At 70.2% G+C, this 57,671-nt stretch carries 41 protein-coding genes and 1 CRISPR repeat array; of the genes, 15 read left to right on the top strand and 26 right to left on the bottom strand.

The window, feature by feature from the left end; genetic code table 11:
* Nucleotides 1-450 precede the first annotated feature (450 nt).
* From ACWGDX_RS30300 to ACWGDX_RS30285, 4 genes are all read right to left on the bottom strand, one after another.
* Nucleotides 451-954 carry a glycine-rich domain-containing protein gene (locus ACWGDX_RS30300; protein ID WP_453630703.1) on the bottom strand — a complete coding sequence of 168 codons (504 nt, stop codon included), beginning with the start codon at nt 952-954 and terminating at the stop codon, nt 451-453.
* A gap of 380 nt (nt 955-1,334) precedes the next feature.
* Nucleotides 1,335-1,811: a hypothetical protein gene (locus ACWGDX_RS30295; RefSeq protein WP_453630701.1), complete on the bottom strand. Its 477-nt coding sequence runs from the start codon at nt 1,809-1,811 to the stop codon at nt 1,335-1,337.
* Between the two features lie 168 nt (nt 1,812-1,979).
* Nucleotides 1,980-3,194 carry a helix-turn-helix domain-containing protein gene (locus ACWGDX_RS30290; protein ID WP_453630699.1) on the bottom strand — a complete coding sequence of 405 codons (1,215 nt, stop codon included), beginning with the start codon at nt 3,192-3,194 and terminating at the stop codon, nt 1,980-1,982.
* Nucleotides 3,195-3,466: 272 nt separating this feature from the next.
* A CRISPR array of direct repeats spans nt 3,467-4,044; the repeat unit is 29 nt; unit sequence CGGACCACCCCCGCCTGCGCGGGGACCAC.
* Between the two features lie 302 nt (nt 4,045-4,346).
* A complete protein-coding gene (locus tag ACWGDX_RS30285; protein WP_453630697.1) occupies nt 4,347-4,889 on the bottom strand; it encodes a flavoprotein in 543 nt (180 codons plus the stop codon).
* Nucleotides 4,890-5,013: 124 nt separating this feature from the next.
* Between ACWGDX_RS30285 and ACWGDX_RS30280 the strand changes: the two genes are divergently transcribed.
* Entirely contained in the window at nt 5,014-6,339 is a 1,326-nt protein-coding gene (locus tag ACWGDX_RS30280) for a cytochrome P450 family protein (RefSeq protein WP_453630695.1), read from the top strand.
* Nucleotides 6,340-7,216: 877 nt separating this feature from the next.
* Here the strand turns inward: ACWGDX_RS30280 and ACWGDX_RS30275 are convergent.
* Entirely contained in the window at nt 7,217-10,228 is a 3,012-nt protein-coding gene (locus tag ACWGDX_RS30275) for an AfsR/SARP family transcriptional regulator (RefSeq protein WP_453630693.1), read from the bottom strand.
* A 226-nt stretch (nt 10,229-10,454) separates the two neighbouring features.
* On the opposite strand from ACWGDX_RS30275, the gene ACWGDX_RS30270 reads away from it, so the two are divergent.
* Entirely contained in the window at nt 10,455-12,980 is a 2,526-nt protein-coding gene (locus ACWGDX_RS30270) for a tetratricopeptide repeat protein (RefSeq protein WP_453630692.1), read from the top strand.
* An 11-nt stretch (nt 12,981-12,991) separates the two neighbouring features.
* Here ACWGDX_RS30270 and ACWGDX_RS30265 read toward each other — a convergent pair whose 3' ends face one another.
* The 10 genes from ACWGDX_RS30265 to ACWGDX_RS30220 form a co-directional block, all read right to left on the bottom strand.
* Nucleotides 12,992-13,528 carry a hypothetical protein gene (locus tag ACWGDX_RS30265; protein ID WP_453630690.1) on the bottom strand — a complete coding sequence of 179 codons (537 nt, stop codon included), beginning with the start codon at nt 13,526-13,528 and terminating at the stop codon, nt 12,992-12,994.
* Nucleotides 13,525-14,703 (bottom strand): hypothetical protein, encoded by a 1,179-nt coding sequence (locus tag ACWGDX_RS30260; protein WP_453630688.1) that lies wholly within the window; start codon nt 14,701-14,703, stop codon nt 13,525-13,527. Before ACWGDX_RS30260 ends, ACWGDX_RS30265 begins: the two co-directional genes overlap by 4 nt.
* Before the next feature lie 415 nt (nt 14,704-15,118).
* On the bottom strand, nt 15,119-18,445 hold the full coding sequence (locus ACWGDX_RS30255) for an amidohydrolase family protein (protein WP_453630686.1): 3,327 nt from the start codon (nt 18,443-18,445) through the stop codon (nt 15,119-15,121).
* A 201-nt stretch (nt 18,446-18,646) separates the two neighbouring features.
* Nucleotides 18,647-20,083: an aminotransferase-like domain-containing protein gene (locus ACWGDX_RS30250; RefSeq protein WP_453630685.1), complete on the bottom strand. Its 1,437-nt coding sequence runs from the start codon at nt 20,081-20,083 to the stop codon at nt 18,647-18,649.
* Nucleotides 20,080-21,396, bottom strand: a complete 1,317-nt coding sequence (gene dpgC / locus ACWGDX_RS30245) for a (3,5-dihydroxyphenyl)acetyl-CoA 1,2-dioxygenase DpgC (protein WP_453630683.1) — start codon at nt 21,394-21,396, stop codon at nt 20,080-20,082. The genes ACWGDX_RS30250 and dpgC overlap by 4 nt, the downstream gene beginning before the upstream one ends.
* On the bottom strand, nt 21,393-22,229 hold the full coding sequence (dpgB, locus tag ACWGDX_RS30240) for an enoyl-CoA-hydratase DpgB (protein WP_453630681.1): 837 nt from the start codon (nt 22,227-22,229) through the stop codon (nt 21,393-21,395). Before dpgB ends, dpgC begins: the two co-directional genes overlap by 4 nt.
* A gap of 26 nt (nt 22,230-22,255) precedes the next feature.
* Nucleotides 22,256-23,434, bottom strand: coding sequence for a 3,5-dihydroxyphenylacetyl-CoA synthase DpgA (gene dpgA / locus ACWGDX_RS30235; RefSeq protein WP_453630679.1), 1,179 nt, complete (start codon nt 23,432-23,434; stop codon nt 22,256-22,258).
* A complete protein-coding gene (locus ACWGDX_RS30230) occupies nt 23,431-24,675 on the bottom strand; it encodes an aminotransferase class I/II-fold pyridoxal phosphate-dependent enzyme (RefSeq protein WP_453630678.1) in 1,245 nt (414 codons plus the stop codon). Before ACWGDX_RS30230 ends, dpgA begins: the two co-directional genes overlap by 4 nt.
* A gap of 118 nt (nt 24,676-24,793) precedes the next feature.
* Complete coding sequence (locus ACWGDX_RS30225; protein ID WP_453630676.1) at nt 24,794-26,134, bottom strand: phenylacetate--CoA ligase family protein; 1,341 nt, start codon at nt 26,132-26,134, stop codon at nt 24,794-24,796.
* Between the two features lie 84 nt (nt 26,135-26,218).
* Nucleotides 26,219-27,043 (bottom strand): enoyl-CoA hydratase/isomerase family protein, encoded by an 825-nt coding sequence (locus tag ACWGDX_RS30220; protein WP_453630674.1) that lies wholly within the window; start codon nt 27,041-27,043, stop codon nt 26,219-26,221.
* Between the two features lie 366 nt (nt 27,044-27,409).
* On the opposite strand from ACWGDX_RS30220, the gene ACWGDX_RS30215 reads away from it, so the two are divergent.
* Nucleotides 27,410-28,432, top strand: coding sequence for a LuxR C-terminal-related transcriptional regulator (locus tag ACWGDX_RS30215; protein ID WP_453630672.1), 1,023 nt, complete (start codon nt 27,410-27,412; stop codon nt 28,430-28,432).
* Nucleotides 28,433-28,506: 74 nt separating this feature from the next.
* Here ACWGDX_RS30215 and ACWGDX_RS30210 read toward each other — a convergent pair whose 3' ends face one another.
* Entirely contained in the window at nt 28,507-29,751 is a 1,245-nt protein-coding gene (locus tag ACWGDX_RS30210) for a hypothetical protein (RefSeq protein WP_453630670.1), read from the bottom strand.
* 2 nt (nt 29,752-29,753) lie between these two features.
* Nucleotides 29,754-30,743 (bottom strand): ATP-grasp domain-containing protein, encoded by a 990-nt coding sequence (locus ACWGDX_RS30205; protein WP_453630668.1) that lies wholly within the window; start codon nt 30,741-30,743, stop codon nt 29,754-29,756.
* Between the two features lie 446 nt (nt 30,744-31,189).
* Between ACWGDX_RS30205 and ACWGDX_RS30200 the strand changes: the two genes are divergently transcribed.
* The 5 genes from ACWGDX_RS30200 to ACWGDX_RS30180 all read left to right on the top strand — a co-directional run bounded on the left by ACWGDX_RS30200 (nt 31,190) and on the right by ACWGDX_RS30180 (nt 38,578).
* Nucleotides 31,190-34,975, top strand: a complete 3,786-nt coding sequence (locus ACWGDX_RS30200) for an Ig-like domain repeat protein (RefSeq protein ID WP_453630666.1) — start codon at nt 31,190-31,192, stop codon at nt 34,973-34,975.
* A gap of 418 nt (nt 34,976-35,393) precedes the next feature.
* The gene (locus ACWGDX_RS30195) at nt 35,394-35,918 is read left to right on the top strand and encodes a helix-turn-helix domain-containing protein (RefSeq protein ID WP_453630664.1); all 525 of its coding nucleotides are present in this window, start codon (nt 35,394-35,396) and stop codon (nt 35,916-35,918) included.
* A 92-nt stretch (nt 35,919-36,010) separates the two neighbouring features.
* The gene (locus ACWGDX_RS30190) at nt 36,011-36,478 is read left to right on the top strand and encodes a hypothetical protein (RefSeq protein WP_453630662.1); all 468 of its coding nucleotides are present in this window, start codon (nt 36,011-36,013) and stop codon (nt 36,476-36,478) included.
* Nucleotides 36,479-36,560: 82 nt separating this feature from the next.
* Nucleotides 36,561-37,799, top strand: coding sequence for an MAB_1171c family putative transporter (locus ACWGDX_RS30185; RefSeq protein ID WP_453630660.1), 1,239 nt, complete (start codon nt 36,561-36,563; stop codon nt 37,797-37,799).
* Complete coding sequence (locus ACWGDX_RS30180) at nt 37,796-38,578, top strand: oxygenase MpaB family protein (RefSeq protein ID WP_453630658.1); 783 nt, start codon at nt 37,796-37,798, stop codon at nt 38,576-38,578. The genes ACWGDX_RS30185 and ACWGDX_RS30180 overlap by 4 nt, the downstream gene beginning before the upstream one ends.
* Before the next feature lie 45 nt (nt 38,579-38,623).
* Here the strand turns inward: ACWGDX_RS30180 and ACWGDX_RS30175 are convergent, their stop codons facing one another.
* Nucleotides 38,624-39,664, bottom strand: a complete 1,041-nt coding sequence (locus tag ACWGDX_RS30175) for an NAD(P)-dependent alcohol dehydrogenase (protein WP_453630656.1) — start codon at nt 39,662-39,664, stop codon at nt 38,624-38,626.
* Nucleotides 39,665-39,833: 169 nt separating this feature from the next.
* Here ACWGDX_RS30175 and ACWGDX_RS30170 point away from each other — a divergent pair, with 169 nt between their 5' ends.
* The gene (locus ACWGDX_RS30170) at nt 39,834-40,769 is read left to right on the top strand and encodes a helix-turn-helix domain-containing protein (RefSeq protein ID WP_453630654.1); all 936 of its coding nucleotides are present in this window, start codon (nt 39,834-39,836) and stop codon (nt 40,767-40,769) included.
* A 51-nt stretch (nt 40,770-40,820) separates the two neighbouring features.
* Here the strand turns inward: ACWGDX_RS30170 and ACWGDX_RS30165 are convergent, their stop codons facing one another.
* The 4 genes from ACWGDX_RS30165 to ACWGDX_RS30150 form a co-directional block, all read right to left on the bottom strand.
* On the bottom strand, nt 40,821-41,789 hold the full coding sequence (locus tag ACWGDX_RS30165; protein ID WP_453630652.1) for a hypothetical protein: 969 nt from the start codon (nt 41,787-41,789) through the stop codon (nt 40,821-40,823).
* A 62-nt stretch (nt 41,790-41,851) separates the two neighbouring features.
* Nucleotides 41,852-43,180, bottom strand: a complete 1,329-nt coding sequence (locus tag ACWGDX_RS30160; protein ID WP_453630650.1) for a hypothetical protein — start codon at nt 43,178-43,180, stop codon at nt 41,852-41,854.
* Nucleotides 43,177-45,534, bottom strand: coding sequence for a hypothetical protein (locus tag ACWGDX_RS30155; RefSeq protein ID WP_453630648.1), 2,358 nt, complete (start codon nt 45,532-45,534; stop codon nt 43,177-43,179). Before ACWGDX_RS30155 ends, ACWGDX_RS30160 begins: the two co-directional genes overlap by 4 nt.
* A gap of 107 nt (nt 45,535-45,641) precedes the next feature.
* Entirely contained in the window at nt 45,642-46,574 is a 933-nt protein-coding gene (locus ACWGDX_RS30150; RefSeq protein ID WP_453630646.1) for an SCO2400 family protein, read from the bottom strand.
* Nucleotides 46,575-46,859: 285 nt separating this feature from the next.
* Between ACWGDX_RS30150 and ACWGDX_RS30145 the strand changes: the two genes are divergently transcribed.
* From ACWGDX_RS30145 to ACWGDX_RS30125, 5 genes are all read left to right on the top strand, one after another.
* Complete coding sequence (locus ACWGDX_RS30145; protein WP_453630644.1) at nt 46,860-47,111, top strand: macro domain-containing protein; 252 nt, start codon at nt 46,860-46,862, stop codon at nt 47,109-47,111.
* A gap of 113 nt (nt 47,112-47,224) precedes the next feature.
* A complete protein-coding gene (locus ACWGDX_RS30140; protein WP_453630642.1) occupies nt 47,225-48,025 on the top strand; it encodes a response regulator transcription factor in 801 nt (266 codons plus the stop codon).
* The gene (locus tag ACWGDX_RS30135) at nt 48,012-50,162 is read left to right on the top strand and encodes a sensor histidine kinase (protein ID WP_453630640.1); all 2,151 of its coding nucleotides are present in this window, start codon (nt 48,012-48,014) and stop codon (nt 50,160-50,162) included. The genes ACWGDX_RS30140 and ACWGDX_RS30135 overlap by 14 nt, the downstream gene beginning before the upstream one ends.
* Before the next feature lie 101 nt (nt 50,163-50,263).
* Nucleotides 50,264-50,680: a hypothetical protein gene (locus ACWGDX_RS30130; protein ID WP_453630638.1), complete on the top strand. Its 417-nt coding sequence runs from the start codon at nt 50,264-50,266 to the stop codon at nt 50,678-50,680.
* Nucleotides 50,681-50,898: 218 nt separating this feature from the next.
* Nucleotides 50,899-51,564, top strand: coding sequence for a class F sortase (locus tag ACWGDX_RS30125; RefSeq protein ID WP_453630636.1), 666 nt, complete (start codon nt 50,899-50,901; stop codon nt 51,562-51,564).
* Nucleotides 51,565-51,568: 4 nt separating this feature from the next.
* Here the strand turns inward: ACWGDX_RS30125 and ACWGDX_RS30120 are convergent, their stop codons facing one another.
* From ACWGDX_RS30120 to ACWGDX_RS30105, 4 genes are all read right to left on the bottom strand, one after another.
* Nucleotides 51,569-51,907 (bottom strand): MerR family transcriptional regulator, encoded by a 339-nt coding sequence (locus ACWGDX_RS30120; RefSeq protein ID WP_453630634.1) that lies wholly within the window; start codon nt 51,905-51,907, stop codon nt 51,569-51,571.
* 206 nt (nt 51,908-52,113) lie between these two features.
* Complete coding sequence (locus ACWGDX_RS30115) at nt 52,114-52,422, bottom strand: SCO5918 family protein (RefSeq protein WP_453630632.1); 309 nt, start codon at nt 52,420-52,422, stop codon at nt 52,114-52,116.
* Nucleotides 52,423-52,667: 245 nt separating this feature from the next.
* A complete protein-coding gene (locus ACWGDX_RS30110; RefSeq protein ID WP_453630630.1) occupies nt 52,668-54,227 on the bottom strand; it encodes a DEAD/DEAH box helicase in 1,560 nt (519 codons plus the stop codon).
* A 355-nt stretch (nt 54,228-54,582) separates the two neighbouring features.
* Nucleotides 54,583-54,786, bottom strand: a complete 204-nt coding sequence (locus tag ACWGDX_RS30105; protein WP_453630628.1) for a cold-shock protein — start codon at nt 54,784-54,786, stop codon at nt 54,583-54,585.
* 440 nt (nt 54,787-55,226) lie between these two features.
* Here ACWGDX_RS30105 and ACWGDX_RS30100 point away from each other — a divergent pair, with 440 nt between their 5' ends.
* Nucleotides 55,227-57,530, top strand: coding sequence for an esterase-like activity of phytase family protein (locus tag ACWGDX_RS30100; RefSeq protein ID WP_453630626.1), 2,304 nt, complete (start codon nt 55,227-55,229; stop codon nt 57,528-57,530).
* Nucleotides 57,531-57,671: the final 141 nt, after the last annotated feature.

Here is a 57,671-nt window from a genome sequence, read left to right as displayed (position 1 = left end):
GACGTCCCAACTGTCTCCGCAAGGGAGCGGATACAGGCCCGCGGCGCCCCGTCGGACCGTACCCGTGAGGGGACACCGAGACCGCGCAGCGTGTGGCCGACGAACTCCTCAGCCAGGGCTCACCGGACTGACCGCGAACAGCCCTGGGCGAGAAACTGGCCGGACCACCCCCGCGTGCGCGGGGACCACCCCGGCCGCAACCTGCGGCCGAGGCTCTCGGTACTTCGGTTACGCCGTTGAGGCTCCGCCTCCGCAGCACAGGCACGGTACGGTGACGGGCCCCTGGCTGGTGGCCATCGTCATGAGCCCGCGGCCCTGGCAGCGGCCGGTACGCCGACGCTCGGGGCGCCGTGCAGCCACGGCCCTCCAGCGGGCGCGGAACTCGGCGGCGGCGGCCTGCTGTTCCTCACGTCCAGGTGCGCTCATGGCAGCACTGTAGGCGGAGCCCACTCAGTTCGGTCCGGATTCGCAGCTTGGTGCATCGCACGGGTGATCCTCGCAGGGGCTCGGGCTGTGCTGGCAGTCGGCTGCGGCCACGGCCTTCGGGCCGACCTGCCACAGCTCGGCATCCAGTTCGAAGCCGGCCGATTCGATGGCGGCCTGGGTGGCTGCCAGGATGCCGGGGACCCGGGCGTGTGTCGGGTTCGGGGGCTGGGGGACGTGGTGGACGAAGCGCCCGCCGAGCCGGCGGCCGTTCAGGTCGGCGTAGACGCGGGTGTGGAGGATCAGGGCGTGCCATCCCTCGTCGACCACGGGCGAGGGCGCCATGTGTCCGCTGGTACGTCCGGCCGCGGTGGCCACGAACTTCAGGGCTTCCAGCGTGATGCGCTCGGCGAGGGGCTGTTCCATGCCGGGGTTGGCGCGCAGGACGGTGGAGGTTACGCCGGCGAACTCCTCGTTCGTCAGCAGGGACCGGGCGTCGCGCTGCGCGGGCGCATGTGCGGCCATACTCATATGTGCCTCCTGTTTTCGGATGGGTGGTGACCCGCCCCGGCCGGGGTTTCCTGGCCGGATGCGTCCGGCCGGGGCGGGGGTTCAGCGGTGCGACCCTGAGACCCGATGGTTGCCGCGGGCAGGAACCCGCCCTCGCGTACCGAACCGGCGGGAATCTGTGGGTGCGCGCCTATGCCGTGGTCCGGCGGGCCGCGAGGTACGTCTGCCACAGGGCGGCGCCGTCGCCACACCGGTCGTCGGGACCGGAGCATGTGGCGCAGGCCTGGGTGTGGGTCAGCCACGCGCGGTAGTCGGGAGAAACCGACCGGCCTGCGTGATCAGGACCCGCTGGAGCTGTCCGCGCCCACTGCCCGCGCCCCGGTACTGATAGTCGAGGGCGGTCACCGGCTGGTGGCCTCCAGCCGCTCACTACCGACGCGCAGGAGCTCGGCCACCGCGTCCGGGTCGCACAGGTCTCCCGTCGTCGTGACAGGAACCGCCCAGTACACGCCAGGGACAGACGGATCGGTGCGGTCTGTCGACGGGATGCCCAGCCAACTGCCCCGGCCGCGGATCTCGGCGAGGGGAGAGGTCCACGTGGTGCCGCGCGGTACGAGCGCGTAGTGCCACGCTACGGGGTCGGCGATCACCGGGCCGCCGAGGCGGTCGGCCAGAGCGCGGGTCACGGCCTCCGGCTCGGTGCTCTCCACCGCAGCATGCACCAGGTCGGACGGCATACGGATGGCGTCATAACGGACGCCGGTGCGGAGGATGGCCGGGCGACCGCTCTGCCAGTCGGACCGGGCGATCTCGGGGACTTCGGAGGAGGACTCCAGCCATCGAGCGATGGACTGCTCAGTGCGCGGAGTTGGCGTCATGGTCGGCTCCTGGGCTGCATGTCGTGCGGCGCCGGCCGTTCCTGGCGGGGGTTGGTCGGCGCCGCGTCATGCAGTCACGCTACGAAACCGCGTGATGACAGCCCAGTGGCAGAACGTCCCATCTGGGGGCTCAAGTATCCCCCAGGTAGGACGTGTTGCCCTACTGGATCACAGGGTGGGATCGACCCCCAGGCGTGCGGCGAGTCCTCGCAGCGGTGTGTTCCTACGACGCTCGGCTTCCAACATCTCCCGTACGGTGGAGGCGGCCAGGGCCTGGAACCGGATCCACTCCGGCTGGTCCTGCTCAACGTCCAGCAGGGTCCCCAGGGCCCCGTCGACATCGCCGGTCTGGTACTGCGCCTGAGCGACGTCGACCCGATATGCGGCGGAGTGGACAGGCCTGGTGATGGTGCTGACGTCGACCCTCCCTGAGATCTCCAGTGCCACGTCCGGCTCGGGCTCCTGCCCTGCCAAGGACACGTTGACCTGCTGGGTGAGGACGTCCACCACCGAGAACGCGCTGCCGTGTGTGGCGACGGACCCAGATCGTGTGGCAGCAGCCTCCGCCATGTTCAGAAGCGCCTTCGCCTCGTCGCGGCTGTCCCGACGCGCTGCCGGCGTCGCGGCGGCCACCAGGAGGTTGCCGTAGACGGCGAACTGCTCGGGCGTCGCACGCCGGAATGATGGCTCCAGAGCGTCGGCCTTATGCTCCGCCACGTCCTGGGCCTGTTCCCAGCGTCCTTGGCGCAGCAGGACCCATGACAGCGTGGAAATGCCCATGCCCTCCATGAGCGGATCCGAGGCCCGCTGGGAGGCGGCGAGCTGCTTCTCTACTGCGGCGAACGCCCAGTCAGGATGTCCCGCCTGAGCGCTCAGGGATGCCGCCAGCTGGTAGGCGAGGGCGAGTTGCTGCCAGACCGGTTCGGTGTCGGTCTCGCGGGCGACGGCGCGCCCGTCGCGCAGGATGAGGGGCAGCCTGTTGGCCAGGGTGGAGTACTCGCCCGCCCAGTAGAGGCTGTTGGCCTCCTTCACCGAGGCAGTCCACTGGCCGGTGTCGGGCGGATCTTCGAGGTTGTTGTCCATGAGGACACCGGGCAGCGCGCCGATGTCCTGGATGGCGTCGCGCAGGGCGAGCAAGCCGCCGTCGTCGGAAAGGCCTTGGGGCATCACTGTGGGTTGTCCTACTAGCCGCTCGAGTTGCACATCCAGCGCCCGCGCGAGAGCCCGCAGCGTGTTGATCCGAGCCGACTGCCGGATGTTCTGCTCCAGCTTGCGGATGGTGTCCACGTGCACGCCGGCGCGCTCGGCAAGCTGCTCTTGGGTGACGTCGCGGAACTCGCGCAGGCTGCGGATGCGGTCGCCAATGGAAGTGCTGGTGTTCATGAGGACCCCCGCCAGAAGGTTTGTGGATCCACGGTACTGCCGATGAGGCGTGCCTGCGGGGTGCCGCAGGTCCGAGCATGACGAAGGCGGCCCGCTCTCCCGGAGGAGAGCGGGCCGCGGTGTCACTGGTCGATGAGGTGATGGTCGCCGGGATCCGGCTCGGGAACGGGGAGGCCAGCCTGTCTGATGGTGGTCTGGAGGATCCGGATGTACCGGCCGAGCGCGGCGAGCCGGTCCCGAGTGCCTGCCTGCTCGCCCTCCAGATCGCGGATCGGACCACCCCCGCCTGCGCGGGGACCACTGCCGGTGCTGTTCCCAGGTGAACAGCCACGTCGGACCACCCCCGCCTGCGCGGGGACCACGGGTAGAGCAGGAGGAGCGCGGCGCCCTTCTCCGGACCACCCCCGCCTGCGCGGGGACCACAGGCATCCCGGGCGGGCGGTTGAGGGTCGCGCCGGACCACCCCCGCCTGCGCGGGGACCACGCCGCGCTCCAACGCGCGGCCCGCCTGCTCGCCGGACCACCCCCGCCTGCGCGGGGACCACATGGTGTCCGTGTCGGCAGGCCCAGCAGGGGCCGGACCACCCCCGCCTGCGCGGGGACCACCAGGCCTCGGTGCCCGCCAGCGCGGTGGCGTCCGGACCACCCCCGCCTGCGCGGGGACCACTCCGGGCCCGCCAGACCCCCCAGCCGCAGGGTCGGACCACCCCCGCCTGCGCGGGGACCACGAGGATGGCCGGTATGACGAAGATGGAGAATGCGGACCACCCCCGCCTGCGCGGGGACCACCTGACCACCGTGGATGCCATAGTCCTGGACGGCGGACCACCCCCGCCTGCGCGGGGACCACCCTTTCTGAGCTGCGGTGTTAGAGGGGCTTTGCCGTTGCTTGACCAAAGCCCGTCCACATAGCTCCATGGTGTCAGAGCCGTGTGGTGAAGTCCCCTCATCAGGGAAACGCGCTGGCGAGGTGGAACGGTGCTTCCGTGTGGCCAGGGGCTGGACCGAGCGTCTGCCTGGTCGCGCGAGCTCGGTTTTTGTCCCGCCGATGGGCTGGCCTTGCTTAGTTCGGGGAGATCGGCATAGCCGCTGTTTCCCCCCGAACCCGGCCTTCTCCCCGCCCTGTGGCCGTTTCCGTGGCTGCGGTTGTATCTAGGCAGCCCCGGCCGCTGCCTCCACCGCTGTCAGGGCCGCCGCCCAGGGGTAGGGCTTTTTCTCGCCCGGCTGGTTCGGTACGAAGGCGCCCGGTCCGTACAGCACTGTTACGCCGGCGCTCCTCAGTGTCTCTATCGACCGCTCGAACTGCGGGTGTTGTACGTAGGCCGCGTTCACGCAGGGCATCGTCACCAGCGGGATGCGTTTGCCGATCCCCTCTGCCACGACGCCCACCACGAACTTCTCCGTCAGTCCGAGCGCCCACTGATTGATCGTGTTGAGCGTGGCGGGTGCCAGGAGGATGGCGTCCGCCGGCGGCCATACGTCGGGCTCGCCTGGGAGCTTGTACTCCGATCGGACGGGGGCGCCTGTCAGCTCCGCCAGTTCGGGAAGGCTCGTGGCCAGCCATCGGGCCGCGGTAGGTGTCAGTCCCAACCGCACGTCCCATCCCCGGGAGTGCGCGTCCCTGATCGCGGAAGCGATGTCCAGCACGGGCGGTGCGGCGCTGCCGAAGAGGTACAGCGTCCTCGTACTCGTCATGCCGTCCAGTCGACCACATGCGGATGGCCTCGAACCATGCTTAACCGTGGAGGTGTCCCCGTTTCTTGGTAGGGTCGGGGCGATGGGGAAACGGGGAAGTGTCCCCACTTCTTGAGGAGGCTCTATGCGCGCCGACCAGATCGTTGAACTGACCTCCGCGGCACCCGACTTCTTCGCCGATCCCCATCCCGCCTACCGGGCGCTCCGCGCCCAGGCGCCCGTCCGGCGGTTGCGGATGCCCGGCGGAGAGGCCGTGTGGATGGTGCTCGGGTACGACGCGGTCCGTGCCGCGCTCGCGGATCCCCGGTTGCGCAACGACATCCGGCACTCGGCCGAGTTCGAGAGCGACGGCGGGTACGCGATCGGCCGCAACATGCTCCAGGTCGACCCGCCCGACCACACCCGGCTGCGCGCCCTCGTCTCGCGGCAGTTCACCGCGCGCCGGATCGCCAGCCTGCGTCCGCGTATCGAGCGGATCTCCGCCGGGCTCCTCGACGCCATGGCCGCGGCTGCCGGTTCCGACGGACCCGTGGAACCCGTGGGGACTGCCGGTCCCGGTGGACCCGGTCGACCCGTGGGGACTGTCGGTCCCGGTGGACCCGTCGGACCCGTCGATCTCGTCGGCGCCTACGCCTTTCCGCTGCCTATCACCGTCATCTGCGAACTCCTCGGGGTGCCGGTCGCGGACCGCGCGGCGTTTCATGACTGGTCCGGCAAAATCGTCGCGTTCGACGACGCGGAGGGCGCCGCCGCTGCCGCCGCCTCGATGACCGGCTATTTCACCGGGCTCATCGAGGAGAAGCGGAGCCTCGCACCCGGGGCGGACGGCGGGGAGGACACCCAAGGCGCGGCCGGCACCGATCTGTTGCACGCCCTCGTCCGTACCCATGACGAGAACGGTGACCACCTCTCCCCCGACGAACTCCTCGGCATGGCCTTCCTGTTGCTGGTCGCGGGCCATGAGACGACCGTCAACCTCATCTCCAGCGCCGTCCGTCTCCTCCTGACGCATCCGGACCAACTCGCCGCCCTGCGCGCGGATCCCGGACTGCTGGAGGGCGCGATCGAGGAGACGCTCCGCTACGAACCGCCCGTACAGATCGCCGCCTACCGCTACACCGCCGAGCCCATGACCCTGGCCGGCACCCCCATACCCAAGGGTGAGCGGGTGGTGATCTCCCTCGCCGCCGCCCATCGCGATCCGGCGCGCTTCACCGATCCCGACCGCTTCGACATCCGCCGCGCCCCGGCGGCCGACCGCGCTCAACTCGCCTTCAGCCATGGGATCCACCACTGCCTCGGCGCCCCGCTCGCCCGCCTCGAAGCCGCTGTCGCGCTGCCCGCGCTGCTGGACCGCTTCCCGCGGCTCGCCCTCGACGACGCCTCCGCCGCCCCCGAGTGGCGCCCGAGCCTGCTGCGCGGACTGCGCCGCCTTCCGGTGCGCTGGTAGCACGGCGCGGCGGGGCCGTATCTCGTGCTTTTCCGGTCGGGAGGACCGTGTCCGCCTCCCTTCGCGGACGCGAGGCTCGATCAGTTCCCTCGCCGCTCAACTCACCGGTGTCAAGATCGCCCGGCCCGCAGACCCGAGCCCACTCGGTCGGCGCGGTGGAGGGCGCCTCTGTCCACGGTCGCCCCCGGGCGATCACAGGATGCCCGGCTAGGGATGCTCGTCCAGCGGACCATAATTGGCGAAATGGGTGAAGTGACCCCTTCGGACGGGCCGCTGCCCCCTGCGAGATCGCGCGGGGATGATACGAAGGGCGGCTCGCACGGCTGGTCCTATCCCGATCCGCGTCAGTGACACCCGACTCGGCTCGGCAGAGCTGACGTCCGGGCCGACTTCTTCGCGCAGACAGAAGCCACGGCTCGTTCGAGAAAAGGGAAAGCTCATTGAAAAGCGGGGGCGCTATGAGAACGTCCCCCGCTTCAGGCTCATCAGATAGGCATGTATATATGCTGCTTAGATGTGGGCATATATATGTGCTGGCCATGTTTTTCTGGCGCGCTCACCACTGATGTTTGTGTTGAATCCCCCGGTGTCGCCATTGCCGGTGTCGCTGACACGGCGAGGATGAGGAACATCGCGATGGGCAAAGCCTTGCGGGCCACGTGTTCAGTACTCCCTGTTGAGGTTTCTTCCCCCTTGGCTGATGATCATACATGAGAGTGACGTGTCGCACTGACCTTCGGTTTGCTCGACCAGGGAGTTGCTGCTGGGCGACCCGTTATTGTCGTGCGCGCGGCCCTCTTGTGCGGACCCGCTGTTGGCCTAGACCAATAAGTGGGCAAGGTTGACTCGGCCGTGGCTGTGGCTGGCTTGTTTACGGCTATTCACCGGTATGCGACTGCACGCCCGAAGAGGCTTCTGTACTGCGCAATCCCTGGAGCGCCAGATTCTCCTCGCGCGCCGCGCCAATTTTGTGGGCGATTTCATATGCGTCCCGGTGGCAGATCGCAGCAGCGTGCCGATCACCTGCGACGCGATATGATTCTCCTAGGCCGATGAGGACATTCGCCTGGCTCTTTCTATCTCCGAGTGAGCGGAATTCACCAAGAGCTTCTCTGTACAACGGTAAAGCGGATCCGCTGTCACCCGTCTTTGTGAGGAAGTCGGCCAGATTAGTTCGTACTGTAGCTTTCTCGTACGCGTTTCCAGTCGATTCCAGGAGCATCAAGGCTTCTTCGAGTGATCGACGAGCTTCCTCCATCTCGCCGAAACGTAGATACAGATCACCCAAATTGCTGAGCGTTTTCCCGAGGCTTCTCTTGTCGCCCGCAAGCCTGAATCCTTCTGCGGCCATCTGGAAATGCTTACGTGCTTGATCGTACTCCTCCAGAGCGGGCAACATCATGGCGACATTGTTGTGTCCCTGGGCGATTTCCCAGGTGTCCCCTGAAATGGCCTTGATCTGGAAGGAGCCCTCCAGGAGTGCTAACGCCTTGCGATTTTCTCCGATATGCCACTGCAATACCCCGAGCACACGGAGCGACTCCGCCTCCGCCTGTCTGTCGCGTATCGAGCGAGCCATGTTCAGTGCTTGTTCGCCGGCCTCGGCGGCCTCCGGGTAGTGCGCGGTATTGGCATGGGTCGTGCTCAAGTACACGAGAATCTGGCAGAGTGCCCGCTGGTTTCCGGTCCGGCCCCAGTGATCGGCGGTGTGCTGGGCGACGACGCTCAAGTCGGACCAGTGGCACTCGGCGTCGAGGAACGCGGCCAACAGATAGCCAAGTTGGGCGGCTCGGTCCGGTTCTCCATGCGTTCGGGCATACTCCTCAACGCTGAGCAGGTTGCTCCGCTCTGTTGAGAACCATGCCTTTGCCTCGTCGGCGTCACGCGAGCGCACGGGCGACTTGTTGTCGCGTGTGGTCAGCCGGAGCCTGCGCGGATACGCGAGGCGGTCGGCTCGGTCTGCTGCCTGGATGTAGAAGTCGATCAGACGCTTGAGAGCCCTGCCGCGATCCTGTTCGCTGTCTTCTGAAAGGGCCAGCGAACGTGCGTATTCGGCGACCAGATCATGCATTTTATACCGGTTCGGTCTGGGCTCCTGAAGTAGATGACACGTCAACAGTCCGTCGAGCAGTTGCTCGGTCTCCATGGCGGGCAGGTGCAGCAGGGCAGCGGCTGCTTCTGCTCCGAACTCCGGGCCGGGGTGGAGGCTCAGTCGACGCAACGCGCTGCGCTGAGCTGCTCGTAATGTCTGATATGACACGTCCAGGGCTCGGCCCATCGAGTGGTAACCGTCCGTGATCTGGCCGAGTCGACCAGGGCTTCGTGCAAGCCGTTCGCCGAGCGTGGTCAGTGTCCAGGACGCCCGTGTCCGAAAGCGGTTGGCGACCAGTTCGATGGCCAGTGGCAAATAGCCGCAGAGGCGCACAATCCCGGCTATTTCCCTGGTGTCCTGTGTGCGGTCCTTGCCTGTGAACTTCCGGAACAGCGCGATCGCGTCGCCAGGGGGCAGCGCGTCCAGTGGTACCGGGTGGGCATCCGGCAGGCCGACCAGATGGCGACGGCTGGTGACTATGGTGAGAGACGGAGAGTCGCCAGGCAGGAGCGGCCGGACCTGCTCGGGATTGGCCGCGTCGTCCAGCACGATGATGGAACGGCGGTCCGCAAGCATGGTCCGCCACAGGGCGGTACGCTCTTCCAGTTCCGTAGGGATCGCGGCGGCGGGTGTGCCCATGAGGCGAAGCAGCAGGGCGAGGGCCGCCTCGGCGGTCAGTGGCTCTTGAACCTGCGAATGTCCCCTTAAGTCCACATATAGTTGTCCGTCCGGGAAGTGCTCGGCGAACTGGTTTGCCGCGTGCACCGCTATCGCGGTCTTCCCGACTCCGGCCATACCAGACACCGTTTCCAGCGTGACAACGGATCCGTCTCCGTCGATGCTGTTGATCGCAGCGCTCAGTGCTCGAAGTTCTTCCCGCCGTCCGACCAGGGGGGTCTGCCGAGGCAGGTTCCTCGGTGGTGCGGAGTGGGACGCCGGAGGGCGGGCCGGGGCTGACTCAAGAGGTTCGGTGCCCTCCACGAGGGGGCCGTCCACCGCGGAATCCCGCGTACGGCCTCGTACCGAGCGCCGGATGAGGTCATCGACCGGGAATCGGTTGAGAATGCCGTTGTGGATGCGATCCAGGTCGGCGCCGGGTGTTGAACCGAATTCGGCCAGCAGTGCTTGCCGTGCCTGTTGATGGACGCGCAGCGCGTCGGCGTATCTGCCGCTGCCGTAACACGCGATCATCAGGTGACCGATCAAGCCTTCATCGGTGGGGTGCTGGTCGACCAGTTCCGACAACTCACCGACTACCTCGGTGAAGCGGCCGAGCCGCAGTGACGCGGCGACACCGGAGACGGTGGCCCCGAGACGCTTCTCCGACAGGGTCTTACGTACCCTCTCGGCCCAGGCGCCGGGCAGCCCGGCGAGTGCCTCGGCCCCTTTCCACAGGCCTTCCGCCTCGGCGAGCCGAGCTACGGTCTTCTCATCTTCGCCGACGTCGGACGCGGCCCGCGCCTCTGCGTAGAGGCGTCGACAACGGTGCCAGTCGATCGTCTCGGGATCGGCCTCCAAGGTGTACGTGTGTGCTCGGCGCGTGATGTGCGGTGCGTCGGAGCTCGCCCCGGCACGGCGCAGACGTTGCCGGGTGCGTGAGATGTACGTGTGCGTGTTCTCGCGCGCCCTCAGCGGAGGATCGCCGTCCCAGAGGTGATCGACGAGCGTGTCCAAAGGAATGGGACGTCCCACGTCGAGCGCAAGTGCGGCGATCAAACAGCGCTGTTTGTCGGATCCCAGGTCCAGTGGGTGTCCGTTATTGCTGAGTTCGACCGGGCCGAGAAGCTGGAAGTCCACCAGCGCCCCTCTCGCTGCTGGTCCTTCATATTTTGATGAGCATGTCACGCTCCATGGATGACCGCCAGACGGCAGTGGGCGGAACTAGCCGATCTGTTTTCGCCAGTGATCGAGTTATGTCTTCTTCTGGCCATGAGCGGGGTAGTGAAATACGTATAGGACTCATAGCGGCGAGGAGTAGTGCCAACATCTTTGGCGCATAAGGCGGTTTAACGGCGGGGGGCCCATGGAATCTGTCACGGCCGCCGAGGTGATGGGTGTGCTCAGGCGCGTCTTCACCCAAGGACGGGATGAAGGTGGCCGGCATGCCTGGCAGGAGCTTTCGGCGCTGATTGGCGCGGAATCGACTGTGGGGGGTGTCGTTTCCGAAGCGTGGCAGCGAGCAGCGACGTCGCCGGATGACCTGCTGTCCCGCCAGCTCCTCGCCGAGGCGCTGATTGCGGACGCGCATACGCGGCCGAGTCTGTCGGTGGGGCTTGCCCGGTTGGCCCGGCGCACGCTGCGGCAGACGGCCGAACCCCAGGTGTACGGCACGAGCGGCATCCATATGAGCGCCATCGATGGAATGGCGCAGTTGTATGGGCCGTCCGTACAGGCACACGATGTACAGGGCGGCATCCACATTCATGCCGGGCCCGTGTCTCCGACTCCCCTTCCCGCCCTCCGCCCGTCGGTACCCCGGCAACTTTTGTCCGTACCCGCACATTTCACGGGCCGGGAACGTGAGCTGGGAGGGTTGAACCGACTCCTCCTGCAAAAGTCGGGCTCGGCGCAGCTACTTGTCGTGGTCAGTGGTCCGGCAGGTGTGGGCAAGACGACCCTGGTCTCCAAGTGGCTGCATTCGGTGGACGAAGTTTTTCCCGATGGACAGGTGTACGCCGACCTGAGAGGACACGTGAACACCAGGACGGAGCCGGTCGGCGCCGCCTTGGCCGCCGCACCGGAAGAGACCGTCGGTCCGGCGGCGCCGGGTGAGATTCTGGGGCAGTTCCTGCGAGCCCTTGGCGTCGTATCGGTTCCCGTGGATCCCGTCGAGCAGGCGGCGCTGTGGCGTTCCGTGACCGCTGGGCTGCGTATGGTGATCATGCTGGACAATGCGTTCACGGCCGCGCAGATCCGTCCGCTGCTGCCCGGCGGGCCCGATGGCCTTGTCGTGGTGACGAGTCGACGGCGACTGACCGGACTTGGCGTCGACGGCGCGGTGTTCCAGCCGCTCGAAGTGCTTGATCCTGCCACGAGTCTCGAACTTCTCAAGCACGGGATCGGCAGACGTCGTGCCGTCGGTGAGCTCGGCGCGGCGCGTGAGGTGGTGTCTCTCTGTGCCGGGCTGCCACTGGCTCTGTGTCTGGTGTCCGCACGCCTGGCGGCACGGCCCCGCCAGCGGCTCCAGACCATGGCGGATGCGCTGGCGGGGGACGCGGGGCCGCTCTCCGTACTCGAAATCGAAGGAGAAGTCGCGGTGCGCAACGCTCTCGACGCTTCGTACGCCGTGCTCACCGCAGATGCCGCTCGCCTGTACCGACGGCTTGGCCTGCTACCGGTGCAAACGTTCGACAACTGGATCGCGGCGACGGCCTGTGCGGGCTCGATCGAGTCCGCGGAGCGTCTGCTGGACGAACTGATCGAAGCCAACCTAGTCGAAGATATCGGCCCGGACAGTTGTCGCTTCCATGATCTCGTACGAGCCCATGCACGGGACCGCGCCGCCAGGGATGAAAGCGGACAGGCACAGGTCGAGACCCTGCGGCGGGTCTGCGACTGGTATCTGGCGACCGTGACCGAGGCGGAGATACGACTCACACCGGCCCAGTTCACGCTCCCCAGGGACTATGTCCATCCGTCCGACCTTCCGCTGCCCTTCGCCGACGACGTGGGTGCGCTCAGCTGGCTTGACGCGCATCGGCTGGATCTGATGGCCGTCGTGCGGAGCGCTGCGGACATCGGATGGCACGATGTGGCCTGGCAACTCGTTGACGCCGCCTGGCCCCTGTTTTTGCGCCGCCGCCACTACGACCTCTGGATCGAGGCTCACGAGATCGGTCTCGCCGCCGCACGGCGAGTCGGCAACAGGACGGCTGAGCGTCAGATGCTCAACTCCGGCGCTATTGGCCTGGGCGCCGCAGACCGGATCGATGACGCGATCACCTGGTATGGGGAATCACTTCAGGCGGCGCGTGAAGCCGGGGATGTACGGGACGAGGGGCAGGCCTTGCACGGTCTGGGTACGTGTTGTCGGGACGCCGGTCGCCTGGAAGCGGCCGTTCCCTATCTGACGGGTGCCATCAGCGCCTGGGAGAGCTGCGGATACGTGAGAGGTGCGGCTCTTTCACAGATCGCGCTGGGCGAGATCGCGCTCGCGCTGGACGAACCTCAAGAGGCTGTCCAGTTCTTCATTCAGGCCCATGACACGCTCACGGCTGTGAACGATCCGCACGACACCGCCCGTGCCCTCGCCTTCCTCGGTCGCGCACGGGTCCGCGCGGGTGAGTACGAGACAGGTGTGGCCCAACTTGCCGAGGCCCTGGCAGTGTTCACCTCGTCCGGGTCCTTCCACTGGCAGGCCAGGGCGCTGGAGATGATCGGCGACAGCGCCTGTGATCACCGCGACACCGCCACGGCCGCAGAGTCCTACGCACATGCCCTGGCGCTGCACGGGGTCACCAGCCCCGCCGACGCGCGTCGGCTGAAGGACCGACTGGACAGCCTGGGCGGGCCTCCGGCCGGTCCTCCGTCGATGGGTGCCACTCCCTGAGTGACTTTGTTTCAGCTGTGCAGCACCACCGTGGCGGATTCCAGTTCCCGCAGCGAGTGGCCAGCCACGAGCCAGGCATGTATGCACGACGGGAACAGCGACTGCTCAGCCCTCGTCGAACTCCGCGTTGTACGGCAGGTGACCAGGCACAGGTCCTCGCTGGTCATGACCGCCCAGCCGCCGCCGATGAGGGGGATCGCGGCGAGCAGGCAGCCGCGGTGAGCGGCCGTCACGGCCGTGAGCCTTCGAAGCGCTTCCGCTGTCGGCTGAGGTCGGCTGCCGTGCAGTACATCGGCGCAGTCGAGCTGGGACTGTGCTTTACCTGCGTCGAGATCCACCGCGAGGTGTTCATCGACACTACCGGCATTCAGGAGCGCGTGAGGAAGAGCGCTGGCGACGGCGACGTATGTGCCGGTGGCCGTGACTATGGTCATGGTGAGCGCGGGTACGTCCGGATCCCGCAATCGGCAGCCGATCTTGCGCCGACTTTCCGACTGGTGGGATTCGTCGCCGTGTTCACTTAGTTCGACGCTGATGAAACGGTTCACGCCGACCTCTCCTGCCGCGCGGAGGTGCTGGTCCAATTTTCCAGCGGGGGCGGTGAGGGCAGCGGCGTGGTCAGCGGCTCGTACGCCGGTTGTCCCAGCCCGAGGATTTCGTACATCAGCCGCCGCATCCGTCGATTGAAGCCACCCGGTTCCGAGGTGATACGGGAGGCGATGACGGAGTACTCCTCCCTGCGGTATTCGGCTGCCGCGTAGTCGAGTTGGCCGACCAGCGGGTGGGTGGGGGAGAGGGTCGGCGCCGTAAGGGCGAGCGCGGCGGCCGGAGACGCGGGATTGATCTCTTCCTCCGGCGAGCCGCTCAGCAGGATCGGGGCTCCGGTGAGCGTTCCGTACAGTGTGACGGACCCGTGGTCTCCGAGGATCAGGTCCGCCGCGACGAGTACGCTCCGCCAGTCGGCCTCCGGCGGTACGACCGCGATCCCCTGCCGGCTGCACTGCGCCAGCCACGCGTGAACCTGCCAAGGCCCATGTCCCGACCACACGTTGGGGTGGACGAGTACGGCGGTACGGTACCGGTCGGCCGGCAGCTCATTGATCAGCCGTGGAAGCAGCGTCTCGATCCGTCCGAAGGACGAGCGCGGCCCCCAAGTCGAAGCGAGGACGACCAGTTCCTGCCCATCCGTGAGCCCGAGCGCCCGGCGGTATGCGCTTCGTAGCGGCAGGCTCGCCCGGATGCGGTCATGAGCCGGATCGCCGATCACACGCGCGACCGGCAGGGCCTCCGGGCAGGACCGTGCCAGTTCCCGCAGCTCGTCGTCGTGCGGTACGACGAGGGCCGCGGGAAGCGTCTTGCCATCCGGCATGATGTCTTTCCTGCGCAGCCCCGCGACACCTGCCTCCGCCGGCCCGGCTCCGGCGATGCGTTTCAGGTAATTGGCGCCGTGCGGTAGCGCGATGAGGGGAGCTTGTACGTCTCCGACTCCTTGCGGACCGGCAGCCAGCGCCAGGTCGAATCTCACACGTTTGGCCTCCTCCCACGGCAGCACCGCGCTTCCCAAGTTTTCAAGGAAGCGAGGTACTTCGTCGCCGAAGACATGCGGTGGCACCGTGAAGACCACCTGCACCCGGAAGTCGGCCTCCAACAGCGACAGGACATCGAGGAGCCGCTTCGCGTAGGTGAGGGTATGAGCAATGGCCAGCACCCTTTTGCGCCCCACGAGCGTCAGCCACTGACGTGATTCTGCGAATGGTTGTTGCCCAGTCGTATTCGACGTGCCTAACGCAGACATGGTGTCCCCCGTGACTCTCTGCGGATTCTCTTCCGCCGGGGGCTATTTCCGTCCGTGGGGACGGAACACCTGCCGGATCCTTGCAGAAACCTTGAAGAGCCCTGACAGGCCGTGTCACCTGGGGAGTCGCGATGAGGCTCAAGGTTCGGCACATCGGAGGCGCGCCGTGGCCAGGAGGTGCTGAACCGACGGATCTGTGGGGTGGACTGCGCGGATGCCTTCCTGCTCCGTCGACCTCACGGAGCAGGAAGGCACGAGGGAAGGTCACCCCATCGAGGAGCACATGTGGCAGAGCGGGACTCAGCTACTGCGCAGGCCGCGTGGGAACAAGCGGAGGCGGCCGTCAGCAGAGGCAGCCCGATCCGTGGGGGCGGGGGTCGTGCCAGGCGTGGCGGCGGGTGGTTTCCCGGGAGACCAGGGTGGGGGCCGTCGGGTTGGGGGCGGGGTCGCTGTCCTTCGCGGGGGTGGCGGTGAAGGGGGCCAGGAGCGCGGGGACCGTGTGCGGTGTGCCCGCCGTCACCACCGTCCGTACGGCCGCCGCCGCGGTGATGTCGCGGAGCGGGTCGCCCTCGACGAAGACCAGGTCGGCGAGCATGCCGGGGGCGAGTGCGCCGAGCTGGGAGGAGACGCCCATGCGCCGCGCCGGGTTGGCCGTGGCGGTGCGGAGGGCCTCGTGGGGGGTGAAGCCGCCCTGGACCAGGGCGCGCAGATTCTGGTGGAGGGAGAGGGCCGGGTCGTCGAGCGGGGCGTCCGAACCGGCGATGACGGTGCCGCCCGCGCGGTGGATACGCAGGAGCATGTCCACGCCGCCCGCCAGCAGGGCCCGGTTCAGTTCGGCGCTCGGGCCGCCCGCCGCGTCGGCCTTGGCCACCAGGGCCGTGTAGTCCCACGGCGGCAGGAGCCGCCGGGTGCGTTCGTCGGTGACGAGTGAGCGGTCGTCGGCGAGCAGGACGGAGGAGTTGAGGAGCGTGGAGGTGACGGGCATCCCGGCGGCGGTCAGTACGGCGACGGCGTCCTGGTACGCCCGGCCCAGCCGGGTCTGGGTCTGCGAGTAGCCGACGCGGTTGCCGCCGCCCGTGTGCTCCATGGCGTCCATGCCGTAGCCCGCCTGCGGGTAGGCGTAGTGCGAGGTGACCGGCAGACCGCGCTCGTGGGCCTGCCGGGTGACGGCTCGCTCCAGCGGCGCGGGCAGCCGGATATAGGTCTTGACGAGATCGTAGGAGAGCCCCGTGACCCGGGCCATCTCCAGCCGGAGCTGCTCGGTGCCGACGACGGGCCGTACGTTGTTGTAGAAGACCCGGGCCCCGTCCAGGGCCTCCCCCGTACCGAAGAAACGGGGACCGACGCGCGCGCCCGACGCGATGGCCTCCCTCGTCTCCACCATCTGATAGGCGGGGTCGGCCGGTGACAGCACGGTGGTGATGCCGTACGAGAGCAGCAGGCGCCCGGTGCGGTCGCCCCACTGCCGGCCGCGCATGTGCCAGTGCACATGCGAGTCGATCAGACCCGGCATCGCGGTCAGGCCCGAGAGGTCCACGATCTCGTCGCCGCGGCCCCGGCCCGCCGGGCGGATCTCGGCGATCCGGTCGCCCCTGACGACGATGTCGACCCGCTCGCGCAGCCGGTCACCGCGGCCGTCCCAGAGGGCCCCCGCCCGCAGCACCACCGTGCGGGTGCCGGCGGGACGGCGGTAGGTGAGCGGTACGGATACGGTCCGCGGGGTGCCGCCGGAGACCGGGACGGACCGCAGCGTGCCGTTGCTCAGATAGTGGAGCCGGCCGCGCGCGTCCACCGAGAGCGAGTCGGTGACCTCCGTGGTGATCTGCTCGGGCGCGCCGGTGATCCTTCCCGTGGTGTCGACGGCCACCCGCCAGGCCGTGCTCTCCATGGTGAGGACGAAGTGCCGTCCGTCGGGGGTCCACACGGGCCCGTCGTCGCCCCGGGTTGCGATCGACCGGTGGGGCGCCACGGGCTCCGAACGGGTCGTACCGGTGGTGAGGTCCACGGAGAGGATCTCGCTGAGTCCGGCCCGGTTGCGGCGGGAGTACGGCTTGTTCGCGGCGATGGCGAGCCGGGTGCCGTCCGGGGACCAGGTGGGTCGGCCGGGCTGGAAGACGACGGGCAGCACCTGCCGTACGGTCCCTGTGGCCAGCTCCAGCACCCAGGTGCCGCCGTTCTCGTCCTGGTAGGCGATCCTCGTACCGTCGGGGGACCAGCGGGGGGTGAGCTGCGCGCCCGCCAGCCGGGTCAGCCGTACCGGCTCGCCTCCGGAGAGATCCTGGCGCCACAGGGCGGCGGTGCCCGAACGGTCGCTCGCGTAGACGACGGCCGTCCCGTCGGGCGACCAGTCCGGGTCGGAGTTGAAGAAGCCGTCGTCCACCAGCTTGACGGGGGAGCCGGTGGCCGCGCCGGTCCTCGTCGCCGCCACCCAGAGCGCGTTCAGCGCGCGGAAGACGATCCGCTTCCCGTCGGGGGAGACGACCGGACTCGCGATTCCCTTGACCCGCTGGGGAGTTGTCGACGTGAAGTCTCTGACCCGGTGCTGCCAGGGCGGCCGGGAGAGGGTGACCGTCGCGGTGAAGTCCACCGTACGAGGGGTGCCGCCCGTACGAGGGGTGCCGCCGCCGCTCAGCCGCAGCCGCTGTATCCGCCCGTTCGCGGTGTAGAGCACTTCGTCGGCCGAGATCCAGGAGGTGCGCAGGGCATGGACGTCGGCGCCGGTCACGACGGCCCGGCCGTCGACCATCAGCTCGGCGCGCGGGCCCGCGATCTGTACGTAACTCAGCCGCCGGCCGTCCGGGCTGAGCGCCGGGCCGTAGATCTTGGCGTCGCCGCTCGCGGTGACCAGCCGGGTGCGTGCCCCGGTCGCGAGGTCCACGGAGTCGACGGCCGTGTCGTTGACCGTGCAGACGACCCGGGTGCCGTCGGACGACCAGGCGGGGGTTCCCTCCTCGTCGTCGCCGGAGGTGAGCCGGGTCAGGGCGCCGGTGGCCGGGTCGAGCAGCCACAGGTCGTTGCTGCCCGACCGGTCGGAGGCGAAGACGATACGGCCGCCGTCGGGCGAGTACCGCGGCTCGCGGTTGTCGTAGGCGTCGTCGGTGAGCCGGGTGAGCCCGGTGCCGTCGGGCCGTACGGACCAGAGCTGGTAGCTCCCGTCGCGGAAGGAGTGGAAGACGATGGCGCGCCCGTCCGGGGCCCAGTGCGGCTGGGTGGCGTCCTGGAGTTCGCCGGTGAGCCGGACGGCCTCGCCGCCGTCGACGGGCACCACCCAGATCGCGCTGACGAGGTCGATGGCGAGACGGGTGCCGTCGGGGGAGAGCGCGGCGGCCATGTTCGTGCCCTCGAAGAGGGTGAGCGTACGGGCCGCCGGGCCGTCCCCGTCCCCCGCCCGGTCGCCGTCGCCGTCCCGGTGCGGGCCCGGGGCCGCCGCGGTCGCCCGGCCCGTGCCCGCGCCCGTGGCGGCCAGCGCTCCGGCGGCCAGGACACCGCCTCCCACCAGGACGCGGCGCCTGCTCGGGCGCGCGGAGGCGGGACGGCCGGCGGGCGGGGAGCCGTCCGCCGCGGTGTCCGCCCCTGTGTCTGCCCCGGCGTTTGCCACGGTCTCCGCGTCGGTGTCCGGGCCGCTGTTCGGGCCGCTGTCCGGGCCGGTGTTCGGGCTGATGTCGTCCATGACGTCCTTCGGATTCCTCTCGGGGAACAGGGCTTGCGCATAGGGCCTCTCGTTTGGATCTTGCTGGGCTCGCGTGCCCTGGCACCGCGCCTCGCCGCGTTGTCGTCGGTCGCCTACGCTCCGCGTGGGCTCCCTCCTCCGCCTTGCGATCCACGGCACCAGACCCCGCTCCCTGATCCAGCCAGATCCAAACGAAAGACCCTACGGGCACACGGCGTGCAGGAAGCGCGTCAGCCGGACGACGCCTTCCTCGATCGTGTCCGGGTCCAGATAGCTGCACGCGAGGCGGAGTTGACGGTCCCCGCCGTCGCCCAGATAGAAGTGCGACATCGGCGTCCACAGCACACCGAACTCCCGGGCCGACCGTTCGAGCAGCCGCTCGTCCGCCGCGACGGGCAGCCGTACCCGTACGAAGAAGCCGCCCCGCGGGCGGTTCCAGGACACCCCGGCGGGCGCGCCCGTGCCCGGACCGAGCCCGCGGTCCAGCGCGTCCAGCAGCAGGCGCAGATTCCGCTGGTACAGCTCCGCCTTGGCGCGGACGACCGAGGCCAGCGATCCGCCGTGCTCCAGCAGGATGCCGCCGATGACGGCCTGCGAGAGGGGCGAGGTGTTGACGGTCACCATGCTCTTGAGCGTGGCGAGTTCGTCGGCGAGCAGTCCCGTACGGCCCGAGGCGTCGCGTACGGGCTGGTCGGCGACGACGTATCCGACCCGGGCCCCCGGCATGCACACCTTGGCGAACGTGCCGAGATGGACGACCCGTTCGCCGCCGGGCAGCGCCTTGAGCGGAGGCAGCGCGCCCGGCTGCTCCGCCGTGAACGCGTAGGCGTTGTCCTCCAGTACGAGGAAGTCCTCCCGCTCGGCGACGGCGAGCAGCCGGTGGCGGGCCTCCAGACTCATGAAGCCGCCGGACGGGTTGGAGAAGTCGGGCGCGGCGTACAGCGCCCGGATACGGCGTCCCGCGCGCCGGGCGGCCCGGCACACCTCGTCCAATTGGGCGAAGTCGATCCCGCCCTCGGTGCCGCCGGTGCCGCCGCCAGCGCCGCCGGTGCCGCCGGTGTCCTCCTCCGTGTCGTCGACCGGCACCAGGTCCACCCCGAGCACCGAGGCCGCCCCGGAGAGTCCGACGAAGCAGGGGTTGACGACCGCGACGAGATCCGCCGGCGACGCGACGAGCGCCCGGAGCGCCAGCAGCATCGCCTCCTGGCAGCCGACCGTGATGACCAGGGACTCCGGCGGTACGTCGATGCCCTGGTCGGTACGGAGGGCGTCGGCCACCAGCGCGTTGATCAGACCCCGGCTCGGCCCGTACTGGTAGAGCAGCCGCTCGGCCTGCTCACGCCCCAGCCCCCGCTCCTCCTCCAGATGGCGCAGATAGCGGGCGGTGTGGCGGGCGGTGTCGATCTCGGCGAAGAAGCTGGTGTGCGGGGCGCCCGGGGCGAAGGAGATCGCGTCGGGGAAGCGGCCCATCACCTCGTTGAGGAAGTTGATCGACCCCATGGCGGGGGAACCGAGCGAGCCGTGCAGGGCGTCACGGCGCAGTACGGCTCCCGATCCCGCTCCGGCTTCGGTCGTGGGCTGGGTCCCGTTCGCCTTCGCCTTCGCGTTCGCGGTACCGGTACCGGTCCGGATGGTCACCGTACGGCCTCCTTCGCGGCCGACGGTCCCGTCGTGAACCGGCCCACCTTGTCGAGCACGTCCTCCCCGTACAGCCGCTGCGCCTGCGCGAGCGAGAACTCCGCCATATACGAACGGAACGCGTCGACGGGCTCCTCCGAGAGACGCAGCATCCGCCGGTTGGCGAGCACGGCGGGCGCCGCCAGCCGCGCCACCGCCTCCTCCACCGCGCGGTCCATCGCCCTGGGGTCGACGACCTCGTCCACCAGCAGCCGCGCGTCCGGCTCATGGGCCCAGATCTTCCGGCCGCCGAGCACCAGCTGACGGGCGACCCGGCCACCGGTCAGCCGGCCCAGCCGGAAGTTCGCCGCGCCCGGCACGATGCCCTCCTGGGCCGCGGGCAGACTGAGATACGAGTCGGCGGCGGCGATCACCTTGTCCATCACCAGCAGCAGCTGGGCCCCGCCGCCGATCGCGAAGGTGTCGACCGCCGCGATCCAGGGCTTCTCCGTGCCATGGGCCGGGAAGGTGTCGGGCCGCCCCTCGGTCGAGAGGCCCCGGTACATCTTGCTGATGCAGCCCAGCTCGCGCTGGAGCAGGAAACCGGTGAACGAGATACGGCCGTGGTGGAGATCGGCGAGATTGACGCCCGCGCTGAAGATCCGGCGGTCCCGGTAGCGCGGATGGGTCATGGGCCCGCCGCGCAGCACCCCCACCCGGATGCCGTCGTCCAGGAGCACGAGGTCGACGGCGATCTCGAACTGGGCGATCAGCTCATTGTCCTCGGCGTTGAGACAGGACTCGTTGTGGAAGGTCACATGGCCCGCGTCACCGCGCCGCTCCACGGTGACCTTGCCCAGTTCGGCCCGGCCGGTGGCGCGGAAGTCCGGCAGCAGTCCGCGTGCCCGGGGGGTCGGGTCGCGCAGGACGTCGACGAGATGCCCGCCCGCTTCCGGCAGCCGCAGGATCTCCCGGAAGAAGATGCCCTGGTCGATCTCCCGGCCTTCCTTCTCCGCCTGGGTGTGGCGCAGTTCCTCGTCCAGCTCGGCGCGGGTGGGCACCAGACCGGGGAACGCCTCGGCCGCCGCCCCGGCCAGCTCGGTGAGCCCGAGCCTGCCGGTACGTCCCGCCGTCAGCCGGTCGTAGACCGCGGCGGCATGCGTACGGAGGAAGGAGGCGCGCAGTCCACGGCAGACGCGGTGGATCGCGGCGGCCCGGCCCTGCTCCTCCTCGGAGCGTCCGGAGCGCGACGGGAGGGCGGCGAGCGGCGCCTCGCGGGTACGGATCTCCACGGCCAGGGCCTGGGCGGCGGCGGTGAGGCCGTCGCCGCTCACCGGGCCCCCGTCCCGACCGGGTCACGGCGGCGCAGGCTGCGGTCGCAGGCGGCCAGATGCGCGCCCAGCGCCTCCTCGTAGCTGAGGGTGGCGTCGAACAGCAGCCTGCGCCGGATCGACCATTCGCGTCCGGGCACGGCCGACAGCTCCTCGGACACCGCCGCCGCACGCTCCAGGGCCTCCTGGGGATCCGTCACCGTCTCGTCCACCAGATCCAGTCCGGCCGCCAGCTCCGCGTCCAGCCAGGGGCGCCGCAGCAGCAGCCGCCGGGCCCTGGCCGTACCGATCTGCCGGGCCAGCCGGTGTACGGCGGTGCCCGGCCAGGCGCCGTCCTCGCCGCCCGCGAGCCGCAGCCGTACGGTGCCGTCGGCGATCCGGTGGTCGGCGATGAGCAGGGTCTCCAGCGCGGGTCCCGTGCAGACGCCCGTCACCAGGGCCAGCGTGGGGCGGTCGGCCGTCTCCAGCCGTCGCAGCGCGCGCTCCCAGGTGTTGACGAGATGGATACCCGTACCGACGGGCGAGCCGCCCGCGGAGCCGCCCGCGACAGGCGAGCCGCCCGCGACGGCCGCGGCTTCCGCCCGCTCGCCGGAGCCGGCCGTACCCGACCGCTCGCCGGAGTCCGTACCGTCCCCCCGTTCACCCGGGCCGTCGCCGCCGGTGCCGTCGCCGCCGCCCGTGCCGCCGCCCAGCAGGAGCAGCACCACTCCGCCGTCGGCGCCCTCCGCCTCCTCGGCCACGGCCTTCACCCTGGCCACCAGTCCGGGAGTCAGCTCCTCGTCCCCGCCGACCGTCAGGACCGCGGCGGCCCGGTCGCGTATGCCGGACACAGTCATGGTTCCTTCATCCTTCGCGTAAGGGGTCACCACTGGACCAACGCCGTCTCGATCGTGGAGCCGGGGCCCATCGTCATCAGTACGCCGTAGTCACCGCGGCGCACCCGGCCCTCCTCCATCAGCCGCTCGTAGGAGAAGAGAAAGGATCCGCTCGACAGATTCCCGTAGTCGCGCAGCACCCCGGTGGTGTGGCGCACGGCGTGGGGGCTCAGTCCCAGATTGACCTTGACCGAGTCGATGACCTTCTTGCCGCCCGAGTGCACCAGCCAGTGGGCGATGTCGGGGCGCCTCAGACCGGTGCCGGCGAGCAGCCGGCCGACCACCTCCTCGGCGTGCGCGCCGACGACATAGGGGACATCGCGGTCCAGGAAGAAGCTGAACTTGCCGTGCGTGTCGTCCCAGTCGTAGCGCATCGCCTCCACCGCGTCGGGGATGATCCGGCTGGCGAACCTCAGCAGCGTGCCCGTCGGCGGGGCGTCCTCCTCGGGAGGATCCACGGCCGCCGGGTCGGTGACCATCGCGATCGCCGCGGCGCCGTCCCCGAAGAGGCTGTTGACGACGGCGGTGCGCATGGTGCCGTCGAAGACGTACGCGGCGGAGCAGACCTCCGCGCAGACCATGACCGCCGCCTGCCCGGGGTTGGCCGCCGACCAGGACGCGACGGCGTTGAGCGCGTTGAGCCCGGCGTTGCAGCCCATGCCCACGACATCGAGCCTGCTCGCCGAGACCGGCAGCCCCAACTCCCTGATCAGCAGGGCCGAGAAGCCCGGGGTGAGCAGTCCTGTGGTGGTCACACAGCACAGATAGCCCACGTCGGCGAGGCAGAGGCCGGCCCGTTTGAGTGCTGTCTCCAGCGCGTGGGCGGCGATCCGTACCCCCTGCTCCTTGTGCTTGGCGAGCAGTTCGCCCTGGGTCTCGGTCGCGCGGGTGCCGTCCGCGAGTTCGGGCGGCAGCGTCAGATAGCGCCGTTCTATCGCGCTGTTGAGGAAGACGGACCGGATGCGGGGGTCCTCGATCCGGAAGAGTTCCAGCATCTCCCGCTGGGTGTACGAGTTGGCGGGGGTGGCGGTGCCGAAGCCGACGACGGCGGGCCGGGGCCCGGCGTTCGCCGTACTGAGCCGCGCGCCTTCCGCCGCTGTGGGCGAAGCGCCCGTCGCCGCCGTACGCGTGGTGTCCGCCGCCGCGCGTGCGGTACCCGTCGTCACGCCCCCACCCCCAGCTCGTTGGTGGCCAGTTCGATCTGTTCGGCGGTGTGCAGGGCGGAGACGGCCATCCTGATCAGACCGCTGCCCTTCGCCACGGTGGGGAAGAACGCCGGGGTCACGATGATGCCCGCCTTGCGCAGCCGCCCCGCCGCCAGCAGCGCGTCCTCCTCGTTCTCGAAGAACGCCCCGCGGATGGGGGAGCGGGTGCCCGCGTTGAACAGTGCGCCGCCGGTGCGGGAGTCGAAGAGTTCCGTGTTGCGCCACAGGTCCCGCTGGAGCCGCGCGACCGTACCGTCGAGATGCAGCTCCGCCGAGACCCGGCAGGCGCTGACGACGGGCAGGGCGATGGGGCCGCCGAAGATCAGCGGATTGCCGAACTTGCGGAGCTGTACGGAGTCCTCCTCGCTGTTCAGCACCACGAAGCCGCCGTTGCTCCCGCCGAAGGCCTTGGCGAGGGAGCCGACGAGCACCACCGACCCGGGCAGTCCGCCCGGCAGGCCGCGGAACTCCTCGTACGCGAAGCCCGCCCCGCGCGCCCCCGTGATCGACACCCCGTGCGCGTCGTCCACGTAGAGATATCCCCCGGCCGCCGCGCACAGGTCGTACAGCCCGCGTACGTCGATCAGACCGCCCATGGATCCGACGCCGTCGACGAGGACGACCGGGGTGCGCCCGGCCTCCTGGACCGCCGCCAGCCCGGCCGCCAGCTCGTCCGGCCGCTCGCAGTCGAAGCGGTCGACGGTGCCGATCTGTTCGAGTACCCCGCGCAGCACCTGGAGGGAGGCGTGCGCGGTCCGCTCGATGAGGAACGCGGCGCCGTTCCCCGCGATCGGGTAGCTGGGCAGCACACCGCTGCCCAGCAGCGGCAGTACGCCGAGATGGACGCTGCCGACGGCGGTGAAACAGGTGGCGTGGCGGTCGCCGTAGATGGCGCCGAGCAGGCTTTCCAGGGCCTCCAGATCCTCGTAACGCATCCGGGTGCGCGACGAGGAGAACTGCACCCCGACCCGGCGGAGCGTGGTGACGGCGGCCTCCACCAGCGCCGGGTGGGTGTCGAGGCCGAGATAGGAGCAGGAGATGAACTCGACCGCGCGCGAGCCGTCGGCGAGGATCACCTCCTTGCCCTCCCGGGCGGCGAAGACATGGCTGGTCAGATCGGCGGCGATGGCCCGGGTCAGCGCGTCCGACGTCTTGTCGACGCGCGTTGATACCCAGTTGCTTCGTTCGGTCGTACGCGGCATCGGATATCTCCAGTGGTATCTGGGGATGTTGCTGAGGGCGTCACGCCACCCGGTCCGCGCGGTCGCTCCGTCGCGTCCGCCGCGGTGGTCCGACGGCGTATCCGTCGGCCGACGGCGGTCAGCCGGCGGACCGCTCCACGAAGAACGGTGTCTTGCCTCGTGCGGTGTGGTGGAACGCCGAGCCGTCGACCCGCTCCAGCGTCAGACCGCGGTAGGAGGGCGCGGTGAAGACCCTCCCCATGTGGTACGCGCCGTGCAGGGCGGCGACGGCGTCCTCGGCCGTGACCCCCGCCGGCGTACGGTCGGAGAGCAGCAGCCTGATCGAGAAGCCGGGATCGTGCTGGACCACCTGGAACTGGCAGTCGGCGGGGTCGGTGATACCCAGCGTCCCGAGCCGTTCCATCACGAGGTCACGGGAGATGGTGGTGCTGTCCACGTTCATGGACTGGCCGACGCGTCCCGTGAGGGTCAGCTGCCGGGCGGCGCTGCCGCACAGGCAGGGCGCGGTCTCGATGAATCCCTCGTCACCGACCTGGTAGCGCAGCAACGGCATCCCGGAGTCGGTGAGCGTCGTGACGACGACCTCGCCGACGCGCCCGTCCGGCTGGATCCGCTCGGCGTCCGTGTCGATGACCTCGACGACGAGGACGTCCTCGTGGAGATGGTGGGTCGAGCCGCTCTGATAGGCGCACTGGTAGCCGATGGGGCCGGTCTCGCTGGTGGAGTAGGAGAACGAGCGGACCGTCAGATCGGGCCGGATCTCGTCCAGCCGGCGCTCCCTGCTCTCCCCGAGGATCTCCCCTATGTAGAGGAAGTTGGTGACACAGCGCAGGAGTTCACGGGTGTGGTCGCCGGTCAGGAGCTGGGTGCCCGCGGAGGGTGAGCAGATGACGGTGTCGACCCGGTGGTCGCGCAGCACCTCGGGCGTCTCGGCGGAGGCGAGGGCGCTGCTGCCCATCGGGAAGGCCATCGCGGGCAGCAGCTCGGTGACCTCCTGCGCGAAGCCGAACGCGCCGTTCAGCTCGGCGGGATAGAGGAAGTTGGCGACGCGCCGGGGACGCGGCCTGAGCGCGGCGCGTACACCGCGGGCGCCGAGATAGGAGACACGTCGGCTGAACTGCCAGGAGTGGTAGATCATCTTGCGGAGTCCGGACGTCCCGCTGGAGCGCAGGACGAGCCCGGCGGAGGCGTCACCGAGGACGAGGTTCTCCGAGGCGGGCGGACAGGTCTCCTGGAGAGCGGCGGGGGAGAACAGCGGCAGCTTGAGCAGATCGCGGGCCACCCGGAGATCGAGCGCTCCCGGCCAGCTCGCGGCCACCCGCGGATTCTCCCGGAGGGCGTTCACGGTCACCGCGAGATTGCGCTGCTGGATTTCTTCGAGCCGGGCCCGTGACAGTGTGTCGAGATTCTCGGCCAGCTCGATTCCGGACGGTCCCCAGGACGGGCCGCCGGGGGGCATGTCAGGGAATCTCGGTGATGGATCGGTCTCCCGCAGCATATTCTCCCCCGCGCGATCGGTTGTTTCGGAAAAAGCCGCCCCGGGTCAGGGGCGGCTGTCGATTGCCGTGCGATATCCGGGCCAGTCCGGCGTGCGTCTGTCGTTGAAGGCCGCGACGCCCTCGGCCCAGTCGGCCGAGAGCGCGACGGTGTGCCAGGCGGCGTCCTCGGCGTCGAGGCCCGCCGCGAGGTCCTTGCCGTGTCCCAGCCGCAGGGCACGCTTGGCCGCCCGGAGCGCCACGGGTGAGTTGGCGGCGTAGGTACGGGCGAGGTCGAGCGCCGTGGCACGGACCTGGCCCGCGGGCGCCAGGAAGTCCACCAGCCCCAGGTCGTACGCCTCGGCGGCCGGCACCCGGCGTCCGCTGAAGACGAGATGCGCCGCGGTGGCCGCGCCCACCCGCCGGGGCAGCAGCTGGGTGCCGCCGCCGCCGGGAATGACCCCGACGGTGGTCTCGGGCAGCCCCACGGTCGCGCCGGGGTCCGCCACGATGACATCGCAGGAGAGCGCGATCTCGTAGCCGCCGCCCAGTGCGTAGCCCGCGACCGCGGCGACGACCGGCATCGGAAGCGCCAGTACACCCGCGTAGACCGCACGGCTGCCGGGGCGGGCGGCGGTCCGGTCCGCCTCGCTGTAGTCGCGGCGTTCCTTGAGGTCGGCGCCCACACAGAAGGCGCGTTCACTGCTGGAGGTGATCACGGTGACGCCGACGGACGGGTCGTCCGCGAGATCCGCGGTGGCGGCGGCCAGGGAGGCCCCCAGCTCGGCGGAGACCGCGTTCATCCGGTCGGGACGGTTCAGTACGAGCTCCGCCACTCGGCCACTGTCGAGCCGGTGAACGAGGATGTACTCTCCGTAGCGGAGCCCGGACATCAGCCCCAGCCCAGATCGTCGCCGGAGTTCGGATCGCCGGAGCTCGGACCGGCGGAGTCCAGATGGTCGGAACGGAGGCCCCACCCGAGAATTCCGGCCCGCGCGGAACCACTGGCGGAACCACTGGCGGAACGGTTCGCGGAATGACTCGCGGAATGACTCGCGGAATGACTGGTCACGCGCTGCACGATTTAATTCCCCCCTGAATCCATCAGTGCCTACGCATCATAAATGTGCCAGGTGGTGCGGGGCGCCTCCAGCGCGGCGACATGTCGCATCGCCGCCAGGCGGAAATATGTTGGGTGGAAAGTACATCCAATCGCCCAAATGGATATGATTCGGATTGTTCGGATGTGAGGTAGCGAGATGATGGAGCCACTGCAACCGGTCGACAGCTCCCCGTTTCCCGGCGACGACAGGATCACCGAGGCGTACGAATATGTTTGCGGTGCCGGGAATGCTTCCTTAACGGGACTCGCCGAGGCTCTCGGTGTCGGAGAGGCCGAGGCGGCACGGCTGGCCGACCGCCTCGCGGAGTTACGACTGCTCCGGCCGACCGACGACGGGACCTACGCACCTGGGTCACCGCGGATAGCCGGAGCCTGGCTCATCGCCCCTGCCGTACGGCAGCTGGAGGACCGTCAGCGCCGGATCATACGGCTGATGACGGAGCTGGACACGCTCACCAGGATCTATGAACAGAGTCCCGCGGAGCGGCGGAGCCGCCCGCAGATAGAGGTTCTGCCCGAGGTCGCGGCCGTACGGAAAGCGCTGACGGAGCTTTCCGCGGGAGCGCGGCAGGAAATCCTCACCTCACAGCCGGGCGGCGCGCGGCCGGCCGATGTACTGGACGAAGCGCTGGAGCGCACGGAATCGGTGCTGCGACGGGGAATCTCGATGCGCACGATCTATCAGCACACCGCTCAGTTCAGCAAGGTCACGGTCGACTATGTGAAACATGTGACGCCGCTCGGGGTCGATGTCCGTATGCTCAGCGACGCGCTGATGCGAATGATCGTATTCGACCGGGAAATCGCGGTCCTCCCGTTGCACGGCGATCAGGACGGAGCCGTGGTCGTCGGTGAGCTGAGCATCGTGGATTTCGTGGTCCACACGTTCGAACGGGCCTGGCCCGCGGCCCGTCCGTTTCCCGTCTCCTACGACCGGGGGCAGGTCAAGGGGACGTCCGTGGAAATCCAGCTCTCCATTTCGCGGTTGCTGGTCGAAGGCCTTGAGGACAAGGTGATCGCCCGCCGCATGGGTATGTCGCTGCGGACCTGTCAGCGCCATATATCGGAGATCATGTCGCGGATCGGCGCCCGTAACCGTATGCACGCCGGATATCTGCTGGGCCGGGTCATAGACGGCCGTGACCGAACGCCGTCGTGATGCCGGGATCCCTCGCGACGACGGAATCCCTCGCGACGACGGGATCTCCCGCGACGACGGGATCTCCCGCGGCGTCAGGACTTCCGCCCCTCTGGCCGCGGCAGGGCGCCCGCCGGTGTGATGGACCGGATGAGGGCGATACCGCCGACGAGCAGCACCACCCCGGCCAGCAGACCGACCGCCATTCCGGAGTGCGCGGGCCGGGGGAGCCAGGACAGCGAGCTGCTGACCGCGAGCCCCGCCGCCATGTTGCCGACGATCTCACCGACCGCCGTGACCACACTGACCAGGGCGAAGACATCGGTGAGCCGGTTCTGGGGCACGGTCTCGGCGGCCTCCACCTGGATCTTGGGAAAGGCCAGGGACTCCGCGATCGCGAAGAGCGTCAGTCCCGCGAGGACCAGCGGCAGACTGGTGGTGAACGACAGCACCAGCCCCGTACCGCCGGCCACCGCGACGGCCGGATACAGCGCGCCGCGCCCCAGCTTGGCGAAGAACGGCAGCAGGGCGAGCTGGATGGCGATGATGGCCAGCGGCTGATAGCTCAGGAACAGCGTGCGGTGCTCGGCCAGTTCGGGGTTGACCACCTCGTACAGCAGCACCATCGAGTAGAGGAAGCCCATCGCGAAGTAGATCGCGAAGGTGTAGCCGAGGACCACCGCCGCGGCCGGGTTCCTGAGGACCGCCAGCCGTCTGCGCATCCCTCCCGGACCCCGGGGCGGGAGCGCGAAGTCCAGCCCGCGGGCGAGCAGTCCGACCGTGAGTCCGACGCCCACCTCCACGGCGGCCAGCGCGAACAGCGCGGGCACACCCGTCCTGCCGATCGGACCGGCGGCGAGCGGGGCCAGCACATAGGCGGTGTTCAGCAGGATGAAGAAGATCTGGAACACCTGGGCACGGCGGTTCTCACCGGCCGCGCTCATCAGGAGCGAGCGCACCGCGGGGCGTGAGACGCCCACCCCGAGGCCGGCCAGCACCGCGAAGAGACAGAGGGCCGGGGCCGTGGTGCTGATCGCGACCGTGGCCACCCCGGCGGCCTTCAGCATGGACGCGATCGTCAGGATCCAGCCCGGATGGACCCGGCTGAACACGACCGGTGTGAGCACCGCGCCCACCAGCGCCGACCCGACATGGACGGAGAGCGCGAAGGAGAAGACGGACGGGACGATCCGGCCGCCGTGCAGCACCGTCACCGGAAGCAGTGTCAGGACGATCGCCAGACCGAGGTTGGAGAACAGGCTGAAGCCCAGGCCCGCTCCGACGGCGGGCGGATGCGAGACCGCCTCCGACGCGTCCGCCTCTGTCGTGGTCTTCGTCATGCTCACTGTCCTCGGCGGGTCACTTCGCGGGTCACGGCGGGCGCCGCGGTCCCGGACAGCAGCCGGCCGACCCAGGGGAAGAAGGCATCGGCGAGCTGGGACCTGGCGGGTTCGGGCATGGAGGAGAACTCGGCCATGGCGGTGCCCCATTCACCGAGTACGGGACCATCCTCGGTCAGCAGCCAGTCGACACAGAGATAACCGGCCTGGAGATCCGCCACGATCCGCTCCACATCGCCCAGTACGGCGGCGACATCGGGGTTGGCGCTCGCGTTCCCGCCCTGGGTGAGATTGGCGAGATAGGCACCCTCGGCCGGTCTGCGCAGCATGCTGGCGGCGAACTTCCCCTCGACCATCGCCACCCGCAGATCCCCGGTGTTGGGCAGATACTCCTGGACGATATAGCTCTGCCCCGTCTGGGAGACGATGTCGACCGCGGCGCGGAGCTGCTCGTGACTGTCCAGCTTGAGCACCCCGAAACCGATGCCCATCTCCCGCGCCTTGAGGATGTACGGGCCCTCGCCGATCTCCTTGCGGATGACGTCCAGACCCTTGCGCGCGTACCGGCCGAAGGGCAGCGCCACCGTGCGGGGCGTCCGGATCCCGAGCGTCGACGCCCGCGCCAGAATGGCCAGTTTGTCCCGCTCCAGGCACTCGGGCCCGAGGAGTGACCGGTTGAGCAGGACGGAGTCGCTGGCGTCGATCGTGCGGTAGATCCCCCGCAGGAAGTGCGTGGCCTGCGGGTCACCGCTGACGTCGTCGACGATGTACGCCTGGCGGGTCTCCAGCAGATCCACCCCCGCGTGCCACAGCCGCGGCCGGTCCGTGCTCGCGGGCACCAGTTCGTTGGCCGCGATGAACCGGAAGGCGAAGCCGTGCCGGGCGCAGGGTTCCGCCCAGCGCTCCGTCATCTGTGCGGTGATCTTGTCCACATACTCCGGCAGAAAGTCGTCGGGGTGGCAGATCCAGGTCACCAGGCGCTCGGTCGGCACGATCGCATACTCCTACGGGAGACCTCATGGACTGATCGCGGCGGCGGTACGCCCCCGCCGGGGACGCGGCACAGCGGCCCCTCACTCTCGCAGCAATCCCCGGGCGCGCTCCCGCCGTCAGGGGCTCGGATCTTCGCCTTGCGCCGATACGACAGGGGTGGGCCGGGGACAACTTCCGCCCCGGAACCGCGCGTTCCGCCCTTTGTTTCGCGTTTTACGAAAGCGCAGGTCAGGACCGGCGGGCGATATATCCGACGCGTCATCGTTCAACCCGTTTTCGATGACGTAGAGATCAAAAATATGAAACTTCTGAGTTTCATTACCCAATAAAGATGGTTGAGATGTGAACGTTTGCCCGGCTCTCGATCAATCGATGCATCGCGTCCTCGGACGCGCCGCGTGCGGACGGCTGTCGTCCGTACGCTCGAAAGTGAGGTCAGGCACTCGTGGACATACCAAGACCCACGCGGACGCGTCTGCGTCCGCTCGCCGCCGGCGTCGCGGGACTGGTGGCGCTGAGCGCGCTGTCGGTGCTCGGGGCTCCGGTCGCCGCCGCCGCGACGGACTCGGACTCCCCCGTGGTCCGGTCGGGCGACGGATGGACCGTTTCCCGGGCGGCCGGCGGATATGTCGTGTCCCTCGAACTGGACACTCCGCTCCCCGTCAAGGGTGACGCGCCCGAACTCGTCGCGGACGGAACGGACCTGGGTCCGGCCGCGGAGTCCGCGGACGGGCACACCCTGACGGTCACGACCGCCGACGACTCGGTGGCCGCGGCCGAGGAGATCACCTGGCAGTGGTCCAGCGGCGGCGACAGCACCGCCACCGGACCCACCAGCCTGCTGTCGCCGTCGGCCCAGGCCAAGGCACAGAGGCTCACCGAGTCCAAGGCGCTCGTGGCGGACCCGGGGCCGGACACGTCGGCCGACGATCCCACCACCATCGGCAAGGGCTCGTACACGATCGCCGACTACGACTTCGGCGCGCAGTCGATCGCGCTCACCGATATCGGCGGTATCCGCGGTGAGTTCCAGGGGCGCGTCTATCTGCCGACCGACGGCAAGCCCCACCCGGTCGCGGTCTTCCTGCACGGCCGCCACAGCTCCTGCTACAACCTCACGACCCTGCGCGGCGCGAGCGGCTGGCCCTGTGCGCCCGGCACCGCGCCGATCCTCAGCTACGCCGGTTACGACGCCGCCGCCGAGGCGCTGGCGGCCGACGGTGTGACGGTGGTGTCGGTCTCGGCGAACGCCATCAACGCCAACGACAACCAGCTCTCGCCGGACAACGGCGCGGCCAGCCGCGGTCAGCTCGTCCTCGACACCCTGGCCATGCTGAAGAAGGCCAACGCGGGCGAGCCCGTCGTCCAGCACGACGCGGTGACCGACAAGGACGTCACGCTGGAGCAGGCGCTGACCGCGGGGAAGGCCACCTACCCCGGCGGCGAGGTGACCGCCGCCCAGCTCGTCGGCTCCATGGACTTCAGCTCGATCGGGCTGATGGGCCACTCACGCGGCGGCGAGGGCGTCGTCTCGGCGGGAGCCCTCAACGCGGCCCTGCCGGACCCGTGGCAGATCAAGTCCGTACTGCCCCTGGCGCCGGTCGACTTCACCCGCACCACGCTGCCGGACGTGATCACCACCACGCTGCTGCCGTACTGCGACGGCGATGTCTCCGACCAGCAGGGGCAGCACTTCTACGCCGACTCGCGGAGCGCGTTCTCCGACGATGTGCTGCGCTCCAACTTCTGGGTCATGGGCGCCGACCACAACTTCTTCAACTCGCAGTGGACACCGCCCTCCCCGGGCGGTTCCGACGACTGGTCGAACACCGCGGACCCGGTCTGCGGTACGAGCGCCGCGGCCCTGGCCTCCGGCAAGAACATCCGGATCACCGCCGACCAGCAGTACAAGCTGGGCGCCGCGTACATATCCGGGTTCTTCGAGGCGACGCTGCGCGGCCGGACCCAGTTCCGGGGCTACTTCGACGGCTCGCAGCTCACCCCGCCGTCGGTGGCCGCCTTCGCGGACGTCCGTACGGTGGCGCAGCAGCCGTCCTCGGCCCGCCGTGACATCACCTCGTTCAAGACCACCAGCCCGCTGACCGGCACCACCTCGACGGCCACGGCCGTGATCTGCGCCAGCAAGTCGGGGCGTACCGTTCCGCAGCCCTACCCGCTGTGCACCAACCCGGGCAGCACCCTCAGCAACCAGCAGGTGCCGCACTGGACTCCGGCCTCGTTCGCACCGAACGTACCGCTGAACGTGATGACGCATCTGACCTGGACGGCGACGACCGGCGCGCTCGGGGTGACCCTCCCGTCCGCCCAGCAGAACGTGTCGGGCTACGACGAGATGACCGTGCACATGTCGCCCGACGAGAGCGTCGTCACGGGCACCGACATGACGCTGGGCGTCACCGACTCCGCCGGGCACAGCTGGAGCAGCCCGGTCTCCGCCCTCAACCCCTGGGGCGTCACCAGGATGCCGGCCAGCGGGGCGACCCAGCTCGGCAAGATCGTCCTCCAGCAGGTGGCGGTCCCGACCGCGACCCTCGCCGGGGCCGGTCTCGATCTGAAGCACATCACCAAGGTCACCTTCACCGGTGCGGCCGGCGCCGACGCCACCGCGGCCGGCGGTGTCTATCTCTCGGATCTCGTCTTCGAGAACAAGAGCCTCGGCAAGCCGAGCCCGCAGGGCCGTCCCGCCGTCAACATCGCGTCGACCAGGACCGAGGAGGGCAACGGCCCGGGTGCCGCCCAGGCCGCGGTCTATCTGTCGCGGGCCGCCGCCACCCCGGTCTCCGCCTATGTCACGGTGGTCGGTTCGGCGACCGGCAAGGTCGGACTCGCCATGCAGAAGGTCACCTTCGCGCCGGGCACCACCTGCCAGGTGGTCGACATCCCGGCGTCGGGCGACACCGCCGCCGGGGCGACCCCCACCACCGCCTACAAGATCGGGGTCTCCAACTCCACCAACGCCGTCCTCGGCAGCGGGGACTTCGGCACCATCACGGTCCGCGAGGACGACGGACTGACCGGGACGGCCACCCCCGCGCCCGTGGTCGGTGTCCAGGGCGACGTCTGTGCCGAGTACACGGCCCTGTCCAAGCCGGGCGCGCTGAGCGTCGGTGACACCAGGCCCGAGCCGGGCGCCACGGTCACGGTCACCGGGAGCGGCTACCGCGACGGCGAGAGCGTGGCGTTCACGCTCGGTTCCGCCGTACTCGGCAGCGCGGTCGCCGCGGCCGACGGCACGGTGTCCTTCCAGGGCGCCGTCCCCGCGGACCAGCCCTACGGAAGCGCGAAGATCAGCGCGGTCGGCGCGGGCTCCGGCTATACGGCGACGGCGGGCGTGGAGGTCCTCGCGACCACCACGACGGCGCTCGCCCTCAGCCCGGCCGCACCGGGGATCAGCCAGGCGGTCACGCTGACGGCGAAGGTCACCGGCGCCGGATCCGACGGCGGTACGGTCACCTTCCGGGACGGCACCACCGTTCTCGGCACGGCCGCGGCCACCGGCGGCACGGCGTCCCTGCGGATTCCCGCCGGTTTCAAGGCCGGGACCCACACCTTCACCGCCACCTTCGGCGGTACCGCGTCGGCCGACACCTCGGCGTCGGACCCGGTGCAGCTCGTCCTGACCAAGGGCCGCAGCGCGATCGCCATGGCACTGACGGTCAAGTCGGTCGGCTACGGCCACGCGGTCTCGGGAGTCTTCTCGGTGGCCGGCGCGACCAACGGCTCGGTGAAGGTCTCGTACGGGACCGGCTCACTGACGGCGAAGGTCGGATCGTCCGGAGCGGGCACCTTCAAGCTGCCCGCGTCGCTCACCGTCGGCGCGCACACGGTGTCCGTGCAGTACCAGGGCACCGACTTCGTGGAGCCCAGCGGAATCGCCTCGCAGAAGCTCACGGTCGTCAAGCAGAAGACGGCGACCTCGCTGACGCTCTCCAAGACCAAGCTGGCGCGCGGCAAGTCCGAGTCGGTCAAGGTGTCGGTGAGCGGCCACAGCGCCGCGGCCTATCCGACCGGCACGATCACGGTGACCGCCAAGGCGGGCGGCAAGTCGACCACCACCAAGGTCTCTCTGACGGCCGCCAAGAAGGGCGTGATCAGCTTCACGGTCAAGCTGCCGAACGTGAAGGGCACGGCGACGGTCACGGCCGTCTACGCGGGGGACAAGAACTTCTCCTCCAGCACCTCGCCCAAGAAGCAGGTGAAGCTGACCTGAGCCGAGCGGACCGGCCCGGCCCGACGCCCGCCCCGACAGGGTCCGGCTGACGGCGTACGGGGCGAGCGGGACGAGTGGGGGGAGGTGCCGGCCGGCGCCTCCCCCGCTTCCGCGTCCATGCCCGGTGCCGGCCGGAGGGCTCCGGCGCCGGGCACTGTTGCCCACCCCCGTGGGGCAGCGGCGCCCAGCGCCCGTGGTGCCGGGCGCGGCCGCGGAACGGCCTCGACGTGCTGCGCCAGCGTCCTCGATCCTGCTCCCTGCGCCGCGCATAAGTCAACTAAAGTTGATTGCCCGGTGGACAGTTGACGGTGATTCACCGTCCGGAGCGCATGGTTCACCCGCTCACTCGCCACGATCGTTCAATTCTGTACGACGGCAAGATCCCCGCTGACGGCCGAAGAGTCCTATGATCCGGGCCATGGCCACCGATTCTCCACGCTCAAGGGCGTCGGCTCTTCGACCAGGCGAAGGGGAGGAGCCGACGGGCTCCCTGGACTTCGCGGCTCGCTTCCGGCGCGTGATCTCGGTGATCTACCCGAAGGACCTGGGCCGTCCCTGGCGCGACTCGGAGATCGCCGAGGGAACCGGCCTGAGCGGCACCTATATCGGGAATCTCCGCAAGGGCACCCAGAAACCCAGCCTGGAGAACGCGGTGAAGATCGCCACGTTCTTCGGTGTCCCGCTGAACTACTTCAGCGACTCCGCCACCGCCCAGGCCGTGGAGCGGGATCTGCGGAAGATAGAGGCGCTGCGGGACGCCCGGGTGGAGCGCATCGCGATGCGGGCGGCCGGGCTGCCCCCCGAGATGCAGGACGCCGCCCTCACGGTGGTGGAGCAGCTGCGCAAGGCGGTCGGACTGCCGGAGACCCCCGACGCCTCCGGGCCTCTCGACGCCTCCGGGCCTTCCGGGGGTTCCGAAGCCTCCGAGGCCCCGGAAGCGTGACCGAGTACCAGCAAACGCCGTTGGGGCACTGGCGGCCGGCTGATGGGAACGACGTGCGAGATCTTGGACGTACCCGCCGCCGGATGCGGGCCATGGTCAGACAGCTGGATCTGCCGGAGATGAGCACGGTGGAGGAACTCTGCGCGACGGTCGCGGAACGGGCGGGACGTCCCGTACGGCTGGTGCCGCGGCGGATGCGGCTGGGCGAGCCGTCGGGCTTCGTCGAACGCCGCGCGGACGCCGACGTGATCCATTTCGAGCAGGAGACCTCGGGGCTGCACCAGGCCCACATCATCTGCCATGAACTCGCGCATCTGCTGTGCGGGCATCTCGCCGAGCCCCCGGACCCGGACGAGAGCGCGGCCGAGGTCGAACTGCCCACCATCGACGCCGACATGATCCGGCTGGTGCTCGGCCGCTCCCACTACGACGGGGCGGCGGAGGAGGAGGCGGAGATCCTGGGGGCCGAGTTGACCCGTACCCTCGTACTGGCGCCCGGCGCCGGGACCACATCCCAACTGGCGCCCGCGCTGGAGCACCGTAAAGGGCAGCATGTCTGACATATCTGTCGTATCAGGATTATCCGTAGCCTCCATATGGCCCGCCGCCACCGGTGTATCCGGCCTGGCCGAGGCGTCGTTCGTGTCCGAGACACCGTTCAACGTCGTCTATCTCGGTATCGGCACGGCGGCCTGGGCCGTGGCCGGGCTGAAGCTACGGGCCTGGCGGCGGGACCCGTCCCCGGGGCTGCTCGTCGTCGCCCTGACGATCGCGGCCCCCGCGACCGCGTTCGTGGTGGCCGCCCCGGTGCTCTACCGGCTGATCGACCGGATCGCGCACCGCGGCAATCTGGCGACCCTGCTGGTCTATCTCGGCATCACCTGTTTCTCCGCGGGCGCCGTGGTGCTGGCCCGTATGTGGACACCCCCGAAGGAGCGCGCCGACGACCGGGTGTGGGACGCGGCGGGCACGGCCACCTGGCGCCAGGTGCGTACGCGGCTCGCGGTGTTCGCCGTGCTGGTGCCGGTGATGGCCGTCCTGTTCCTCACCGGGGGAGCCGGCGGCCCGGAGACCCCGCTCACCTTCGACACCACCTTCGCGACGATCCCGGAGATCGCGCTCTTCCTCGTCCTCTACCAGGCCCTGTTCGGCTTCGCCCTGCTCGACATCAGCCGGGTCTGTCTCGGACACGCCTCCCGGCTGCCGCACGGCCCGCTGCGCGAGGGCATCCGGCTGATCGCCATCGGCGGGCTCGTCGCCTGCGGCTATGTCGTGTGCAAACTGATCGCGATCGGGGCGGCCTTCGCGGAGACCGGCGGGGCGGAGTGGCTCAGCACGGCCCTCGGTCCCGTGTTCGCCGCGCTCGGGGCCGTGCTCATCACCGCCGGGTTCGCCGGGCCCGCCCTCGCCGCCTGGAGGCACCGGCGCCGCGACTACCAGGCGCTGCGTCCGCTGTGGGACCTGGCGTACCGGGCGGACGAGCGGCTCGCCCTGGAGGAGCCCGCGTCGCCCTGGACCGAGCGGCTGGCGTTCCGGGATCTGGAGTGGCGTACCGCCCGGCGCGGACTGGAGATCCGCGACGGGCAGCTGACGCTGCGCCCCTGGGTCGACCCGGTGGTGGTCACCGCCGCCACCGCCACGGCGGAACGGGCCGGGCTGGACGACGCCGACCGCGCGGCCCTCATCGTCGCCACCGCGCTGCGGTTCGCCGTCGACGCGCTGAACGCCGGGGCTCCGCCGCGTCCGCGCGAGGACCAGGTGCCCCTGCCGGGACTGGACGCGGAACCGGCCGAGGAGCGGGCCCATCTCGTACGGGTCGCCCGCCATCTGCACGCGCCCCTGACCGGCGAGGCGCTGGCCGTCGCCACCGCGGCCCGATGACGGCGGAGACGCGTGGCGCGCACCACGCCGACCCGGCCCACCCGGCCTACGCGCGGCTCGTCCTGGAGACGATGCCCGAGGAGTCCCGCCTCGGACTCACCCTGGGCTTCATCCGTACCTTCGGCATCCCGGAGATCGCCCGGGTGCTGTACGGCACGGGCCGGATGACCAGCGAACCGCGCGCCCGCGCCAAGGCGACCGGGGTCGCCATGTTCACCCTGATCGGACAGGGGCTGAACAGCCCGGAGGGGCGCGGGACCGTCGAGGCGCTGCGCCGGATCCACGACCGGCCGGACATCACGCCCGAGCTGATGCACTACGTCCTGGCCTGCTTCACCGTATGCCCGCTCCGGTTCATCGACACCCACGGGCGGCGGGCGGTCACGGACGCCGAGCGGGAGGCGGCGTACGGCTTCCACCGCGGCCTGTCGGACGCCCTGGGCCTGCCCGAGCCCCCGGGCGGCGGCCATCTGGACGGGGTGCGTCCGGACGGGGCGCGTCTGGACGGGGTGGAGGAGTGGATGCGCGGCTACGAGGCCGACCGCTTCGCCCCCACCGAGGAGGCCCGCGCGCTCTGGCGGTCCGCCAGCCGGGGCCTGCTGGCGGCGAGGCTCCCGGCCCCCCTGGCGGCGCTCGCCCCGGCGGTGGCCGCGTCCCTGCTGGACGCCCCGCTGGGCAGGGCCCTCCAGGTCCGGCGCCCGCCCGCACCGGTCCGCGCCCTGGTGATCCGCGCCCTGCGGTCCAGGGCGAGGGCCCGCGTCACCGGGGGCGGCGGGTGATCCCGGGCCCTGGGCGGGCGCGCTGCGGCCCAGGTGAGCCGCGCCTCAGATCGTCGCGGTGTCGATCACGAAGCGGTACCGGACATCGCTCTCCAGCACCCGCTCGTAGGCGTCGTTGATCTCGCTCGCCGCGATCAGCTCGATCTCCGCGCCCAGTCCGTGCTCGGCGCAGAAGTCCAGCATCTCCTGGGTCTCCCGGATTCCGCCGATGCCCGAGCCCGCGAGGGTCTTGCGTCCGCCGAGGAGGGAGAACAGGTTGAGCGAGACGGGCTCCTCGGGAGCGCCCACGTTCACCAGCGCGCCGTCCGTCCTGAGCAGGGAGAGGAACGCGTCGAACTGGAGCGGCGCGGAGACCGTGGAGAGGATGAGGTCGAAGGTGCCCCTCAGCTTCTCGAAGGTCGCCGCGTCACCGGTCGCGTAGTAGTGGTCCGCGCCCAGCCGCAGACCGTCGTCCTGCTTGCGCAGCGACTGGCTGAGCACGGTCACCTCCGCGCCGAGCGCGTGCGCGATCTTGACAGCCATGTGCCCGAGACCGCCCATACCGAGGACCGCGACCTTCTTGCCGGGACCGGCGTTCCAGTGCCGCAGCGGTGAGTACGTCGTGATGCCCGCGCAGAGCAGGGGCGCCGCGACATCGAGGGAGAGGCCGTCCGGGATGCGGAGGGTGAAGTTCTCGTCGACGACGATCTGGGAGGAGTAGCCGCCGTAGGTGGGCTCGCCGTTCTTGTCGCGCCCGTTGTACGTGACGACATTGCCGTTGAGGCAGTACTGCTCAAGCCCCGCCAGGCAGTTCTCGCACTCGCGGCAGGAGTCGACCATGCAGCCGACGCCCACGCGGTCGCCGACGGCGAACTTGGTGACGCCGGGGCCGGTCTCGGCGACGACACCGGCGATCTCGTGGCCCGGGACCATGGGGAAGATGCTCCTGCCCCAGCCGTCCCGGACCTGGTGGATGTCGGAGTGGCAGATCCCGGCGAACTTGATGTCGATCAGGACGTCGAATTCGCCCACCGGGCGGCGTTCGATGGTGGTGCGCTCCAGCGGAGCCTTGGCGGCGGGAGCGGCGTATGCGGCAACGGTGGTCATGCCTGGTTCTCCTGGAAAGTCTCGCGTGCCCGCAACCGTGTTGTCCGGGCACGCTCACCAGCCTGGACCGCGGGCTCCCGATTACCCAGGTCACCGCTTTACGTACGTCCAGTGTGCGTACTACTGGTGGGATCAGGCTGATACGCGTACGACCAGGAATACTGGAGGCATGGACGATCAGACGGTCCCCTCCCGGCCCCCCGCGACGGGGTCCCCCGCCCCCGTGGCGGGGTCCCTCGACCGGCGGGCGGAGCTGGCCGAATTCCTCCGCACCCGACGGGCCAGGCTCAAGCCGGAGGACGTGGGGCTGCCCGACATCGGCCGGCACCGGCGCGTACCGGGCCTGCGGCGCGAGGAGCTGGCCCAGCTCGCCGGGGTGTCCGTGGCGTACTACATCCGCCTTGAGCAGGGCAACGGGCGCAATGTGTCGAGCGAGGTGCTCGGCGCGATCGCCCGCGCCCTGCGGCTCACGGACGCCGAGCACGCCCATCTCGTCCATCTCGCGAGCCCCAAGCCCCAGAAGAAGCGGCAGGCGTCCATGCGGCCCCAGCACGTCCGGGGCGCCCTGTGCCAGCTCCTGGAGTCGATCGAGGGCGTCCCCGCCTATATCGGCGGCCGGCGCTCCGAGATCCTCGCCTGGAACCGGATGGCCGCCGCGCTCTTCGAGGACTGGGGAAAGCTGCCGGTCCGGGAGCGCAACTGGGCGCGGCTGGTCTTCCTCTCGCCCGCCTACCACGATCTGTTCGTGGACTGGGACACCAAGGCGACCGACATGGTCAGCTATCTGCGGCTGTACGCGGGCTGCCATCCGGACGACCCCGAGCTGTCGGCGCTGGTCGGGGAGCTGTCCGTGAAGAGCGAGGTGTTCCGGCGGCTGTGGGCCACGCACGACGTGAAGGAGAAGAGCCACGGCGTGAAGCGCATGCGGCACCCCCTGGTCGGCGAGCTGACGCTCTCGTACGAGGCCCTGAGCCTGCCGGACGACCCGGAGCAGTCCCTGGTCGTCTACCACGCCGAACCGGGCTCCCCCTCCGCCGAGACCCTGCGCCTCCTCGCGAGCTGGGGCCCCGCCCCCACCCACCCGGAACCCGCCACCCGCACCTGACCGCGCCGTATCCCCTCGCCCCCTTTTTCGCCCTGTCCGCTCGCCCCTTCCTCAGCGGGCGGCGGCGGCCAGGGAGAGGAGGAGGTGGGCCGACTCGGGGTGGAAGTAGTCCGAGTGGGCCCCCGCGACGGGGAGCGTGCTGCGGTAGAGGCGGCTGGCGTTCACATTGATGATCCTGGCCGGGGGATCGGGGAACTCGTACGGGTCGGTCGTGGGCCGCAGCAGTGTCGTGTGGATCGGGCCGGCCGCCTCGGTCGCGCCGCGGAAGCCCACGCCGTTCGCGCCCTTCTCGCCGATCCGGTGCCATCGGCCCAGCGCGCGGTCCCGTGGGGTGAACGTCAACGCGATGGGCGCGTTGAGCATGTTCCGCTCCAGGAGGGCCGAGAACGGCGGATGGGCGAAGGCGTCGGCCGGGACCGCCATCTGGAAGACCGTGAGACTGTCCACCGTCCACGGGTAGTTGTCGTCCTGCCAGGGCCAGGACAGTGTGTCCGGGCCGTCCAGCAGACGTTCGCTCGTCTCCATGACGGCGGTGGTGAGGACTCTGCCGCCGAAGGAGTGCCCGACACAGTGCAGATACTGCCCGTGGACGTTGCGCAGGATGTCCGGGCCGGGATCGGGCAGCGTACGGCGCTCGTTGAGATACCCCAGCAGCCCCGCGAGCACCCGCCCGGCCCGGCCCTCGCGTGATATGCGCTCGGCCCGGTCCCTGACGGTGCTGTAGCCGCCGGACGAGGGCCACCGTACGCAGATGTAGTGCGGCCGGAATCCGTCGAGTTCCGGATACCGCGCGGGCTGTCTCCCGTACAGCTCCGTGAGAAGTTCGAAGAGCCGCCCGGCGGATTTCCGGGACTTTTTCTTCGAGGTGCGCCAGCCGTGCACGTACACGAAGATGTCCGTCGCGCCCTCGTCCAGGTGAAGGCGCTCCTCCAGTACGGCGCCGATCTCGTCACGCGGGATTGCCGACTTTCCGTCGGGGGCGAGCAGATTCCCCTGTCCGTCCAGATCCAGCAGATCCACCAGGGGTCCGGCCGGCCTCGCCGGTCTCCCGGGCCTCGTATGTCTGACCCGTCCGGTCGGTCTCATCGATTCCCCGCCTTCACCGGAGCGGCATCCTCGGGAACGGCCGCTATGTGGTTGTCCATCCCGCGCAGGAGCGTGAACGCCAGTCCGAGCGGTGTCGCCTGTTCGTCGAGATAGCTCCGCGCGAGATCCCGCGCTATCGGGGCGACGCGGGTGCCCGGCCTGAAGAACGCCTCGAAGAACCGGCAGGCGTAATGGCTCGCGAACCTTCTGGGAATGTCGACCTGCGGTCCGACCAGGCAGCCGACCCCCAGATTCAGCAGCGCCAGCCCCAGCCCCTCGTGCAGCGCCGGTGCCGCTCGGCCGCCCGCGCAGACCATCATGAAGCAGAGCGGGCTGGCCATACGCTCGCTCCGTTCGCTGCGCCAGTACTCGAAATCGGAGGAGCGGATGGGTTCGTCGTCGGTGAGGACGACACGCGCCTCCGCCGGGCCGTTCGCCCCGAAGGTGAGCGCGCTGCCGTGCGCCGCGAAGAGCAGCACGTGCTCGTTCACCCCCGGATCGCAGAAGGCCTCGGCCACCTCGTCCTTGCGGGTGCGCAGCGCGATCTCGGAGTGCCGTTCCATCAGGCCCCGGACGTTGTCGATGACCGGCGGGGTGTCTCCGGCCTTCTGGATACGGGTGTCGAGGTGCAGCCCCGACAGCAGCGCGCCCCCCTCCTCGTTGATCACATGGTGGTATCCCTCGGCCCGCCCGATGCTGTGCTCGATCAGATGCGTATAGCCGAGAAACCCGCTGGGCTCCCACTTCGCGTCCGCGCCGTTGAGTCTCGTCGCCGGATCCGGTGGAAGGTAGAGCATTCCCCAGGGGATGAACACGTCCGCGGAGTGGACGGTGATGACCTGTTCGCCCTGTCGCAGGGCGTCCTTCAGGGATTCCCACAGTCTCTTCAGGCCGTCGTCGCCCTCGGTGAAGAGGAATTGCAGCAGCTTGTGGCCGGCCCTGGCCAGTTTGAGGCCGACGGGCCGCAGCAGTTCCTGGGCGAACGCGGCGCCGAAGGAGTCCACCGGAAGGCTGTCGTAGTAGTACTCCCTGCGGGTCTCCGGGATCCGGTACCGCACCACGTCGTCGAACCAGCAGGAGAGCGCGGTCTGCACCGCCACGGCGATCTCCGAGGGTTTACGGCGCATGATCCCCCGCCATTCGCCGTTCCCGTCGTAGGGGACGGCGTCGCCGTGCATACGCACGGTGAAGGAGTCGGGCGCGCTGGTGCGCTGTTCGAAGAACAGATGGATGGTCCGGTGGGCGACCCCGCCGTTGTGCCGCGGTACCTCGCGGTAATGGTCGAACCTGTCGAATTCGGTGGTGAAGGATATGTCCCGCGTCATCGTGAGGGTGCCAGGTCCTCCGTGTCGAGGGCGGGCAGTTCGGCCGTGAGTTCCTGGATCACGGCACCGTCGGCACGGCGCAGGACATCGATGAACAGCTTGACCGGTCCGGCGGAGGTGGGGGTGATACGGAAGTCACCCGGCGCGGTCCCCCGCGCGTCCGTGAGCCGCAGATGCATCAGCGAGGGGCTCACCTCGGCCGACGAGGCGTCCATGCGGACGGTGATGTCCAAGGGGCGTTCGTCCGTCGCGTCCGTGGCCGGATCGGGCTCCCAGGGCTCGTCGAGCGGCTGGAGGAGGAAGGTCAGGGTGATCGGGGCGCCGGGACGGGCGGGCAGCGCGCCGTCGGGGACCCGCAGTCGGGCCCGGTGCCCGCGTTTGCGCGGACGGTTGGCGCCGGGGGGACGGCGGGTGCCGGAGGGGGTGCCGCCGTCCGAGGGGGTGCCGGCGCCGGCGGAGCTGTCGGCGTCCGCCGGCTGTTCCGTGTCCTCCGGCGGGTCGGCGTCCGGGGGCTGTTCCGTACCGGAGGAGTGTTCCGTACCCGAGGGGTGTTCGGCGTCCGAGGGGTGTTCGCCGTCCGACGGCGCGGACTCGGCCGCCCCGGACGGCGACGGTCTCTTGGGCGGCGGCAACCGCGCGGGCTCCGGCACCGACGGGGCCGGGAGCAACTGCTCCATCCGCGACCAGTCCAGGACCCGCTCCGCGAGCGGCCCCCGGGAGAGGATCTCCGGAGCGGTGAGCTGGAGCAGCGCGCTCCAGGGGCTGAGCGGGCCCGAACGGTCGAGGGCGTACACCTGTCTGCCGGGCGAGGAGAACGCCCACAGGCGCGAGGCGGCGGCGACCCTGCCACCGGCGAGCGGAGAGTTCAGAAACAGGCCCGACCGTCTTGGCGCGCTGAGCATCGCGAGGTGCGGTTCACCGCCGAGCGCCACCGCGTCCGGGGCCGTGACCGGCAGGCCGCCGGCCGAGTTGCGCCAGGTGATGTCGAGGCAGCTCAGCCCGGAACGCCGGCGCCACTGCGGAAAACCGCCGGTGCCGCCGGCGGCCCTGCCCTGCCCGGTGGTCTGCTCGGCGGCGTCGGTACGGACGAGATCGACCATGAGGGTGACGGATTCCGCCAGGGAACGGCTCAGTTCACCGACCACTTCGCTCAAGGGCACGGTCGCCCCCGGTGAGAGGGTCAGCAGCAGATCGAGCCCGCCGTCGCCCATCCGGGCCACCCCGTGCGCGGCGATATAGACGAGCAGCATGTTGTCGCTCTCGTCCACGACCGTTCTGAGGTTGTTCCGTACGTCCTCCCAGGAGCCGGGCTCCTGGAGCAGATGGGTGCTCGACCGCGAGAAACCGCAACCGCTGCGCAGCAGGGCGTTGTAGAACGTACCGGCGTCGTCCGAGGGGCGGACGGGTTTGAAGCCGCGCCCCGGCGGAGTGACACCGGCCGCCGGACCGGGGCCGGGTGTGGGGCCTGGCATGGTGCCGGTGCCGGTGCCGGTGCCGGTGCCGGGGCGGGGGCCGGGGCCGGGCGCCGCGAGTCCGAGAGCGAGGGCATGCCGCTGGGTGCTCTCCCTGCGCAGGGATACGGCGGCCAGCCGCGCGGGCAGATAGGTGGACTCCTGCTCGTTCAGGGCCCTGTTCAGCACGAGGGAGGGCCGGTAGCCGGCGGCGTTGCGCAGACAGGCGCCGTGGTAGCCGCCGCTGCGCAGCATGGACGCCAACTGGCGGTGCAGGGAGCCGAGATGGAGCGCCCGCTCCCCGGAGTCCATACCCGCGCGCAGCAGCGTCACCAGATGGCTGGTGAAGACGGACGTCGAGTACGTGTTGACCGCGTAGCCCAGCGCGCTCGTCCCGACGGCGGAGAGGACGGCGATGCCCTCCCGGGCCAGCCGGTCCAGAGCGCGTCTGATGCCACGGGGACGCACCTGGCCGGGCTCGGGCCCGGAGGAGAAGCAGACATCGAGGATGAGCAGACGGTCGGCCCGGCCCGGGGACGGCGACGACGTCATACGGTCGGCGACATCGAGGGCCGAGATCCAGGTGCCGAGGTCGGTACCGTCGGAGTTCCGGTCGGCGAGGAACAACTCGCCGTCCGTCAGGGCCCCGTGACCGGTCCAGTAGACGATGAGGGGGCCGTCCTCCGCCGCCGCCCCGGCGACCCGGTCGAGCACCTCGTCACCGTTGTCCGAGAACACCACATCACAGTTCTCGGGATCGATCGCGCCGATCAGCGGGTCCGCGAGGACGTCCCGTACCTCGGCGACGTTTCTGCGTATTCCCGGTGGCAGGGATAAGGAGGGGTCGTTGTACGACGCCCCCTCGACTAAAACCGCCCGTGCCGGTGCCGATGCCGTTACCACGTTGCCCCCCAGAACCCCGTCGCGGCAGAGTAACGCTTGCCGGGCGGGCGCGTGGCCGATCCCTGGAATCGGTCAGCGGGTCGGGGAGCCGGGCCCGGCCGGGGCGGTCAGCCGACGCAGAGGACGAGCAGGCAGATGCGGTCCGGTGACTCCGTGGAGGGCGCGGGGTCGGTGGGTGGTGTGTCCGCCGTGGCGTTGTCGGTGGGGGAGGACGGGGCGGCGGGCGGCGGCGTGGTCGTCTGCTGGGGCGCCGGGTCGGTGGTGGGGGTGCCGGCGGTCGCCGCGGGTGTGGTGCCCGGCTCCGGGTTCGTCGTCGCGGTGGGGCGGGTGGCGGTGGTGGTCCGGCGCGGACTCTTCGTCGTGGTACTGGCCAGCACGGTGGTGGCCCTGCGCGGTGGGCCGGTGATCGCGGACGGCTGACCGTCCGTGCCGGAGTCCCGCGGATCGCGGGTGCGAGGCCGTACGGACGACGAGTCGGTGTCGGTGGCGTCCGCCAGGGTCGTGGCCGTGGCTTTCGGCTCCGGCGTCGAGGACGCCTGCGCGTCGTGGCCGGTGGAAGGACGGGACGGCAGCACGGCGAGGGTCAGACCGCCCCCGACGAGTGCGACGGTGGACGCGACCGCGGCCCGGCGTCGCTGTTTCTTCCAGCGTGCCAGCTGGCGGCGCCGGGCGGCGCGGCCCTCCGGCGCGGGGGCGGTGTGCGCGGAGCCGCTCGGCGGCCCGGCGTCCGGCACGGCGGGCGCACCCTCCGTCGCGGCCTCGGACACCTCGCCGGGGCCGGACGGCCCGGCGTCGAGGTGAGGCGCGTCGGCATAGTCCGTCAGAGCCGTGATCAGGGCAGAGGCCGGGACCGGGGCAGAGGCCGGGACCGGGGCCGGGGGTTCCGGCGTGCGCCATGGGTCCACCGCCGTCACGGTCGTCAGCGCGGTGTTGCGGTGGAGTTGATGGCCGGGAGGGGCGATGTCCGGGGCGTACGCGCCGCACCCGGGGCATACGAGAGCACCGTTGAGCGTCCGACGGCACGAGGAGCAGTAGTCCATCCGCGATCTTCCTGTGCTGGCTGCGCCACCAGGGACTCCGGCGACCTGTTCACGTTCGCACTCAGGATCGAGCGGGCAACAACGTAACGGCACCTGCGGGAGGTCGTGCGTCGACCGTGTGTTGCTCTCGCGAAGATTGTTCGCCGACGGAGGAGTACCTCCGGCTGTGCGCGCGGATCGATACGGCCCTGGGCGCCCCTGAGCCCGGATCGGCGGGGGCGGGGGTTGCGCCGGGGGCGGGGGATACGGAGGGTGCGGCAGCGGGTGTGCTGGGGTTGGCGACGGATGCCGTGCGGTGGTGTCGCGATCGCCAGTGTGCAGGGCCAGCTGCTGCACCGGCTCTACGACGGCGACCACCGGCTGCTCGACCGCGAGTTGCGCAAGGCGCGGCGCGACGCCCCCAGGAAGGTCGAGGCCCGGGACATCAAGCGGTACGGCAAACTCACCCGCCACCCGGTCGGTACGGTCGCGGTGCTCCATATGAACCAGCTCGACGAGACGCTTCAGACCGCTCTCTCCTCGACACCGACGCCCTGACCCGCTGCCCGCGTCCGATGCCCAGCGTCCGCCGCCGCATGCGCTGCCCGCGTCACTGCCGTATGCGCTGCCGCGTCCGCCGGCCCGAGACCGCGCTCGCTACGATCGTCGGCGTGTGCGCGAACATCATGGTCGCCGAAGACGACGTGAAGCAGGCCGAACTGGTGCGCCGTTATCTGGAGCACGAGGGACACACGGTCACGGTCGTCGAGGACGGCCGTGCGGCTCTTGAGGAGGTCCGGCACAGAGAACCCGACCTCCTCGTCCTCGATGTGATGATGCCCCGGGCCGACGGCCTCGACGTGGTGCGGATCCTGCGTGCCGAGTCCCGGGAGGTGCTGGTGCTGATGCTGACGGCCCGCAGTACCGAGGACGATCTGCTGCTCGGACTGGATCTCGGCGCCGACGACTACATGACCAAGCCGTTCAGCCCTCGTGAGCTGATGGCCCGGGTCCGTACGCTGCTGCGCCGCAACCGGCGCCCCGCCGGTCCCGCCTCCGGCGGACTCATATCCGCCCCCGGCGCCGTCCCCGGTCCCGCCCCCGCACCGAGCCCCGGTCCCGTGCCCGCCGCCGTCGAGGACGAGGTGCTGTCGGTGGGCACGCTCACGGTCGATCCGGCCCGGCACGAGGTGTCGGTCGGAGGGCTGCCGGTGGTGTGCACGCCCGGCGAGTTCCGTATCCTCGCCGCGATGGCGGCGGAGCCCGACCGGGTCTTCACCCGGCAGCGACTCCTGGAGGAACTGCACGGCTTCGACAAGTACATCAGCGACCGCACCGTCGATGTGCACATCATGCATCTGCGCAAGAAGATCGAGCGCGCACCGGCACGGCCGGTCCGGCTGCTCACCGTGTTCGGCGTCGGCTACAAGCTGACGGACCCCGCGAAGGGCGCACGCCATGCTCCGTCCTGACGAGCGGACACGGCCGCCGCTCCGCAAGAGCCTGCTCGGCCGGCTGCTGACCGTGTCGGTGCTGGTGGCCTCGTGCTCGGTCGCCGCCACGGCCTGGCTCGCGGTGCAGACGACCTCCGGCGCGATCCGCCAGGAGCAGGGGCAGAACCTCAGCTCCGACGCCAAGATCTACAACACCCTGCTGGGTTACGCGGCCACCCACCCCGGCTGGGAGGGCGTCGACGGCACCGTACGGGAACTGGCCCGGCAGTCCCAGCGCCGGATCGCGCTGACCACCCAGGACCGGCGGCCGCTCTTCGACTCCGCCGACGACCCGTCGGCCGCCGCTTCCGCCGGAGCCTCTTCCGGGAGCCCTGCCGCGGCCTCCTCCGGTCCTTCGTCCGCCGCCCCGCTGCCGACGCAGGCCTCGGCGGTCGTCGACCCGCTGTCCGTCGACACCCTCCTGGTGCCCGATGCCCCCTCCGCCGGCGCGGACCGCGTCGATCCGCGTGCCGTGGGGCCGTTCCTGCTGCCGACGAAGGAACGTGCCAGTCTGCGGCAGGCCACCGCCAGGAGCGTGGAGTGCCTCAACAGGGCGGGCATCGCCGCGGATGTGGTCGAGAGCCCGAGCGGGCGGCCCCATGTCCAGTTCGTGAGCGACGACACCGACCGCTCCATGGAACTCAAATGCCTGACGGGCGAGTCGAGCAGCCCCACCACGACCGAGAAGAAGGCCCTCCACGCGCTCAACCAACTGGCCGACGCCTGTCTGAAGCGCCAGGGACGTACGGGCGTGAAACTGAATCTGGACCTGTCCTGGGACCGGGGATACGGACAGGATGCCGCGGACCCCGGCCTACCGGTCACGCGCCCCGTGTCCGGGGGCGCCATCAGCGAGGACGTCCCCAGCGAGGCCGCCATCAGCAAGGCCGGCCTCAGCAAGGAGGAGGCGGCCGCGAGAAGAGTGGCCGCCGCCCGAGCGTACGAGGACAAGGTGACGGCGGCTGCCCGGGGCACGGGCACCCGCCCCGTGCCCGTGGTCCGCGACAGCGGGTACGACCGGGCCATCGCCTCCTGCGTCGGCAGCGCCCGCCGCGAACAGCTCTCGGCCTATGTCGCCGCGCCCGCACTGCTGTTCATCGACGACCCCGGCGCCGCCGGCGTGCCCGGGTTCGATCTCTCACCGGCGAACACCGCACGTATCGTCGGGGTCACGGCCCTCGTCCTCGCCCTCACCGTCGGCGCCTCGGTGATCGCCGGAGCCCGGCTCGTACGCCCGCTGCACGCGCTGACCGGCGCCGCGCAGCGGATGCGGGACGGCTTGGACTCCGCGCCCGTGCCGGTCGGTCCGGACAATGAGATCGGACGGCTGGCGGCGGCCTTCAACGACATGGCCGTACACCGCGCGCGGCTGGAGGAACAGCGCAAGGTGATGGTCAGCGATGTCGCGCACGAGCTGCGTACCCCGCTGAGCAATATCCGCGGCTGGCTGGAGGCGGCGCAGGACGGTCTGGCCGAGCCGGATCCGGCGTTCGTCTCCTCGCTCCTGGAGGAAGCGGTGCAGCTCCAGCACATCATCGACGATCTCCAGGACCTGGGGGCGGCCGACGCGGGTGCGCTGCGCCTCCACCTGGGGCCGGTGCACGCCGCCGATCTCCTCGGCCAGGTCGCCGCGGCACACCAGGGTCTGGCCGAGACCGCGGGCGTCACCCTGACGGTCTCCGGGACGCCGTCCGATCCCCTTCGGCGGCCGCCCGGTTCCGGTCAACCGCCGCTGCACGCCGACCCGGTCCGGCTGCGCCAGGCCGTCAGCAATCTGGTGTCCAACGCGGTACGCCACACTCCGCCCGGTGGCAGGGTGACGCTGCGCTCGTACGTCACCGGCTCCGGCGACCAGGTGGCCCTGGAGGTGGCCGACACCGGCAGCGGTATCCCGGCGGACGACGTCCCCCATGTGTTCGACCGCTTCTGGCGGGCCGAGAAGTCCCGCAACCGGAGCACCGGCGGCAGCGGCCTCGGCCTGGCGATCGTCCTCAAGCTGGCCGAGGCCCACGGCGGCACGGTGAGCGTGGAGAGCACCGAGGGGCGGGGCTCGGTCTTCACCGTGCGGCTGCCGGCCGGGCCCTCCGGCCCTGATGCGATGACCATGACGTCCTGACAGCTTCTTCACAAGTGGTCGCCAGTCTTGAGTCCTGCCCGGAACCTGGTGCGACTCTGCATCCAGGTATCACCAAGGCCGGGCTGGAACTGGAGCCTCACATGCCCCGCCACAACCGCCTGCGTCTCGCTGTCCTGACCGCCGTCGCGGCCGGCACGCTGCTCGTCCCGGTCTCCGCGGCCGTCGCCTCCGACAAGACCCCGGCGCCGTCGGCACCGGCGTCGGTGACCGAACAGCCGACCGAGGCCGACAAGGACGCCGAACGGAAGAAGGCCGAGGACGCCAAGAGGGCCGGGATCTCGGAGGACCTCTCGCCCGAGGAGATCAGGAAGGCCGAAGCCGCGAAGGCCGCGTCCATCGGCAATGCCCCGCGGGGCGGTGTCGACGCGGGCGAGGCGCCGGCGGCCGGCGACACCGGTGTCACCACCCTCATCGGCTCGGCCACGGGCGCTCTGCTGCTCGCGGGCGCCGGCACCTTCGTACTGCGCCGCCGCTCCGCCGGGCGACGTGACATCTGACCGGCACAACGTCCGACCGGTACAAAAGCTGACTCGGCACAACGTCTGACCGGTACAACGGCTGACTCGGCACAACAGCTGACTCGGCACAACGGTGGCGCCGCCCTTCGCCGGGCGGCGCCACCGCGTCTTCACCCGGTCCAGCCCAGTCCAATCCAGCTCAGCCCAGCTCAGCCCAGCCCAGTCCTGTCCTGACCAGTTCTGCTCCGGAGCCCGCTGTGTCCCCTGCGCACCACCCCGTACGGCGCTTCGGCACCCCGCCGGCCCTTTCCCGTCTCGCCCTCGTCGTACCCGTGGTCCTCACCGTGCTCACCGGCTGCTCGTCGGCCCCCGGCCCGGCTGTCCCGGCCTCTGCCGCCTCTGCCGCCGCCGTCGGCACCGCCTCGCCCGGCACCACTTCGGCCGCCGCCCTCCCGCCCGGCGTTCCGGAGGCCGAGCGGCCCGCGGCTCCTACCGAGGTCGCCATTCCCTCGATCGGGGTCACCAGCGCCCTGCTGGAGCTGGGTCTCAACGCGGACGGAACCGTCGAGGTACCGCCGGCCGAGAAGGGCATGACCGCGGGCTGGTACACCGGCGGCGCCGTGCCCGGTGAGGCCGGTGCCGCCGTCATCATCGGCCACAACGACACCCGCTACGGCAAGGCCGTCTTCCACGACCTCAAGAAGATCGCCAGGGGCGCGGACATCACCGTCACCAACGACCGGGGAGAATCGGCGCACTTCACCGTCACGGGCACCGAGAGCGTCGACAAGGACTCCTTCCCCACCGAGAAGGTCTACGGTCCGACCGGGGATCACGCCCTGCGGCTGATCACCTGCGACGGCGACTTCGACGCCCAGGGACACCCGGTCAACAACCTCATCGTCTACGCGACGCTGGACTGACCCCTCAGCGGGACCTGTCGTCCGGCGGGGCCGCGGCGCGGCGGAACTCGGCGTTGATGCGCTGGGCTTCTTCGAGCTGGTCCTCAAGGATGACGATGCGGCAGGCGGCCTCGACGGGGGTGCCCTGATCGACGAGTTCCCGCGCACGGGCCGCGATCCGCAACTGGTAGCGGGAATAGCGGCGATGACCGCCCTCGGACCGGAGCGGTGTGATCAGACGGGCCTCTCCGATGGCGCGGAGAAAACCGGGCGTGGTGCCGAGCAGTTCGGCCGCCCGGCCCATCGTGTAGGCGGGGTAGTCGTCGTCGTCCAGCCGGCCGCCGAGTGAATCATCCGCTGTCATCCGCACCTCTTCCCGGGAACGCGTCGAGGGGCCCGGCGCCGTACAGCACCAGGGCCCCGAAGGAAATTGAACACCATCCGCATCCGGGCACACGCGACGAGGGCCCGACCGGCGCGCGCCGGTCGGGCCCTCATCGCTGTTCTGCTGTCGGCCCACGCTCTCTCCGACAGATCCTGGGCCCTGGGCCCCCTCCGGCCGCCCCGGGGTCAGACGGTACCGGTGCCGAGCATCGCGGACGCCTTCTGGAGCGAGGTGAGAGGGCGCGCGGGCGCGGCGGCCTCGGGAAGACCGCGGCAGGTGAAGCCGAGGAGCGTCATGGCCCGGATGACTTCGCCGGCGCTGAAGTCACGGCGGTCCTGGCGGGTGATGACCTGGCCCACCTGCATGGCGGGGTACTGGCGGCGGCCGATGATCACGGACTCGCCCACCACCGGCTCGGGCTTGACGGTCTTCATCGATTCCAGCACCCCGCTCTTGGTCAGATCGAACGGGAATCGGGCGATGACACAGCGCATGATGCCTCACAGGGAGCAGCAGGGAGGAGCACGGAGAAGCAGGGGAGAAGAGATCCGCCGGACAGGGCCTAGGGCGTGTTTCGAAAGTAGCGCCGTCCGCCCGGAGGGCGGGGCCTGCGGCGTCTGGTGCGTGCGATCGCAAGGCGGAGGATCGTTCTCGTACTGGACGTACTTGGACGACTCCGACAACGCGGCGAGCGTGCGTGCCAGGCGTCGCGGGTCAGGCGGGACTTTCGAAACACGCCCTAGGCCGCCGCGTCGAAGGTGGAACGGCGCTCGGGCGCGCGCCGCGCGGAACCGCCGCGGCGCCTGCCCCGGGAGGTTCCGGCGCTCCGCTTGGGGCGTTCGACCACCGGGGAGGTGATGACGACCGGGACGCCCGACGGGGTACGGGCGCCGGTGATGCGGGTCAGGGCCTCTTCGCCCGAGCGCACCTGGGTGATCTGCGGGCGGATTCCCGCGTCCGCCATGAGGCGGTCCATGTCACGGCGCTGGTTCGGGGTGACCAGGGTGACGACGCTGCCGGACTCCCCGGCCCGCGCGGTACGGCCGCCGCGGTGGAGGTAGTCCTTGTGGTCGGTGGGCGGGTCCACATTGACGACGAGTTCCAGATTGTCGACGTGGATGCCGCGCGCCGCGACGTTGGTGGCCACCAGCACGGTCACGTGCCCGGTCTTGAACCGCGCCAGGGTACGGGTGCGCTGCGGCTGGGACTTGCCGCCGTGCAGGGCGGCCGCCCGTACACCGTTGCTCAGCAGGTGCTCGGTCAGCCGGTCGACGGCGTGCTTGGTGTCGAGGAACATGATCACCCGGCCGTCGCGGGCGGCGATCTCGGTCGTCGTCCGCAGTTTGTCGGCGCCGTGGACGTGGAGTACGTGGTGTTCCATCGTGGTGACCGCGCCCGCGGACGGGTCGACGGAGTGGACCACCGGGTCGGTCAGATAGCGGCGCACCAGCAGGTCGACATTGCGGTCCAGGGTGGCGGAGAACAGCATCCGCTGCCCGCCGGGACGAACCTGGTCGAGCAGTGCGGTGACCTGGGGCATGAAGCCCATGTCGGCCATCTGGTCGGCCTCGTCGAGGACCGTGATGGCGACCCCGTTCAGCCGGCAGTCGCCGCGGTCGATGAGGTCCTTGAGCCGGCCCGGGGTCGCGACGACGACCTCGGCCCCGGCGCGCAGCGCCCCGGCCTGCTTGCCGATCGACATCCCGCCCACCACCGTGGCCAGCCGGAGTTTCACCGAGCGGGCGTACGGGGCGAGGGCATCGGTGACCTGCTGCGCCAGCTCGCGCGTCGGTACGAGGACCAGGGCCAGCGGCTGACGCGGTTCGGCGCGCTGTCCTGCCGTACGGGCGAGCAGCGCGAGACCGAAGGCGAGCGTCTTGCCGGAGCCGGTCCGTCCGCGGCCCAGGGCGTCCCGGCCCGCGAGAGTGTTCGGCAGGGTCGCGCCCTGGATCGGGAACGGTACGGTCACGCCTTCGGCCTTCAGCGCGGCCAGCAGCTGTGCGGGCATGTCCAGATCGGCGAACGCCTCGACGGCGGGCAGCGCGGGCGTGATCGTCACGGGCAGGGCGAACTCCCCCTGCACCGCGGCGGGTCGGCGGCCGGAACCGCCGGAACGGCTCGGGCCGCCCGAACGGTTCGGAGCACCGGAACGGCTCGGGGCACCGGAACGGCTCGGAGCGCCGAAGCGGCTACCGCCCTTTCCGGAGCCGGAGCCGGAGCCGAAACCGGAGCCGGACCCGAAACCGGAGCCGCCCTTACGGGTGCGGCCGAAGCGGTCGTTCGTGCGTGTGCGGTTCATACGGAACCTTCCTCGACGCGGCACGTATCAAGGAATTCCCGGAGCGATGAACAGCACGGAGAATTGCGAGAATGAGCCGGGTGAAATGCGAAATCGAATGTGACCGGTGAAAATCCGGGGAGCCGGGTGAAGGGGCGGCGGCACGTCGGCCGCGCCGGCTCGGAACGGACTCGCGTCCGGAGCGTGGGGCGGAATGTCCGCCCGAAGAGGGAGGGCGTCCGGATCCCCGCCGGGAAATGACGCGCGGCGAGGCGGAGCGGCTCCACCCTGAAATGCGCGCGGCTGGGGCCCGCACCCCCAAGGATGCGGGCCCCAGCTGCGAAGTGCGCGTACGAGGTACGCGCCACGGTCGGCGTCAGGCGAGAACGATGTTCTCGGCCGTCGGGCCCTTCTGGCCCTGCGCGATGTCGAAGGTCACCTTCTGGCCTTCGAGCAGCTCGCGGAAGCCCTGGGCCGAGATGTTCGAGTAGTGGGCGAACACGTCGGGGCCGCCGTTCTCCTGCTCGATGAAGCCGAAGCCCTTTTCCGCGTTGAACCACTTGACGGTTCCAGCAGCCATGTCGAATCTCCTTCGGGGCAGTTCACCGGAACCCGCACCGTGCGGATTCCGCGTCGCCGCGATGATCGCCCCACCCGGAAAATGGCCGGAAATACAAAAGTGCTCTCACCGGCGTGGATACACGGGTGAGGGCACTTGAAGTTTTGGGAACCACAACTGCAACTGGGTTCGACAGTAGCACGCCGAGATCGGCGCCGCATGGCTGATTGTTCTGTTCTGCCTCTTGTATGAGATACCCTCACCCCGCCTTGCGCCGATTTCTCATCCCGCCGTCACAGATATTGACCCGCCCCGGGTGAAGTGTTTTCGCGGGGCCGGGCGCGCGGAGACGGCCGGGCGGCGTCGATGATCTTCGTCGGCTGTTCATCCGGACGCCGTTCCGTGCTCGCTCGCAGGTGGGACGATCCTGCCTCGACACACTGTCGTGCAACGGAGACAAGATGCCCCCGAAGAGAACCTACGCCGTGCTCGTAGCCGTAGCTGTCGCCGCCGGGACGCTGGCCGGCACGGGCGCGGCGAGCGCGCACCAGGACGCGAGGCGGCCGGTCGCCTTCGACCGCACCGCCACCTACCCGGTCTTCCAGAACCGGCCCGCCGGCGAGGACCCGGCCTCCCCGACCGTCGCCGAGATCTCGGCGGCCAGTGAGGACGGCCGGACCCTGGTCTACACCGACGCGCTGGCCCGGCGGATCGGCTTCCTCGACATCAGCAAGCCCGACAAGCCGCGAGGCCTCGGAACGCTGTCGCTCGCCGAACTCGGCGATGCCGAGGACGAGCCGACCTCGGTGGCCGTGGTCGGCCAGTACGTCCTGGTGGTGGTCAACACCAGCGCCGGCTACACCGGCCCTTCCGGCCGGCTCGACGTCATCTCGCTGCGCGACCGCCGGCGGGTGGCGACCTACGACCTCGGCGGCCAGCCCGACTCCATCGCGATCAGCAAGGACAAGCGGTACGCCGCCATCGCGATCGAGAACGAGCGCGACGAGGACGCGACCCCGCCCGGAGGCGAGGAGGGCGACCTGCCCCAGCTTCCGGCCGGCTTCGTGCAGATCGTCGACCTCAAGGGTGACTCGCCGAAGCAGTGGCGCACCCGGGCCGTGCCGCTGACCCAGGCGGACGGGAAGGCGCTGCCCGCCCTGGTCGCCGCCGGGATCACCGAGCCGACCGACCCGGAGCCGGAGTACGTCTCCGTCAACAGCCGCAACCAGCTCGTGGTGACCCTCCAGGAGAACAACGGCGTCGTCGTGCTGGACCTGCCCACGGGCAGGATCACCAAGGCCTTCAGCGCCGGTACGGCGTCGGTCGACGGCATCGACACGGTCGAGGACGGCACGATCTCCCTGACCGGCTCGATCACCGACGTACCGCGCGAGCCCGACTCGGTCGGCTGGATCGACGACCGCTACCTGGCGACCGCCAACGAGGGCGACTGGCGCGGCGGCACCCGTGGCTGGTCCATCTTCGACAGCCGTACCGGCAAGGTCGTCTGGGACGCGGGCAACAGCTTCGAGAGGCTCGCCGTACGGTACGGGCTGCACAACGAGGACCGCGCCGAGAACAAGGGCACCGAGCCGGAAGGCCTGGCGATCGCCGAGTTCGACGGGGTGCGCTACGCCTTCGTCGGCTCGGAGCGGTCCAACTTCGTCGCCGTCTACGATCTGAGCCGGCCCACCGCCCCGGTCTTCCGCCAGGTGCTGCCCGCCACCAACGGCCCCGAGGGGCTGCTGCCGATCCCGTCGCGCGATCTGCTCGCCGTCTCCAGCGAGGAGGACGACGCCTCGGCCAATGTGCGGGCCTCGGTGAGTCTGTTCCGTCTGGGCAAGGACACCCCCGCGTTCCCGAGCATCGTCTCGGCACCGGACGCCACCGGCGCGCCGATCGGCTGGGGCGCGCTCGGCGCGCTCTCCGCCGTACCCGGCACGTCCCACCAGCTCTACAGCGTCACCGACGCGGCGTACTCCACCACCCAGATCCTGACCATCGACACGGCGCGGCAGCCGGCGGTCATCACCCGCTCGCTGACCGTCAAGGGGACCGACGGCCGGCCGGTCGGCTATGACGCGGAGGGTGTCTACGCCCGGCCGCAGGGCGGCTTCTGGCTCGCGGTCGAGGGCACGACCGGCGCGGGCAACAAGCTGGTCCGGCTCGACAGGAGCGGCAAGACCCAGCAGGTCGTCCCGCTGCCGGCGGACGTCGCCGCGGGCCTCGCGGGCCAGGGCTTCGAAGGGGTCACCGCCACCACCGACCGCCGCGGTCACGAGGTCGTCTGGGCCACGCTCCAGCGTGAGGTCAAGACCGACCCGGCCGGGACCGTCCGGCTCGGCCGCTACGACGTCGAGGCCGGCACCTGGAGCTGGTACGGCTACCGGATCGGCAGCACCACCACCCCGGGCGACTGGATCGGCCTCTCCGAGATCACCGTGGTCGGCGACAAGCTCGCCGTCATCGAGCGGGACAAGCTGAACGGCCCGGCCGCCAAGATCAAGCGCGTGTACACGGTCGACCTGCCGAAGTCCGCGGCGCCGTCGGGTCCGCTGCGCGTACTGCCGAAGACGCTCGCCCACGACGTGCTGCCCGACCTGCGCGCCACGAACGGCTGGACCCAGGAGAAGCTGGAAGGGCTGACCGTGGCCGGTGACGGCGGGGTCTACGCCGTGACCGACAACGACGGTCTCGACAACGCCACCGGTGAGACGGTCCTGCTGCGCCTCGGCTCCAGCAAGAAGATCTTCGGGCGTCACTGATCCGCCGCTTACCCCCGGCTGATCACCCACCACTGGTCCACGCGGCGCTCACCGGCGCCGCCTCTGGACGACGGAACACCGACCGGCCCCCGGGGGAGCGCCGGCGGCCGTTCGCATGTCCGGGACCGGCCGGACTACGGC

The organism is Streptomyces sp. NPDC055025 (genome assembly GCF_053608565.1).
Note: the sequence above shows the minus strand (reverse complement) of the source record. Positions and strands in the feature narration are given on the sequence as shown.

Bases quoted from the DNA above. Each gene is read 5' to 3' on its own strand.
- ACWGDX_RS30300 (WP_453630703.1), bottom strand. From the start codon at position 954: ATGAGTATGGCCGCACATGCGCCCGCGCAGCGCGACGCCCGGTCCCTG.
- ACWGDX_RS30295 (WP_453630701.1), bottom strand. From the start codon at position 1,811: ATGACGCCAACTCCGCGCACTGAGCAGTCCATCGCTCGATGGCTGGAG.
- ACWGDX_RS30290 (WP_453630699.1), bottom strand. From the start codon at position 3,194: ATGAACACCAGCACTTCCATTGGCGACCGCATCCGCAGCCTGCGCGAG.
- ACWGDX_RS30285 (WP_453630697.1), bottom strand. From the start codon at position 4,889: ATGACGAGTACGAGGACGCTGTACCTCTTCGGCAGCGCCGCACCGCCC.
- ACWGDX_RS30280 (WP_453630695.1), top strand. From the start codon at position 5,014: ATGCGCGCCGACCAGATCGTTGAACTGACCTCCGCGGCACCCGACTTC.
- ACWGDX_RS30270 (WP_453630692.1), top strand. From the start codon at position 10,455: ATGGAATCTGTCACGGCCGCCGAGGTGATGGGTGTGCTCAGGCGCGTC.
- ACWGDX_RS30255 (WP_453630686.1), bottom strand. From the start codon at position 18,445: ATGGACGACATCAGCCCGAACACCGGCCCGGACAGCGGCCCGAACAGC.
- dpgB (WP_453630681.1), bottom strand. From the start codon at position 22,229: ATGACTGTGTCCGGCATACGCGACCGGGCCGCCGCGGTCCTGACGGTC.
- ACWGDX_RS30230 (WP_453630678.1), bottom strand. From the start codon at position 24,675: ATGCCGCGTACGACCGAACGAAGCAACTGGGTATCAACGCGCGTCGAC.
- ACWGDX_RS30225 (WP_453630676.1), bottom strand. From the start codon at position 26,134: ATGCCCCCCGGCGGCCCGTCCTGGGGACCGTCCGGAATCGAGCTGGCC.
- ACWGDX_RS30220 (WP_453630674.1), bottom strand. From the start codon at position 27,043: ATGTCCGGGCTCCGCTACGGAGAGTACATCCTCGTTCACCGGCTCGAC.
- ACWGDX_RS30215 (WP_453630672.1), top strand. From the start codon at position 27,410: ATGATGGAGCCACTGCAACCGGTCGACAGCTCCCCGTTTCCCGGCGAC.
- ACWGDX_RS30210 (WP_453630670.1), bottom strand. From the start codon at position 29,751: ATGACGAAGACCACGACAGAGGCGGACGCGTCGGAGGCGGTCTCGCAT.
- ACWGDX_RS30195 (WP_453630664.1), top strand. From the start codon at position 35,394: ATGGCCACCGATTCTCCACGCTCAAGGGCGTCGGCTCTTCGACCAGGC.
- ACWGDX_RS30190 (WP_453630662.1), top strand. From the start codon at position 36,011: ATGGTCAGACAGCTGGATCTGCCGGAGATGAGCACGGTGGAGGAACTC.
- ACWGDX_RS30180 (WP_453630658.1), top strand. From the start codon at position 37,796: ATGACGGCGGAGACGCGTGGCGCGCACCACGCCGACCCGGCCCACCCG.
- ACWGDX_RS30175 (WP_453630656.1), bottom strand. From the start codon at position 39,664: ATGACCACCGTTGCCGCATACGCCGCTCCCGCCGCCAAGGCTCCGCTG.
- ACWGDX_RS30170 (WP_453630654.1), top strand. From the start codon at position 39,834: ATGGACGATCAGACGGTCCCCTCCCGGCCCCCCGCGACGGGGTCCCCC.
- ACWGDX_RS30160 (WP_453630650.1), bottom strand. From the start codon at position 43,180: ATGACGCGGGACATATCCTTCACCACCGAATTCGACAGGTTCGACCAT.
- ACWGDX_RS30150 (WP_453630646.1), bottom strand. From the start codon at position 46,574: ATGGACTACTGCTCCTCGTGCCGTCGGACGCTCAACGGTGCTCTCGTA.
- ACWGDX_RS30145 (WP_453630644.1), top strand. From the start codon at position 46,860: ATGCCGTGCGGTGGTGTCGCGATCGCCAGTGTGCAGGGCCAGCTGCTG.
- ACWGDX_RS30135 (WP_453630640.1), top strand. From the start codon at position 48,012: ATGCTCCGTCCTGACGAGCGGACACGGCCGCCGCTCCGCAAGAGCCTG.
- ACWGDX_RS30130 (WP_453630638.1), top strand. From the start codon at position 50,264: ATGCCCCGCCACAACCGCCTGCGTCTCGCTGTCCTGACCGCCGTCGCG.
- ACWGDX_RS30120 (WP_453630634.1), bottom strand. From the start codon at position 51,907: ATGACAGCGGATGATTCACTCGGCGGCCGGCTGGACGACGACGACTAC.
- ACWGDX_RS30115 (WP_453630632.1), bottom strand. From the start codon at position 52,422: ATGCGCTGTGTCATCGCCCGATTCCCGTTCGATCTGACCAAGAGCGGG.
- ACWGDX_RS30110 (WP_453630630.1), bottom strand. From the start codon at position 54,227: ATGAACCGCACACGCACGAACGACCGCTTCGGCCGCACCCGTAAGGGC.
- ACWGDX_RS30105 (WP_453630628.1), bottom strand. From the start codon at position 54,786: ATGGCTGCTGGAACCGTCAAGTGGTTCAACGCGGAAAAGGGCTTCGGC.
- ACWGDX_RS30100 (WP_453630626.1), top strand. From the start codon at position 55,227: ATGCCCCCGAAGAGAACCTACGCCGTGCTCGTAGCCGTAGCTGTCGCC.